This window comes from Paenibacillus hunanensis, from assembly GCF_034055775.1.
GTDB classification, from domain to species: domain Bacteria; phylum Bacillota; class Bacilli; order Paenibacillales; family Paenibacillaceae; genus Saccharibacillus; species Saccharibacillus hunanensis.
Map to the genome: position 1 here is coordinate 769,385 of NZ_CP139194.1, position 57,671 is coordinate 827,055.

Genomic DNA, 57,671 nt, shown 5'->3' on the forward strand with positions numbered 1-57,671 from the left:
TTGTCGTTAGCGATCAGCAAACCGGTGAGATTTTTATGGATGTACGCTTTGCAGCACGAACCACAACAACAATCCCCTGAGCCTCAGGCTACAGGGGATTGTTCGATCTGAATATCATTACCGATTTGCATCACATCATCTGTATCGATCCAGCCAGCGGCAGGTTGCAAGGCACAGGCGCTACCACATGCCGTACCTAGTCGTAGCATCGCACGGGTCGAACCCCCACGACTGGCAGAGACGATCATGCCTGCCATCATCGCATCTCCACTACCGAGCGCACTGCGAATAGATAGACGCGGCACACGAATCTGGTAAAAGGAGCCGGTGGAGCGTTCCGCTGCAATCGCACCTTCCGCGCCAAGCGAGATCACCGGTAGCTCGATACCATGATCCATCATCGCGGTTAGCGCCTGATGCAGACGTTCCTGCCGATTACTGCTATCCTGTGCGATACCTGCCCATTCACAGGCCTCCTGCTCATTCGGCTTCACCATATACGGTGCTGCTTTCATACCGTGCATCAATGCTTCACCGCTACTATCGAGCGCGGTGCCCGCTCCATTGCGACGTGCAATTTCGATCAGTCGTACATACACATCAGATGGACAATGCTGGGGCAGACTACCGGAGAAGAGCACCCAGCTAGAGCAGGCTGCCAGCTCCGCCACGGTTTGCTCCAGCAGATCCAGTTGTTCAGCCGTAACGGTTGGAGCTTGCTCGATCAGCTCGGTTTGTGTACGGCGGCTTTGATCGAGAACGGTAATTGCGAGCCTCGTCTCGCCCTCTGCTTCGGTAAATCGGCAACCGACCTGCTCCTGTCGCAATAACGACACCAGCTTGCGTCCATTATGCCCGGCGATCAGCCCAGTAGCCGTAACCGGTTCGCCCAATTGCTGGATGATGCGTGCGGCGTTGACGCCTTTGCCGCCAGGTAGTGTAATCGCATCCTCAATACGATGAACGGTATTTGGACGCAGGGAAGGCACCTGATAAATAACATCAAGTGCCGTATTCAATGTTACTGTCGTAATCATGCCAACTACTCCTTCAACCTGCGAAAGTCATTGCTGGATTGGCGTTTACTTCATCTATGCTGCCGTTTGTATAAGTAAACGGCAGACGGATCGTCACGCAATAAGCTTCAAGCCTACTGCGGACGTAATAATCATCGCGATGAACAGGATGCGCAATCCGCTTCTTGCTTCATTATACATGAGCATGCCTACCAATGCGCCACCGACTGTTCCGATTCCTGTCCATACCGCATAAGCGGTTCCCATCGAAATGCCATTCATGGCAATCGTCAAAAAGGAGAAGCTACCGACAAACGCGATCACCATCATCATCAGATTGAGGATCGAGCGCTGCCGAATGATTCGATTCATCGAGATAACGCCGAATACTTCAAATGCGCCAGCGATGACCAGACTCAGCCAGTACATGATGCTTCACCTGCCTTTGTGTTTGCTTTTGTCTGTGCTTCTGCTGTTTTGTGATCCTTATCCGTAACAAGCTTCAAGCCGATCACGCCAGCGAGCAGTAGTAAAATAAGTGCAATCTTCGTCCACTGAATCGGCTCGCCGAAAATAATCATCTCTGCCGCCACCGTACCTCCTGTACCCAGTCCAGTAAACACGGCATAGACCGTGCCAACAGGCAGACGACGCGATGCCTGAATAATCAGATAAAAGCTAAGCGCGATACCTATCGCGGTCAATGTCCATTCCCCAGCTGTAGCGGCATGCTTCAGCCCGGATACCCACACAACCTCGATCAGTCCGCCAATAAATACATAAAGCCAATTGCGATTCATACGGTGTTACCCCTTTCCAATAATTCCATTCCAATAGATCGGCCAGGTCGCATCCAGTCGCTGGATCGAGCGTTGCTCCTGACCATACAAAACCTCCAGCAAAATGCCATCCGCACAGGTTAGATAAGCTCGCGCCGCCTGCATAGCCGATACGGAGCAATTTAAATTTTCCTTATGCAGATTATGTTCAAATAGTCGCACCAGTTGATTTTCCATCGTATCCAGCATGTGATAGATGAGCGGCATCACTTCATGCTCTAGCTCCTTGGGTGGGAAGAAGGACATGCGCATCACGAACTTGATCGTATCATCAGAGCGATATAGCTTCTGCATATGCTCCAGCAATCCATGTAGCTTGTACTCCAGCGTATGGTGATGATGTGCCAGCATATAACGCTTGAGCGAATGCTGCTGCACACGCGACGCACGATGAAGCACCTTCATGAACAGGTCTGCTTTGCTATTAAAATGCGCATAGATCGATGGCTTTTTGATGCCTGCTTCGGCTGCGATCTTGGCGAGTGAAGCTCCTTCATAACCATCACGAGCAAAATGGGAAAGTCCAATCTGTAGCAGCTGCTGTTTTACATTCATTATTTACACCTACCTAACGGTCGTTAGGTAAATATTAAAGCAATCGAATTTTAAAGTCAACCCTGTGCTTTTGAATGGTTTTTAATGAAAAGTATAAAGAATAACAGGGGAGCTATATAAGTGGCTATATTATTTGTGAGCCGCTCTATAGCAGAAAGTTGTGTATGAGAGATTGTGTATGAGAGAGTAGTGCCTAATCTACACACAGCGGTGGATGAAGACGCACCCTACTTTCGTTTAACATGAAAATAGAGAGGTCATTGGAGCGACCTCTCTGCTGATGAAGGATAGTTGTAATAGGGCAAAAACGATGAAGGATGACTACGTCAACTTTAAAACGTAGTAAATCCAAGAATCAGCTGTAAGCGATATGCGATGTCCTTGAGCCATGTGGTCTGCTCCTGATACATGCTTAGCGGTAAGGTATATTGCTCCCCATCATTGTTCCACAGCATATTGAAGTAGCTATTCACCTCAAGCATGAGTGGATTTTGATTTGATGCGCTGATCCACAGGTCATTTTCCAGATTATAATCCTTCAGATTGCGTGGGGTGAAGTTGGAAGAACCACCGATAATCAGGTCTTTGCCATCAGGCTTATGGATGTACATCAGCTTCGTATGATACTGCTCATCCGTGGTGTTATACCAGCGAATGCCGATTCGTCCACCAGACTTCTCGTTTAGCTCGGCGGCGACAGGGCGATTAGGAATACCGATCTTATCCTGTCCAAAGGCATTCTGGTTGGGGTCCAGAATAAGCTTGATCGTCACACCGCGCTGATCAGCTGCGAGTAGCTCCTTGGTCACTTCTGGGTCGGCTAGATAGAACATGCCCATCCATAGCGTATCGCCCTTTTTCGTATCATTGATCGCTTCTAGCAAACGGCTGTATACCTTGCCTTCGGTAATATAACGAAGCTGAATCGGATCGGAAGTAGACACATCTGTGTTGCTATTCGTCCCATCCGTGGTTGTGGCATCGTTATTATTACTCGTTGTACGGGAAGACTGGGTTCCCGATGTAGCTGACGCAGAGGAAGCAGCTGATGTAGAGCGATCCATATTAGCTTCGTTTCCATTTACAGTTGTATTGCCATTTGCGTTAGACGAATTGGATGATGCCTTGGCTTCCTTCGTATCCGAGGACGCGGTGACCTGACCTGTACCGGATGTCGTATCAATCGCTTTGGTGGGCGGTGTATACGTCGGCAGCTTCACCGGATAACCGGATAGATCGACTACCGCCTGCTCTGCCTTGAGCAGATCGCCAATGATTTTCCCCTGTACTTCAAAGGCAACATTGGAATGATAGGCACTCGCATCATGTACATTACCAGTAGATACAAGCGCACTATGATCGGTAATGACCGCTTTGCGATGATTCGCTTTTACATTGATCAGCTTCAAGTAGGAGCGGAATGTCACATCCGGGCCGCCTGTTGCCATTGCATTCGGAATCGTACCTTCTCCAGCCTGACCGAACCATTGGAAAAAGGTACGCCATACCGCTGAATAGACAGGAGTGGAATCCCGCAATGGATCAACATCGGTCATGATGATGCTGATTCCCGCCTGACGCATTTTCTCCAGCAGTGGATTAGGGCCAGAATTATAGTTCGTATTCACCTCATCTGTAATGAACACAATTTGCATATCCGGCTGCTGTTGCTTGCGCTTAATGAGATGGTCAGCCAGCCCCTCGCTAAGCTTCGGATACTCCTGACCTTTATGTACATAGTTATTGAACAAAAACATGTCGATTACGATAAAGCGGTCGGCTTCATCGACCATTTGCAAGATCCGGTCATAAATATGCCTTTTTTGGGTAAATCGATCGCCTGAACCGGGTGCTGGATACGTCAGATCATAATAAAAATTTACATGATCAACCGTATAAAGCGGACTTTCATACGAGACACCTGCTGGAAGCGGCTTATGCGTTTGATACAGCATAACGGCGATCAGCCAGACAACGAGCAGTCCGAGCATAATACGGATAACAGGCAACCGCCAGCCCTTTTTACGCTTATGCTTGCTGGAGCGTGATGTATGAATAGGTGCGGAATTTTCGGGGAATGCTTTCATGAGCGGTAGCTCCTTTCCATTCGATCCAGAAGGGTATACCCTTGGACAGCAGGCACGAGCTGCTAGCTTGCAATCTGGACCTCTCTAACCATATACCAACAAAGCTTTATTTTTGACGCAAAGCGAAGTGATCGTTTGCTTTCATTTGTTCAAATTTTGTTCAAAATTAACCAAATTTAATTTTGTAAAATGGGTCTGGTGACGGTGCAAATCGGTTGTTATTTGTTTATATATACTTTATGGGTATTGGTTACATGTGTAGCACGCGCGGGAACAACAACATCCCGGCACTAATTTCAGTTCAAAAAAGGGGAATGTTATGAAAGCGACTCAATCTGCCCGCAAAGCAGTTATCGTTGGAGCAGGACCTGGTGGACTGGCGGCGGCTATGCTGCTAGCGAGCCACGGGTACAAGGTGGATGTGTTCGAAAAACAGCCGGTTGTCGGCGGCCGTTCCGGTCGTTTGGAAGTCGGAAAATATCGCTTTGATCGGGGCGCAACATTTTTAATGATGCCGCATCTGATCGAAGAGCTGTTTGCCCTCTCAGGGCGTTCACTGCACGATTATGTGGAGATGAAGGAGCTTACACCACTGTACAGCCTGCATTTTGGAGATACAGTTTTCAAGCCGTCACGTAACCGTGAGGATACGGCAGAGCAGATTGCACGACTGTTTCCAGGCAATGAAGCGGGATACTATCGCTATCTGGAAGAAGAGGACGTGAAGCTGGATAAAGTGATGCCGCTACTGCGTCGTCCATTTTCCAATCTGCTTGATTATGTACGTTCTGATGTCATACGCGCACTGCCGAAGCTCCATCTAAACGATACGGTGTATGGGCGTTTATCCAAATATTTTAATGATGAGCGATTGAAGCAGGCATTTACGTTTCAATCTAAATATCTGGGTATGTCAGCATGGGATTGCCCGGGCACCTTTACGATTTTATCTTACCTTGAGCACCGCTATGGTCTGTTCCATCCTACAGGCGGCATACATGCTGTATTCGAAGCGATGGCAAAAGTGATCTCTGAGCACGGTGGACGCGTACATACTTCCAGAGGCGTACAGCGGATACTGACAGAGAACGGAAAGGCTACTGGCGTAGTGCTTGAGGATGGCGAGCACCTTTTGGCTGACCGGGTGGTCATTAATGCCGATTTTGCTACGGCGATGAACCGATTGTTTGAACCGGGTGTATTGCGTAAATATGCACCGGAGCGTATCGCAGCGAAGACGTATTCATGCTCAGCTGCCATGCTCTATCTCGGCGTAGATGGCGAGATTGATCTGGATCACCATTCGGTTCACTTTTCCGAGGATTATCATCGTTATGTTGATGAGGTAACACGCTTCAAAACATTGTCGGATGATCCGTCCCTCTACGTACACAACCCGTCAAGACTCGATAAGACGATGGCACCAGCAGGCAAATCGGCTCTGTATTTGCTCATGCCGACACCGAATCTGACAGGTGAGACGGATTGGGAAGCGAAGCGTGAAGCGGTGAAGGAGCAAATGCTGAATCGTGCCGAGCAAATTCCGCAGCTTCGTGGGCTGCGTGATCGGATCGAGGAAATGCAATTTTTCACACCGCTCGATTGGGAGCGTCAGCTGGATGTGTACCAGGGGGCAGTGTTCAATCTGACACACAACCTTGGACAAATGATGGCATTCCGTCCACATAATCAATTTGAGGAAGTCGACAATGTATGGCTCGTTGGTGGGGGCACGCATCCAGGCAGTGGCTTGCCGACGATCTTCGAATCGGCGCGTATTAGCACAGCGTTGATCTTCAAGCAGGATGGGGTATCGCATACTCATTCCGCAGATGCAGGTACGGTGCTAGCATGAGCGGAGCCATCATGAGACGCAAACGAATCGCCATCGTCGGCGGTGGAATCGGCGGCTTGACTGCTGCATTACTGCTGAGCCAGCGCGACGTGGAAGTGACCATTTTTGAGAAAAGTGATCGTCTTGGTGGACGAATCGCCTTTGAAGAGCAGGATGGGATCGCAATCGATCAGGGCCCGACGATTGTGCTGTTGCCAGAGATGCTGCATAGCATTATGGAGGAGGGCGGCATTTCACGGGATCGGCTGCCATTAATCGAATGTGACCCGTTATACCGGATTCATTATGCGGATGGTCGTGTAATGACCAAGCATCGTGGCACAGAGCCGCAGGCAGAGGAGATTGAACGTCTATTTCCCGGCTCCGGTGCAGGATTTCGCCGTTTTATGCACGATATGAGTCCGTTATTTGCACGCGGACAGGCTTCATTTTTGGAACGCGATTTTCCGAATGCCAGTACTTTTTTCTCGCGTAGCAATCTGGCGCTCATGCGCAGCTTGCGTGCGTATCGCAATCTGAGCAGTGCAGCAGGGATTTATTTCCGCCAGCAGCAATTGCGAGAAGCATATTCACTGCAAAGTCTATACATCGGTGGTATTCCAGAGAAAACACCGGGACTCTACACGATGCTACCGTATGCAGAGCATGCCTTTGGTGTCTGGATGCTCAAGGGAGGATATGCCGCATTGCCACGTATTATCGGCGAAGAGCTGCAACATCGTGGTGTGGATATTCGCCTCGGAAGTAGCGTGAATCATATCGAGGTGCGCAATGGTGTGTGTCTTGGTATTCAGACCGATGGTGAGAAAATGCCATTTGATGCGGTATTATACAATGGCGATTTCCCATTGATTCATGATCTGTTAACTGATTCGCAGCCAGCCTTGAAGCCGCAACGTCGTCCATATCAGCCATCCAGTGGCTGTGTATTAATCTACGCAGGTACGAATCGTCGCTGGTCTGATCGACTCGCGCATCAGTTCTTCCTGCCAGAGGATCTGAATGCAAGTCTTCGTCACACCTTTGGTGAACGCAAATTGCCGAGTCAGCCATCTGTTTATGTATTCAATCCGGTAGCACTTGATCCAGAGGCTGCACCCCATGGACAAAGTGCATTATACTTTCTGATCCCGGTAACCGATGAGCAAGGAATCGCGTGGGAGCAGGATACAGATGAGCTGGTGGAACGCGTATTATCCATGGTAGAGGCACGTGGTTGGGAAGGCTTACGCTCGTCGATTACCTGGAAAAGGGTTCGCACACCGGCAGATGCCAAGCGTAGCGGATTGTATGGTGGAGGTAGCTTCGGAATCGCGCCGATTATTCGCCAATCCGGTGCTTATCGTCCACAGCCCCGTCCGTTTCCGTCGATTCGCCGTCTATATGCGGCAGGAGCCTCTGTTCATCCCGGCGGCGGTGTACCGATCGTTATGCAGGGAGCACGAATGGCCGCACAGCAAATGTTAAAGGAGTTGGGACTTTGAAATACGCGACCGAAATGGACCTGAAAAGCTGTGAAGAGATGATCCGACATGGTTCATCGTCCTTTTATTACGCATTTAGCTGGTTATCCAGTCCGCAAAAGGAAGCGGTTCATGTCATTTATGCCTTTTGTCGTATGATTGACGATAGTGTGGATGAGCCAGAGCGCTCACCGTATACAATTCAGCAGCTGCAAGCGTTGTTTACGAATTTGGAGCAAGCGGAAGGTCATTTTATCTGGCCTGCGCTGCGCTGGCTGTTTCATGAGTTTCCAAGCCTGTCGAAGGAGCCGTTCAAGCGTCAGATGGATGGGCAGACGTATGATTTGACCTTTACGCGTTATTCTACGATGCGCGAGCTGGAGCATTATTGCTATCTGGTTGCTGGTACGGTGGGCGAAATGCTGCTGCCTGTATTAAAGGGTGAGCATAGTGAGCTTATTCGTCATTCCGGTATTGCACTGGGTAAAGGCATGCAGATCGTCAACATTATGCGTGACATCGGTGAAGACAGTCGCCGTGGTCGTCGCTATATCCCACTGGAGCTGATGAAACGTCATAGTTATACCGAGCAGGAGCTAGAGAACGGTATCATTAATGAGCGCTTTATCGCGATGATGGAGGAGCTGCGTCTGTTAGCCGAGCAGTGGTTTGCCACCGGACTGGGTGATCTGGACGAATATCCAGAGCGCAGTGCCTTTACAGTAGAGCTGGCAGCGACCTTTTATGCGGGCATTATGGATGTCATTCGTGAGAATGAATATGATGTGTTCACACAGCGTGCCATCGTTAGCGATGAGCGTAAGCTGTATATGCTGATGGGCATTGCGGAACGGCATGGTGTGAGCAAGGACATGTTAAGTCGTCCGGCGGTATCGTAGGATGGGCTGGATTTTTTGGATATGGTATGGAATTGGAGCCGTACTCCTGTTAACGATTGGTGTTCCGAAGATGCTTGATTTCTCAAATGGGTTATTTCTTGTCTTCTATGCGCTGTATGCGTTATCTCTCATACGGCGCAGTCAACCCCAATACAATATGTCCGACTGGTCAGTCAGCAAACGGGAGTCGATCACGTTCTCCCGTCTGCTGATGGCTGCGGTGCTGATGTGGCTTGGCGGCATGGCGCTGGAATGGATGGGTGTACATACAGGCTGGCCATTTGGTGAATACGAATATAGTAGCATTTTAGGTGGTCTGGTATTGGGCGTACCGTGGACGCTTGGTTTTGCATGGATCGCAGTCGTATCCAGCGGTATCCTGCTGGCGAGCGGACGAGCGGTAACCGATTCGATGCGTGCGCGTCTGTTACGTGCTGTACAGGTTGGGGTATGGATTATTATTCTTGATCTGGTGCTTGATCCGGTTGCTGATGCGCGCGGATTCTGGACGTGGGGCGGAGATAGCGGATTTTATGGCGTACCGTGGAGCAATTTTATCGCCTGGTTTATCGTGGGCGGGGTGCTGTCATTAACGATTCCGATCATCCGACTTGATCCGTCGGTTGCTCGTCAATCGGTATTTCTGTATCAGGGAATTCTGTTCATGTTCGGGCTGTTAGCATGGCAACAGGGATTGATCGGTTCGGTGATTGCGGGTGTGATTGGCATTGCACTGGCAGAAGGGAGTTATCGGTATGATCGCCGCCAACAAGTCAGCCGCATTTGAACAGGTATTTCGTTTGTATAATGAATGGTATCTGCTACGGCGTCAGTTTCATTCATTTATGATTAGCGGTGAGCTGGATACGGTTCCTGCTGGACAGCCGGCGGTCTATATGATGAATCATAGCTCGTGGTGGGATGGATTGCTGGTGTATCATGCGCTCAAGCGCACATCGTCTGCTGAGCATTATATGATGATGGAGCAAAGACAATTAGAGCGGTATCGCTTTTTTGGGAAAATTGGTGCGTTTTCGATCAACAAAGATAGTCCGTCTGATATTCGGCAATCGATGCGTTATGCAGGACAATTGCTGGAGCAGGGGCAACGGGTATGGATTTTTCCACAGGGAGAGATTCGTCATCTGGAGACGCGTCCACTTGATTTTCGTGCAGGCATTAGCTTACTACTGCGCCAGTCCAATCTACATATACCGGTAATTCCGGTGACGCTGTATTACGGGCTATTTCAGCATTCAAGGCTGCAAGCTAGTCTAATGGTTGGACAGCCGCTGCTGGAGGACTGGCGTGCTTTATCTGCGGCTACTTGCGGCGAATTGCTGGAGCAACGCTTAACGACTCAATTGGATCAGCATCGTGCGGAGATGATCGCCGCGCAAGGTGAATTGCTACAAGGACGCGATCTGATTCCGCATCGCCGCTCTACCGACGACAAGTATGACCAATACCGCAAATGGAGAAAAAGGTGAGCCGATGGAACTGCTGTTATTCGTCATTACCTGCTGGCTACTGCTTCAGCTTGCATTTACGGTCTGGAATTTAAGCCGAATGCCGAAGCTGGGCAAGCCGGTACAGCGTCAGAAGTGGGAGCAGGAGTATAATTTTCCAAATGTACATCATCAACATGGAAGCAAACCGCTACTGTCTGTGCTGATTCCTGCGCGTAATGAAGAACGCAATATTCGTGAGTGTCTGGAATCGATCACTGCCTGTCGCACGGATTCGATCGAGCTGGAAATTCTGGTGATCAATGATCATTCGGAGGATGACACCGAGTCGGAGATTCGTAAAGTAATGGCGCAGGATGATCGCATTCGTCTTTTTCATGGTACGACATTGCCCGAGGGCTGGCTGGGCAAATCGTATGCTTGCCACCAGCTATCCCTGCATGCACGCGGAGAATGGTGGCTATTCGTCGATGCAGATGTACGGCTCCAGTCGGAAGCGCTGGAAGCAGCGATGGTCACGGCGCGTTCGCAGCGTACAGGCTTGATCAGCGGCTTTCCGCGAATGGAGACAGGGACGTGGCTGGAGCATATTGTAGTGCCGATGATGGCGTTTATTATTGGTTATCATTTGCCGATTATGATGATTCGGCGTAGTCCGCGTCCGGTCTTTCTCGCTGTGACGGGTGCGTGGCTTATGATCCATCGGGATAGCTACACTCGCAGTGGTGGGCATGCTCATATTTATAATCATATCGTGGAGGATATGGAGCTGGCACGTGCGGTGAAGCAGGCAGGTGATCCGGTTACACTGGCAGATGTGCATCGTTATACGTCCGCACGCATGTATCGTAATGCGGCTGAGGTATGGGAAGGATATAAGAAAAATATTTTCGCGGGTACAGGGCGTAATCCGCTACTTGTATTCGGCGTGACGATTTTTTACTCGTTATTATTTATATTCCCGCTTGTGATGCTTCTCTGGAGTATAGCAACAGGGCAGCCTGTACTTGCTGCCTGGTCAGGAGCTGCTGTCGTAATAGGAATGGTCACGAAGGGAATTATCGATCGATTTAGTGGCAAATCCTTTTGGCTGGGCTTGTTAATGCCGATCAGTGCGGCATGTCTAATCCTGATTCTACTTGATTCGTGGATTGCCAGTCTGAATGGAAAAGGATACCGCTGGAAAGGCAGGACGTATGGATGAATAGTTACGGACAGCCCGGTTCACGCCGGGCCATTATTATTGGCGCTGGATTTGGCGGCTTATCGTGCGCGATTGGGCTAGCCTCGGAAGGCTATGAGGTCACCATACTGGAAAAGCAGCCCACGATCGGTGGTAAGCTACAATCGCTGGAGCTGGACGGCTACCATTTTGACCGCGGACCAAGCACCATTACGATGCCACATGTGTTTCGTAGTGTATTTGAACGTGCCGGGCGTCAGATGGACGATTATGTGCAACTGTATGAGCTGGAGCCGCGTACACGTAATGTGTTTGCAGATGGTCATACCGTTGATCTTAGTCGTCATGCAGAATATACCGCCGAGCAGATTGCTGCCTATAGCCCGGAGGATGCGCGCAATTATAGTCGCTTTTTAAAAGAGGCAAGCGCGATGTATCATGAAGCGGATCAACAATTTCTAAACACATTATTGCTCTCCTGGCGTGATAAATTAAAGCCATCGATGGGACGTAGTCTGTTACGCGTGCGTCCGTTTACAACATTACAAGCGTTGCTCGGACGCTACTTTCGCCATCCGAATACTTTGATGCTATTAGGACGTTACGCAACGTATGTGGGCGCATCTCCATACCAGGCACCAGCGATCTTCGCGATGCTGGCACATGTGGAAGCGGTGGATGGTGTGTATGGCGTGTATGGAGGGACAAGTAATATTGTCCGCGGTATGGCTCGCCTTGCTGTAGAGCTAGGTGTCACAATCCATCCGAATACCGAGGTCACGCGCATTCGTGTACATGCTGGAGCCGTCAGCGGTGTAGAAACGAATAGCGGCGATTATGAAGCATCTCTTGTTATCGTAAATGGCGATGTACTCAGTGCCAGCCGTATGCTGCTATCCGAGAAGGAGCGTCCTTCACTTCCGGATCATCGTATTGCATCGTACGAGCCATCATTATCCGGCTTCGTTACACTTGCGGGCGTGCCCAAGCGCTATGATCAGCTTCTACACCATACGGTCTTTTTCCCGGAGCAGTATGAACCAGAGTTTCAATCCATTTTCACCCAAAAAACAGCACCATCTGATCCAACGCTATACATCTGCCACTCCGGTCATTCCGAAGCGGGCATGGCACCCGATGGCGGTAGTAACCTGTTCATCCTTGCCAATGCGCCTTATACCTCCAAGCAATGGAACTGGCAAACACAACAGCAAGCCTACGGCGAACGCATCGCGACCATGCTAGAAGGCTACGGCTTAACCGGTATCCGCAGCGGCCCTGTCTGGCAGCATTACACACCAGAAGACATCCAGCGCGACACCTACGCCCATCGCGGAGCGATCTACGGCATCTCATCCAACGGTGCCAAGCAAACCTTCTTCCGCCCCGGCAACCGTAGCCCCGATGTAAAAGGCCTATGGTACGTCGGCGGCACGACCCACCCTGGCGGTGGAACCCCTATCGTTACCTTATCCGGTCAACTGGTAGCCAAGCATATTGCGAGCCAGCGTTAGGTGCTAAAGAATAAAGGATAAAGGATTGTGACAGGGATGAAATTGCCAGATAAAGTGGGAGTGGACAGGGTTCATCATGGATAGATGCAAATGTATCAATTGCACAGACTTCGTAAGGATCAAAGTGACTAGTTTTTGCGTCGTCTATAACTAACTATTTTAATATTTAAAAGCTGTATATGAGTTGGCTAAGCGATTGTTAATTTTAAATAGCTAAAATGATCTCTCTTCTGCTCATACTTCATCATATAGGCTGCGACAAGCACGGAACGAAGGGAAGGAAATAAGGGAAAAGAAGTGTTAGCGAATTTCTAACACGGGGTACAATGAAAAGTGATTTTTGCGAAGCAAAATATCTTACCACTTTGGAGGGGCGGGAATCTTCATTTACACCCCATTCCAAAAGATTCCCGCGGCTCCACCCGAGTCCGTTCCCTTATTCCTTCCCGAAGTGGTTGACGCAGCAGCACCGCATTCAGCAAGCGATCATCCACCTACGAGTAATTCTTTTCCCACTCCACCTGTGGCTTTCCTCCATTTACTGCTATAGTTGATATAACGAACGCCACAAATCATCTAAAGAAAGGAAGCGGATATGACTCATCCATCTCAAGAAGGACATATTTCAGATCGCAAAAGCGCACATGTCCGATTGTGCCTTGAAGAAAATGTAGCCGGTGAAGGTATCACCTCGGGCTTTGAACAATATCGGTTTCGCCATCAGGCGCTACCCGAGCTGGATTTTGCAGCGATTGATCTGACGACCTCGTTATTTGGCATCGCGCTAAAGGCTCCACTGCTGATCAGCTCCATGACCGGCGGCAGTGCAGCGACTGGCGAGATCAATCGCAGACTCGCACGCGTAGCACAGCGGCGCGGCTGGGCGATGGGACTTGGCTCGGTGCGTGCAGCGATTGAGCATGACGAGCTGGCAGCAACGTTTAATGTGCGTAGCGATGCACCTGATATCCCGATCATTGCGAATCTGGGAGCGGTACAGCTGAACTACGGCTTTGGTGTGGAACAATGCCGACGTGCAGTAGAGCTGGCAGAGGCTAGTGCGCTCGTACTGCACCTGAACAGCTTGCAGGAGGTATTTCAGCCCGAAGGCAATGTGAATTTTGCAGGGTTGTTGCAGCGAATGGAAGAGGTTGCGACAGCGCTGGATGTGCCTGTCGGTGTCAAAGAAGTAGGCTGGGGCATTGATGGCGAGACAGCGCAGCGTCTTGCCAGTGCAGGTATGGCATTTATCGATGTAGCTGGTGCTGGCGGTACATCATGGAGTCAGGTAGAGAAATTCCGTAGCCATGATCCGGTGCGACGTGCAGCCGCCGAAGCCTTTGCAGGCTGGGGCTATCCGACCGCAGATTGTATCCGTGATGTGCGTAGCCATTTGCCCAATATGCCACTGATCGGTAGTGGAGGTCTGTACAACGGTGTAGATGCCGCGAAGGCGATTGCGCTTGGTGCAGATATGGTCGGGTTTGGACGCTCCTTGCTCGGTGCGGCAGTAGAATCGGAAGAAGCACTGGAGCAGGTATTGGAGCGCGTAGAGCTTGAGCTGTCCGCAGCGATGTTCGGCGTAGGAGCAGCTTCGGTGGAACAGCTTCAACAAACAGAGCGATTATATCGTATGAATTAGAGGCATAGTATGTATGTAGATGGTGTGTAATACATCAATGTACAGAAGATCGTCAATGAATGATGAGGATGAGTATTGGATCATCCCGACTTCTTTTAGCATATCGTAAGAAATTATCTATATTGCAGCAAAGATTCGGCTACGTGCCGGATCTTTTTTTGTCTGCATCATTAAGCTCAAAGGTACTGTTGATATCGTCTAAGCGATTGTACTTCTGTTCATACCATCTGTATTCCATAATATGAAGTTTTACTCCTACACGCGTTCTATATATCTATATAGATGGATGAAAATAATGCCTTTGCTCCGATTAAACCTTCCGTTTATACAATAAATTCCCCACTGTCCTAAAAATATTTTAATTTATTTCCCTTCTGTTCTAGTCTGGAATTATTGCACTAAATGAAGCTTAACCGAAATTTTCTGAAAATTTACGACAAAAAACAACAAAATGGTTTAATTGCTATACAAAATAAGCTGCTTAACGTCGATAATAAGTGGGTACTTTGAACTATTAGTCTATATGTCACAGGTATATACATCATAAGGAGGACAACAAGTGAAGAAGCATTCATTTATGAGATTGGGACTGCGTCCCAAATTATACTTAATTATTTTAATACCGTTATTGTTAATTTGTGGACTCACGATGTGGACGACGCAGCTGCTCATCCAAAAGTCATCGCTATCCACATTGCAGCAAAACAATCAAATGCTGACGACCAATACGATCGCTCAGCTGGATAAAAATGCGATTCAGCAAATGTACACCAGTACCAATCCTGAGCAGAGCGCGCAATACAAAGAGCTTCGTCAGCGGCTAAACAATGTGCGTCTGGAGACAGGTGCGCTATACGTGTATATGTTCAAACGGGTGGATGACCGCTGGCTTTACACTGTCGATGGTGCTGCATGGGATGATAAAGATTACAGTCCATACGATACCGAACTTACACTCGGCGCCGATCGTACATCCGCATTGCTGGCAGGACAGGCGATCACTACGAATGTATCAAACGATCCGGAGTGGGGCGAGTTATTTTCCACCTTTATGCCGATTCGCGATGAGGCCGGTAAGGTGATCGGTTATCTCGGGATCGATATTTCAGCGAATACGGTCAATTCGGTTTACTCGGTAACGATCAAGGAAGCGTATAAGCTTGTTATTCCGATTTTTGCAGGTGTGTTCATTCTGGCAGTGGTAGCGGCAATGATGTTCATTCGTCGTATGCTAAAGCAGGTGAGCGAAATCAAGCATAGTATGGAAAAGGTTACCGCAGGTGATCTGACGGTTCCATCCCAGCGCATCACAGGCGATCAGCTAGGTGAGATCAGTGATCTGAACAATGCGATGATCCAGCATATTACCGGGATGATCGCCAGTATTCAGCATAGCTCTACAACACTTCAGCAGTCCTCTGGCTATATTCAGGAAGTTGCTGGTAGCACACTGCGTCAGACGGAAGAGCTATCGCGAGCGATTCAAGAAATTGCCAGTGGAGCAGGACAGCAAGCAGAGCAAACGGAGCATTCTGTCGATCAATCGGCACGTCTGGGCGGTATTATCGATGAGATTGGCACGTATGTAGATCAATTTGGCGCGACCGCAGAGCAGCTTACCACCGTGCGCAATACGGTACTGCGTGAGCACGAGCTACTTTTACAGCAGGGCAAGGAAAGTGTAGCCAGCGTACAACAGCTTCAGCAGCTATCCAGCACACTGGCAGAGCAATCGCGTGAGGCGGCTGGCATTAGTGGACAGGTGCAGGATATCGTGAAGCAGACGCAAATTCTGGCATTAAATGCTTCGATTGAAGCATCTCGTGCAGGTGAAGCAGGGCGAGGTTTTGCTGTCGTTGCCCACGAAATGGGACAGCTTGCACAGCAGTCTGGAGAGTCGATTCGCGAGATTGATCGGATTATGGGACACTTTGTAGAGCAAATTCGCCTCATTCATAACGAGTTTGAGCAAAGTCTAACGGCTGCCGAGCAGCAGGAAAATCGCATTACAGAGTGTATGGATTCGTTTGAGCAGGTGAGCCGTGTATCGGAGGATGTACAGCGTCTGGCGCATGATCTGTCAGACAATACCGAGCGCATGCAGCATATCCGCCGTGAGGTAGAAGAGCATCTGACCCACATCGCAGCGACAACAGAAGAAACCTCCGCGATGACCGAAGAGGTGTCTGCGAGCGCTACAGAGCAGCAGCAATCGGTAGCTGAATTGTCGGACATTTCCGGTAATTTGAACCGCCTTGCTGTAGATTTGAAAAAACAAGCGGAACAATTTATCGTTTAATCGTTTGCCACGCCTGTGGTTGTCATATATAATAGTGTGGAAATTCATGAAGAGTCTGTCACCAATTCAAATATAGGAGTTGTCAGCATAAATGGCTTTGAAAGCTGGTATCGTTGGATTGCCAAACGTCGGTAAATCCACACTTTTTAATGCAATCACACAGGCGGGCGCAGAATCCGCTAACTATCCGTTTTGTACAATTGATCCAAACGTCGGTATCGTTGAAGTACCGGACGAGCGTCTGGACAAATTGACTGAGCTTGTTGAACCGAAAAAAACCGTTCCAACGGCATTCGAATTTGTTGATATTGCCGGTCTGGTGCGTGGCGCAAGTAAAGGCGAGGGTCTGGGTAACAAATTCCTGGCTCACATTCGTGAAGTCGATGCGATTGTACACGTTGTTCGTTGTTTTGAAGATGAGAACATCACACACGTAGATGGCAAAATCGATCCGATCAGCGACATCCAGACGATCAATCTGGAGCTGGTACTGGCTGACCTGGACAGCGTCGAGAAGCGTATTGATCGCGCGAAGAAGAACATGAAGGGCGGCAACAAGCAGTACGCTCAAGAAATCGAGATTCTGGAACGCGTGAAGGAAACGTTGTACAACGATATGCCTGCACGCAGCATCGAGCTGACCGAAGACGAGCGTCTGATCATCCGCGACCTGCATCTGCTGACGATGAAGCCGGTATTGTATGCGGCAAACGTAAGCGAAGATGGCGTAACGGAGGCAGACACGAATCCTTTCGTACTCAAAGTAAAAGAATTTGCCGCTGCTGAAAATGCAGAGGTCGTTCCGATCAGTGCGAAGGTAGAAGCAGATATCTCTGAGCTGGAAGATGAGGATCGTGCCATGTTCCTCGAAGAGCTGGGTCTGCAAGAATCCGGTCTGAATCGTCTGATCAAGGCGGCGTATCGTCTGCTTGGTCTGTACACGTACTTTACAGCAGGCGTACAGGAAGTACGCGCATGGACGATCCGCAAAGGAACCAAAGCTCCTGGCGCAGCAGGCGTTATTCATAGTGACTTCGAACGCGGCTTCATCCGTGCAGAGGTAGTGGGCTATGAAGACCTTGTGAACGCAGGTTCCATGAACGGTGCGAAGGAACGCGGTCAATTGCGTCTGGAAGGTAAAGACTATGTCGTGAAAGACGGCGACGTTATGCACTTCCGTTTCAACGTGTAATATCGAATCGCACTCTGTATAAGAGTTCGTGCATAAATAAAAGCCTGATCGGCACAGCATACGAGATGTAGAATTACATCCGTTGCTAACCGATCAGGCTTTTTTGTTGTATATCGTGAATGATAGGTGATAGAAGGAGCATCGCAAGCATAAGTCATAAGGTAAGACGAGCTTGCGCACATAGGTAGAGTAGCAGTATCGCAGGGCTACTTAATCTTACTTAACGAGACGGTTCCATAAATGGTAAATACACTTCGTCTGTACTCGACAGCATAGGGATATCTTCAAATGGCACATAAGCTGGATGCTGACGCTCAAGTGAAGAATGAAGCTGTACACGTCGATGCGCCTCATCCATATAGAACAATAGCTGTCTTACAAATGAAAGCATGTTATTTCCGTATAGATTTAATAATTCAAAATGATATTGTCGGTAATGTCCATTACCAATGACCAGCATTTGATTATATTTCACACCAGGGCTTGAGGTCATAATTTCTTTGTAGGAAGAAGCTGAGACGTAAAGTTGTCGAATGTCAGTCAAAGCCATCGTTGAGAACACGAAGGGTTGATTTGGCTTTTTAGTGCCCATGACTAATTCCTGATCTGTGACTACCAGCAGATGAAGTGGTTCATAATCCGCTTCTTTTTCCCGTTCGGTCAAATCGATCGTATCTGAGAAGTTTTGCTGAGTGAACTTTTTCCATTGGGGTTCACTTACATTACTATGCGCAGCATGAATAACTTCATCAGGATGTAGTACACCGATCGAATACAGGCGCTTTGCTAAACGAATACTTTGTTCCATCTCAATCTTGTCTGCCTTCAATCGGATACGTGTGAGAAGGAGAAAGGCTGCACCCATCAATCCAAATAGTAGAACCCACCAATTGAATGCATCACTGAGGCAAAATAAAACCATACCAATTAAATAGATGCTGAGGGAAAAATACATCCACTTTAATTTGGCAGCTTCTGAAATACGATAGTAGCTGAATCCTTTACCTGCCCTGTAATTCTCTGTACGGGGATTGATGGTCAGGCTATGGATGTAGGTTGGTGCAAAAGCGATCAATAAAGCAATGGCAAAGAAGAATATAAGCCCGAAGCCTGAAGTAGACCATGCGATGAAAGCAAACAGTGCTAGCGCAAACCATGCCACAGAATTAAATATATAGGCTTTCCACTCGCCACGCTGAATCTGGCGGAATCGTTTCATAAAATGTGCTCCTCCTGCTGTTATGTACGGATCGGATCATGATCACAGCCATGCATCAACAAAACGACAATGCACCACTTCCACGATAAAAATCCGATCCAATCATGCATCATTATAGATACAAAATTATACGGACGAAGGCTGTACGCTAAAGGGTAAAAACTCCTCCTCAGTACTCGACAGCATCGGGAAATCCTCTAACGGAACGTAGTCGGGATGATCCCGCTCGGGTAGCTCATCCTCATCGAATTCACGCAGATGAGCATCGTCCATACAAGCAAGCAGCTCCGATACAAATAAAGACAACCCGCTATACAGCCTGCTTGAAAATTGAAAATGATACTGGTGATCCTCACCATCACCAATCACGATCATTTGCTTATTCATTTTAGGCCCTGACTCGCCCCCAACCTTTTTGTAGGAGGCACTGGATACATACAATTGCTGAATATAAGCTAAAGGTATAGTCGAAAACATAAATTCCTCATCAGGATGCTGTGTGCACATAATTAATTCTTCATCCGTCACGACCAATAGATGGAGGGGCGTCTGCACTTCATTCGGTTCATAATCGATCCAGTCGATGCTTTGTGGCTGATCGTTCGCTAATGCGAGCCAGGCCTCAGTGGAGATGTTGCCATATGCTGCATAAATGCGTTCGTCTGGTGTCAATACCCCGTAGGCATACAATATTTCGGCACAGGCTATTTGCGTGCGGATATCATGATACGTTTTTTCCTTCAGCCAGTAGTAGACGCCGGGGAAAAGAAAGGCTATGACGATCCCATATAAGAATGTCCACCGATCAAAGCTAGCGTCAAAGCAATATACAAAAAGCAAAATCACCGAGCAAGCAAAACCAGTCCAGCTCAGTACCATTTTCGTTTTTTCGGGCATCCGATAATAGGCAAACCCTTGATGCGGCTCATAGTCATATGTGCGTGCATTTTTTAGGAGTGCAAAGTATGCAAAAACCGTATACATCACGAAGCCGACGATTGCGACTACCAACAGAAAGCCCCATCCATTGTAATACCCTACCGCTACGATTAAGCTTGCCATCACGAGCACGCCTAACGAAGCAATCAAATAACCATACCATTCCCCGAGCCGAATTTGACGAAATGTGTGCATAGAGAACTCTCCTTTTCAAATGGGCGATTGTCTGTTCATTGTGATTCCCTCTGTATAGCCGAACGATTGTTGCCGGATTGCTCAAATTCTTTATGTATGGAGTCTATTTCCATTATCGGTCGAGGGAGGGCGATGTATGATATATGCTGGGGATAAAGGTAGATATAGGTATACAAAAGGCGGCGAGCGTAATGGAATACTTCGCTCGCCGCCTGGATCAATCTATAGTAAAAGTTAGATGCGGTACGTATCTAGATAGAATGGATTAGAGATGATACCTGCATACACAGGCATGATAATGCTCAACAGATTATTGTATTCTCACAATCTACCTTTTTGTATCCTTATCCATCAATGATTCAGTGTCTTCATCCCGTTTTGCTCATAACGCTCGCCCGCCGCACTTCCTTTGGGTGCTGCGGCATCGATACGCTGTAGCTCTTCCTTCGTCAATTTAACATTGACTGCACCGACATTTTCCAGCAGATACTTGGTCTTTTTGGTACCTGGAATCGGCACAATATCTTCACCCTGAGCAAGTAACCAGGCAAGAGCGAGCTGGGAAGGCGCACAGTTTTTCTCTGACGCAATTTCGCGAATACGATCGACCAGATCGAGATTCTTCTGGAAGTTCTCACCCTGGAAGCGTGGGGAGAAGCGGCGGAAGTCATCCTCAGCCAGATCGTCGAACGAGCGAATCTGTCCGGTCAGGAAGCCACGTCCAAGCGGACTGTATGGGACAAATCCAATCCCAAGCTCACGACATATCGGCAAAATCTCATCCTCCACATCACGGCTCCATAACGAATATTCCGTTTGCAATGCCGTGATCGGGAATACTGCATGCGCACGACGAATCGTTTCCGGGGCGGCTTCGGACATACCGAGATAACGCACCTTGCCCTCACGCACCAGCTCACCCATTGCACCGATCGTTTCCTCAATCGGCACATTTGGATCGACGCGATGCTGGTAATACAGATCGATCGTATCGACACCAAGCCGTTTTAGACTTTTCTCACATGCTTCGCGCACGTATTCTGGCTTGCCACTAATGCCCAGATAAGAGCCGTCCTCCCCGCGCACATTACCAAATTTTGTCGCGATGACGACGTCATTTCGATGCTGGCGAATAAATGGACTAATAAATTGCTCATTTTCCCCATTACCGTACATATCTGCCGTATCGAAAAAGGTAATGCCGCTATCCAGTGCAGCGTCCAGCGTGCGAAGCGATTCCTGTTCATCGCGATCGCCATAAAATTCCGACATGCCCATACAACCAAGTCCGAGACGAGACACAAGTAATCCTTGTTGACCTAATGCCACCTTTTCCACTTGTACAACCTCCTCATAATCTATGAATATGTGATGCGATGAAGCACAGACAAAGTAAACGGATAGCTATTGTCAGACAGATTCATAGCTGCCCAACAGTCTTAGTATAGATAACCAGCAATCACAGAAGCAAACCTACCGATACGCCACATCGATAAATTCATATTTGAACATAACAGATAAGTAAATTCATTTATAGGAGTGAGGTGTATGAAGGGAGTTATCAATTAGGCTGTAGTAGAGACACCAAGCAGGAGCGAGAAGGATAGAGTGAAAGTACCCATCCTATATAGAAGTTGATATCTAGATAAAATGAAGTAGATCAAGAGAAAATTCTTCTATTTTCGTTGATTTAAGGATAGGAAAATGCGATGCTATATGCTATAATCAAGAGTCGTAACCTTGTATTTTTGTGCATTCGTCATTGGAGTCATGAATCGGCAGAATGCTGTCAGAAGCAGGGTTTTTCTTTTTATACAAATGGTTGAACCTATTTTCTGCTCTATGATATCGATAGCGGAAGTGGACATTTTTTCAGATAAGCCGTTTCGGCTACATGTATTCCAAGCAAATGAACAATTAAAGAGGTGGTTACCCGTGTTAGATCGTTTACAGGCTTTAGCAGACCGTTATGATAAATTAAGTGAGCTGTTGTGTGATCCGGACGTGGCAAGTGATTCCAAGCGTCTGCGTGATTATTCCAAGGAACAGTCGGATTTGCAGCCGACCTATGAGGCATATATTGAGTACCGTAAAGTAACAGAAGAGCTGGATGCAGCCAAGCAGCTGCAAGGTGAGAAGCTCGACGATGAGATGCGTGAGATGGTCAAGTTCGAGATTGATGAGCTGTCCACACGCAAAACAGAGCTTGAGGAACTGATCCATGTGTTACTGCTGCCCAAAGATCCAAATGATGATAAAAACGTTATCGTGGAGATTCGCGGCGCAGCTGGTGGAGACGAGGCGGCATTGTTCGCAGCGGATCTGTATCGTATGTACACACGCTTCGCTGATACACAGGGCTGGAAAGTGGAAGTACTCGATACGAACGTCAGCGATCTGGGCGGCTTCAAGGAAGTGACATTCCTGATCAATGGACGTGGTGCGTACAGCAAGCTCAAATTCGAGAGCGGCGCACATCGTGTACAGCGTATTCCAACGACTGAATCCGGTGGACGCATTCATACGTCTACTTCTACTGTAGCGGTGATGCCGGAAGCGGAAGAAGTGGATATTGAGATTCATGACCGCGATATTCGTGTCGATACGTTCTGCTCCAGTGGTGCAGGCGGTCAGTCTGTTAATACGACCAAATCGGCTGTACGTGTAACACATATGCCGACTGGTATTATGGCAACCTGTCAGGATGGCAAATCGCAAAACTCTAACAAAGAAAAAGCACTTCAGGTTCTGCGCGCGCGTATCTCGGATATGATGCGTCAGGAAGAAGAAGCAAAATACGCTGGTGAGCGTAAAAGTAAAGTCGGTACAGGTGACCGCAGTGAGCGTATCCGTACGTACAACTTCCCGCAAAGCCGTGTAACCGATCACCGCATCGGCTTGACGCTGCACAAGCTGGATCAAGTGATGAATGGTGAGATCGAAGAAATTGTCTCCGCGCTGACATTGGCTGAACAGGCTGATCTGATGGCAAAAGAGGCGTAAGTATTGACCTTGATATCTTTTACGATGAAGCCGCAACAAAGCATAAGAGAAGCCTATGTTGAGGCTTCTTCTTTTTTCAGACAGCATGATGTGATGGAGCCGGAGTCCAATGCAAAATTGCTGCTGGAATGGGTGCTTGGCTTGTCAGGCGCAAGTTATTATATGGCATTACCTGATCCATTTCCAATGGAGCACCAGGCAGCATGGGAAGAGGCAGTTCAGCGCAAAGTGGCAGGTGAGCCTGCGCAGTACATCATCGGTGAACAGGAATTTTACGGCGAGGTGTTCAAGGTGACACCTGCCGTGCTGATTCCGCGCCCTGAAACCGAGCTGCTGGTTGAAGCTGTCGTCGAGCTGTCGTCCCAATTAGGCTCCCCTCATTCTGATACAAATGAGGCACAGACTTCGTCTATTGTAAAGCAGGATCAATTGTTCCACGGGGAACGTTTGCCCCATCGTAGCGAATCTGCTTCTATGTCAGATGCAGTCCATTCTATCGAGGAAGCAGCTCAGACAGCAGATGGATCAGGTCGCGTGGAACATAGTGCGCCTCGCTACGTATGTGTCGATATCGGAACGGGTAGCGGAGCGATTGCGCTCACACTTGCACGGCTGTGTCCACAGTGGGAAATATGGGCAAGCGATATTTCACCGGATGCGCTACAGATTGCGCAGCAAAATAGCGAGCGTCAGGGGCTATCGATCGGCTGGAAGCAGGGTAATCTGTTAGAGCCGTTTGCTGGCTGTGCTGTTGATATCGTTGTGTCGAATCCGCCCTATATTCCCGATGCGGATATCGCTGAGCTACAGCCAGAGGTGCGCGAGCATGAGCCGCTGACTGCACTGGCAGGTGGACCGGATGGATTAGGGCCATATCGTATCATGATGTCGCAGTTGTCCCTGCTCGCCAGGCAGCCACGTATGGTTGCCTTTGAGCTTGGGATGGGACAGGCACAGGACGTAGCACAGATGGTCCGTGAAACAGGATACCCGAAAATTCATATCATAAAGGACCTTGCAGGCATTGAGCGGCATGTGATCGGGATGCTGGAGTCGTAGTGTCGCAGGGCTACACTGAAAAGGGGACAGAGATGATCACAAAGCTGAAGCGGATCGATTGGACACTTTTTACGATTCTTTTGATATTGATGGCGACAAGCCTGGTCGTGATCTATAGTGCGACCCATTCGAGTGCGAAGTTTGGTGATTCTACCAGCAAGATGGCGATGTATTATGTGCTGGGGTTTGTTGTATTTTTCGTTATGGCTTTTGTGGATTACCGCTTCTGGCTGAAATATTCATTATATATTTATATTGTCGGTCTGGCGCTATTGCTGCTCGTTATGGTAATTGGTAAAACGCTCAACAATGCGCAGGGCTGGCTCAATCTGGGTGGTATTAGCTTACAGCCAGCAGAGCTATTCAAAATGGTGCTGATTATGTTCTTATCGGTGCTACTAGCAGGCAAGCGAAAGCTCAAGCTAGGCTTCTGGCGCGATATTACGCCGCTGCTCGGTATTACGTTGATTCCATTTGGACTCGTTATGGTGCAAAATGACCTGGGTAATGCACTCAGCTATCTCATCATTATGATGGCACTGTTCTGGATCGGTAATATGAAATATACGCAGGCAGCGCTGATTACCTTGCTGGCGATTACGATGGTAGTCGTTGGGATTCGCAGCTATGTCGCGTATCATGATAATATCGAGACGTATCTGAAAAATCTGAATCGTGAGCATTGGATGGAGCGGATTGATCCGTGGCTCATGCCAGATGAAGCGACGGAAAAGGCGATTTATCATACACGAAATGCCAAGCTTGCAATCGCGTCAGGTGGATTGAGTGGAGAAGGCTATATGCAGGGTAGCTCGGTGCAGGCAGAGCGTGTGCCACTGACCTATTCAGATTCGATCTTTGTCGTGGTGGCGGAGGAGTTTGGCTTTGTCGGTGCAGCGGTGCTATTGCTGCTTTACTTTACACTGATTCACCGCCTTGTGCTGGTGTCGCTGGAATGCCGTGAGCGTGCAGGACCGTATTTGATTATCGGTATTGTAGCGATGCTGCTCTATCAGATTTTTGAAAATATCGGTATGTTTATCGGCTTAATGCCACTGACGGGGATTACACTGCCGTTTATTAGCTTTGGTGGTACATCGCTGCTAATGAATATGGCGTGTATGGGACTGGTCATGAGTATTCGTGTGCACAGTCAGGTGGAGACGGATGAGCTGACGGTCGAGAGACCAGGCCGCTATACGAGAAGTACTGCACAATAAGATGAGATAACGTATTCTAACGCAAGCAGGACGGAAAAAGGAGAACCCGGCGTAGCCTGTGGCTCTCCTTTTCGCTTTGGAGAATGAATAGCATTCAAATGATGAATATAGATGTGAGAACATAAATCGAAGGGAGGAGGATACCGATGGAACATCCATCTAAGCAATCTATGGATTCAGCGATAGCTGGCGATTCATCTGTAGCGGGTTCATCCATGCAGCGGTGGTCTGCTATCGAGCCCAATACAGCAGGCGCCGCGCTACAAGAAGCAGGAGCCGTACTGGCATCAGGTGGTATCGTTGCTTTTCCAACGGAGACGGTATACGGACTTGGAGCAGATGCACGTAATACGGCGGCAGTTGAGGCTGTATTTGCCGCTAAAGGCAGACCATCTGATAATCCGCTGATCGTACACATTTCCAAGCAAAATCAGCTTGATTCCATCGTACAGCGAGTATTACCGCTGGAACAGCAATTGATGAACACATTCTGGCCCGGCCCACTTACACTCGTTATGCCAGTGATTGAGGGAGCGCTATCTCCACGTGTAACAGCAGGGCTGGATACGGTGGGAGTGCGTATGCCAGATCATCCCGTAGCGCTGGAGTTGATCACTGCGGCAGATTGTCCGCTCGCAGCACCCAGTGCCAACCGTTCGGGACGCCCAAGTCCAACCACAGCAGCGCATGTGGCAGATGATCTTGCCGGACGTATCAATGGTATCGTAGATGGTGGTAGCGCAGGTGTAGGTGTAGAATCGACCGTTATTCAGGTGGAGGAGGATGGTCGTATTCTGATCCTGCGTCCAGGCGGTATTACACGTGAGCAGCTATTAACGGTAGCGGATCGAGTAGAGCTTGATCCTGCTTTATCCGGTGTAGCAGCAGAAACGGCACCACGTGCACCCGGTATGAAATATACACATTATGCGCCTAAAGGCAGTATGAGTATTATAACGGGTGAGCATATGAACAAAGTAGCTGCTTTTATGCAGGAGCAGCTAATCGCAGCACAGACACGTGGCGAACGGACAGGTGTATTGGTTTTCGATGAGGACAATACCGTATACGAGGGCTCGTTACGTCTAACACTGGGAAGCCTGTCACGCCCGGAGGAAGCTGCCAGTCGCCTTTATGGTCAACTGCGTGAGTTCGATGAAGCGGAGATTACCTTTATTCTGGCACAGGGCTGCGCCGAGCAGGGTGTTGGATTGGCTGTGATGAATCGTTTGTACAAAGCTGCTGGCGGTCAGTTTATTCGCGTTTAGTACAGCAAATAAACTATACAAGTAATGTATAACGAGCAGAAAGCCCCAGCCGACAACCATATACGAGTAACTATACAAGCGATATCATATGTATCCTCTATAGTAGAAAATACGAGTATAGTAGAAACTACGAGGAACATGCATACCCTATTTCTAAAAGCAAATTCACTACACCTACAGCCGTAGTGCACATGTACAGAGTTTGATATAATACATTCACGGATCAACGCCTCATCGCAGGCGGCTCCGAATGACAAAGGAACGGGAGGCAGGAGCATGCACCATATTTTGTTCGTATGTACCGGCAATACCTGCCGGAGTCCGATGGCAGAAGGCTTTATGCGTAAGCTGGCAAAAGAACGCGGCATTCCTGTCGAGGTTCGTTCCGCTGGCGTAGCCGCAATGGACGGCATGTCCATGTCCAGACACGCCGAAGCTGTGCTGCGCGATCATCAGATTCAAGATCATATTACGTCCTCGTCACTATCTGCTGATGTACTGGAATGGGCAGATCTCGTACTGACCCTGACCGGAAGCCATAAACAAAACGTACTTGCTCGCTTTCCTTCAGCCGCAGGTAAAGTATATACACTCAAGGAATACGCCGAAACCGATGAACACATCCTCAGCGACCTTGAAGAGCTGGATCGCCTGTACGCATCGATCGAAATTAGACGCTCTCTCGGCGAATCCATCGATTCCAATGACTACGAGCGCCTGATCGAAATGCAGCAACGCATGCCGAGCTTCGACATCGTCGACCCTTTCGGCGGCACCCGCGACGACTACGAAATCGCCGCCGCAGACATCCGCTCCGCCCTCGAAAAGCTACTCGACAAACTCGAGGCATACCGCCCACGTTGATCGGTTGGTATGATCTCACTGCTAAATAAACCTGTTAGAATTTAAGACATGTTCACTTGTATGCATAAGTCTACGGATGCGACACGCACGGAACGGAGGGAAGGAAATAAAGGAAAAGGACGACTTTTGAGCACGGGAATCTACAATGTACTCCTAATCCGTAGATTCCTGTGCGAGACCGGAGTTCGTTCCCTTATTCCTTCCCGGAAGTGATGGTTGCCTTCCACCCATACTCTTGCAAACAACAGGAATAAAATTTCAACAACCATGTTGATTTTACAAAAAACATGCCTTATGATGAAAGCACAAGGACAGATCCGATGTAACTGGCGACAAGAGTGGAGCTTAACCACGATGGAGCATCGGAACATACGGCCGGTCGCCTGGGCAAAGAGCAGATGCACACTGATGATGTGCATCCTGCTCTTTTTTGTTCTTTTGCATATTTTACAAACGACTGTCGCCGTTGTCTCATGTCCGCGCTATAATGATAGAGGGAAGCGACAGGCTCTAACGAGTCTGCCGACTGCACACCGTTCATCTGGACGCTGCACAAGGAGGCTCATATGATGAAGGATCATGAGAAAATCGGTACGATCCGAAGCGATGCTGCACGTATTGCTCGTGAGGTAGCCGAGGCTGCGAAGCTTGGACCGAATCAGATTCTAGTTATCGGTGCAAGTACAAGTGAGATTGCTGGACAGCATATTGGCACATCCGGTACGCTGGATATTGCTCAGGAGCTGGTTGAAGGTATACGTGAGGTTCAGCAGGAATTGGGCTTTCAGCTTGCTTTTCAATGCTGTGAGCATCTGAATCGTGCGCTAGTTGTTGAGCGTGAAACGCTGGATCGTTATCGACTGGATGAGGTTGCGGCTGTGCCGGTGCCCAAAGCAGGCGGTTCGATGGCTGCTTATGCGTATCGCACGATGGCTGAGCCATGTCTGGCCGAAACGATTGAAGCACATGCCGGGATTGATATCGGTGAGACGCTCATCGGAATGCATTTAAAACGAGTCGCTGTACCGTATCGTACCGAGCTACGTTATCTTGGCGAAGCGAGAGTTACGGCAGCACGCACACGACCGAAGCTGATTGGCGGCGAGCGCGCAGTCTACGCACCGATGCCAACGGTAGAAGGAACTTGTGATTGATGCGGCGTGTTCCTACGCATGACCGCTTATTATTTTAATTTATGAATAATGATCAGGGGGAAATGAACAATGATGGAGCAATTGAGAAATAGCGATCCTGCCGTACTGGAAGCAATGGGACTGGAACTGAAACGTCAGCGTGACAACATCGAGCTGATCGCTTCCGAAAATATCGTAAGCGAAGCGGTTATGGAAGCAATGGGCTCTGTACTGACGAACAAATACGCAGAAGGCTATCCGGGCAAACGTTACTATGGCGGCTGTGAGCATGTGGATATCGTCGAAGATATCGCACGCGATCGTGCTAAAGAATTGTTCGGTGCTGAGCACGTGAACGTACAGCCTCACTCCGGTGCACAGGCCAATATGGCTGTTTATCTCGCTGCACTCAAACCAGGTGACACCGTTCTTGGTATGAACCTGGCGCACGGTGGCCACCTTACACACGGTAGCCCGGTTAACGCATCCGGCTTGCTGTACAACTTTGTCGCTTACGGTGTACGCGAAGACAACTTCCTGATCGATTATGATGATGTTCGCAAAGCAGCCTTCAAGCATCGTCCTCGTCTGATCGTAGCAGGTGCAAGTGCATACCCACGTACGATTGACTTCGAAGCACTGGCATCGATTGCTAATGATGTAGGCGCATTGTTCATGGTCGACATGGCGCATATCGCAGGTCTGGTTGCAGCTGGTGAGCATCCAAGCCCGGTGCCACATGCTCACTTCGTAACGACTACAACACATAAAACACTGCGCGGACCACGTGGTGGTCTGATCATGTGCCGTCAGCCATGGGCAGCTGCGATCGACAAGGCGGTATTCCCGGGTACACAGGGTGGCCCACTGATGCATGTGATTGCTTCCAAAGCAGTTGCTTTTGGTGAAGCTCTGCAACCATCGTTCAAAACGTATGCACAGCAAGTTGTGAAAAATGCGAAGGTTCTGGCAGATACACTGATCGCAGAAGGCTTGACGATCGTATCTGGCGGTACAGACAATCACCTGATGCTGGTAGATACACGCAGCGTGAACATCACAGGTAAAGAAGCTGAGCATGTACTCGACTCGATCGGTATCACTACAAACAAAAACGCGATTCCATTTGATCCAACCAGCCCATTCATCACAAGCGGTATCCGTCTGGGTACACCAGCGGCAACCTCGCGTGGTATGGATGAGCCTGCAATGGAGCAGATCGGTAAAATTATCGCTGCAACACTGAAAGCACCAAAGGACGAAACTGTACTTGCACAGGCTCGCAAAGATGTAGCAGCGCTGACTTCCCGTTTCCCGCTGTACGAGCAAGTGAAATACTAATCCGTTAACCCAACCAGCCCGCGATCAACCAACAGGATTCCCTTGTTGTGATCGCGGGCTCTTTGCTCAGCTTGGCTTTTCGCGCTATTCTGGAGCGATCCATATTATTTGCTGTCCGTATCCGTTATTTTCATGTATAATATGACAAAAAAAGGATATTGGAAATCTTTCTATATTGGTAGTAAATAAGCCGTTTTTTCGATAAAAAGCGGATTTAGACGAGGCAAACCTATGTGCTAAAAGCAGGCTACTTTTTCCAATAAATTTTTTTGAAAAAATTAAAATAATTTACCCCATTCAAGCCATTTACTATTATAATAGTAAAGACTGGGCGAATTCAGTAGGATTGCGCTATGATTTGGAAATTGTAAGCGTTATACTATCAGATTCGAGAATTGCATGAATTCAGTGGAGTTGCTGATGAAATTGACCTGCGGTAATGATATAATAGACAAGATTTACGGGGGGAAGCGTGTTCCCCGGTCCTTAATCGTGTGCAGTATGTCTGTGATTACATATGCAAAACAGAGGGACTTACCATTGTTATTATTGAACATATACCGGAGGGACAAATCATGGCAAAACTGGTGATATGCGATCACCCTTTAATTCAACACAAGCTCACATTCATTCGTGATGTGAACACCAACACGAAGGAGTTCCGCGAGCTTGTCGATGAAGTGGCTACCTTGATGGCGTACGAGATTACGCGCGATATTCCACTCGAGTCAATTCCGGTTGAAACACCGGTTGTAAGAACAGAAGGTAAAGTGATTTCTGGACGGATGCTCGGCCTCGTTCCTATTCTACGTGCTGGACTGGGCATGGTTGATGGCGTACTGAAGCTGCTGCCTGCGGCAAAGGTAGGACATGTGGGATTGTTCCGCGATCCGCAAACGCTACAGCCTGTGGAATATTACGTAAAATTGCCAACAGACGTGCAAGAGCGTGAATTGATTGTGATCGATCCAATGCTGGCAACCGGTGGTTCTGCGATTGCTGCGATCGATGTACTCAAGAAGCGTGGCTGTACACAGATCAAGATGATGAACCTGATTGCTGCGCCTGAAGGTGTCAAAGCGGTACAGGATGCCCACCCTGATGTGGACATTTATGTAGCGGCACTGGATGAGCGTCTGGATGATCATGGCTACATCGTACCGGGTCTGGGCGATGCTGGCGACCGTCTCTACGGAACTAAATAAAGCGAGGTATAACCATTATCATGAAGAAAATTAAAGTAATGACGATTTTTGGCGTTCGTCCCGAAGCGATCAAGATGGCACCACTAATTCTTGAGCTTCAAAAGCATCCTGAGCATATTGAATCGATTGTGTGCGTAACAGCACAGCATCGTCAAATGTTAGATCAAGTGCTGGAAGTGTTCAACATTACACCGGATTATGATCTGGATGTAATGAAGGATCGCCAAACATTGAATGAAATTTCCATCCGTGTGCTGCAAGGTTTGGAGCCTGTGCTACGTGAAGCGAAGCCGGATATCGTGCTTGTACATGGCGATACACTGACAACGTTTCTCGCGAGCTATGCTTCATTCATGCAGCAGATCAGCGTAGGTCATGTTGAAGCCGGACTGCGTACATGGAACAAAATGTCGCCGTACCCGGAAGAGATGAACCGTCAGCTGACAGGTGTGCTTGCCGATCTTCATTTCTCGCCGACCTCTGTGTCCGCAGGTAATCTTCATAAGGAGAATAAGCTTGCGTCAAGCGTGTATATCACAGGCAACACGGTAACGGATGTGTTTCAATATACTGTACAAGCTGATTACACACACCCTGTATTGCAATGGGCAGAAGGCAAGCGCCTGATCCTGATGACCGCTCACCGCCGCGAATCACAGGGCGAGCCGCATCGCAATATTTTCCGTGCTGTAAAACGTATTGCTGATGAGTTTGAGGATGTAGCGATTGTATATCCAGTTCATCCAAGCCCTGCGGTGAAGGAGCCAGCCTATGAAATTCTGGGCAACCATCCGCGTATCAAGCTGATCGATCCACTGGATGTTGTTGATCTGCATAACTTCTATCCGCATACCCATTTGATTTTGACGGACTCTGGCGGTTTGCAAGAGGAAGCTCCTTCATTTGGTGTGCCGGTACTCGTACTGCGTGATACAACAGAACGTCCAGAAGGAATTGACGCAGGTACACTTGAACTGGTGGGTACAGATGAAGCGAAGATTTACGAGCGTACACATGCGCTGCTCACCGATGGAGAGCAGTATGCTTCAATGAGCGAAGCAGCCAATCCATACGGTGATGGGCAAGCCTCCAAACGAATTGTCAATGCGATTTTGCACCATTACGGTATTTTGGAAGAACGTCCTGAAGAATTTCACACAACGTTCAAAAAAGGCTCTGAAGCCGTCTTGTGAAAAAGCGGATTGCAGTATACAGTGATACTGTAGGGTACGTGCGGTTAATCGCGCAGTATCAAGTAATGATTCGTGAAGACTTTGCGTTAAAGTGCTAAAGCAGAATGGTTTGACAAAGACTTGAACGATTCAGTACAATGAACTGGGATTCCGAGGGTGGAGTGTGTAATGACAGAACAACAGCAGCGCAAACCGGATGGTTCATCGCCATGGAAGGCGGTTGGACTGGTAAGTGCAATTGGCATCGATCTGACTGTATGTACACTCGCCGGATTCTGGTTCGGCTCCTGGCTGGACCGCCTATGGAATGGTTCCGGAATTGGAATCGCCGTAGGCGTGCTTACAGGATTGGCTATAGGAATCGTAGGCATCATTGTCATTATTAAGAAAATAGTGGGGGACCCGAATGAATGAAATACCAAGTTACATTTATTGGCTGACCCGGACCACCTTTGGTTTTCTTGCCCTTTGCTTTTTATCTGTCGCTATTCTTCCGGACTATCGTTCGATTGCTTTTGGTCTGATTGTGGGTTCTGCCGTCAGCTTTGTGAATACAAAGTATCTGGCGCGTAAGGTTCAAAAGATGACCGATGAAGCAGCAAGCGGCACTGGGAAAAGATTCAAAGGCTTGGGCTTTGCGCAACGGGCGGCTTTTTCGATTGGGGCTGTGATTTTGGCTGTCGAATTTCCGCAGGTATTTGAGATTCATGCCCTTGCGGGCAGTCTGGTATTTGCACCGTTTGCGCTTGTCGTTATCGGCTTTATCCTTTCTCGTCGCGAAAAGAAGCTAGACTCCGACAACGAAAGGGGTGAGAAAAATGCATGAAGCACCGATAGTTCAGATTGCAGGCTTGAAGTTTGACCTCGCACTGATTCTAACCGTAATTGTAAGTGGTATCATTGTATTCGCACTGGCGAAGCTTGCTACTCGCAATCTATCGGTAGAGAATCCAGGTAAGCTGCAAAACTTTATGGAATGGGTAGTTGAGTTTGTACAGGGTTTGATCTCCAGTACAATGGACTACAAAAAGGGAGCACCGTTCTTATCGCTCGGTCTGACATTAATTATGTTCATTTTTGTCAGTAACATGCTCGGTCTACCGCTTGTCGTTCCATTCAAGTATACAGACCCAGCAGCAGCTAATTTCTTCGGATTGCCGCTCACAACGGTTCTTGATGGCCTGAATTCAGGCAAGGAGTATGTGGAAGTAGGCTGGTGGAAATCACCAACCGCTGACGCTGCGTCCGCAATGGGATTAGCACTGATCGTATTCGTTCTGGTTCACTTCCTGGGTATTGTGAAGAATCCGAAGCACTATTTCGGTCACTACTTCAAACCGTTCTTCTTCTTCTTCCCAATTAACCTGATCGAGCAGTTCTCCAAACTGTTGACACACGGAATGCGTCTATTCGGTAATATTTTTGCCGGTGAGGTTCTGATTTCCGTATTGCTCAAAATGTCGACACTGTGGTTTGGGGTAGGGGCAGTTGCCTCTGTACTCGGCTTGATCGTATGGCAAGGATTCAGTATCTTTGTTGGTACAATCCAGGCCTTTGTCTTTACCATTCTGGCTATGGTATACATATCGCAATCGCTGGAGACGGATGAGGATCATTAAACTCATTATCGACTTTTGAGAATGCATTTTGAATAGCGTGGTCTGATGGTTTTTTGTAACTGGTTTCACAGTTCGGAAGTTGGATATCCCTTCATACCGGGCTCAACATAAATAATAATTCACACACTCTAAGGAGGATTTTTTCAATGGGAGCATTAGCATTTCTGGCGGCAGCTATCGCCGTAGGTCTGGGCGCATTGGGCGCAGGTATTGGTAACGGTCTGATCGTAAGTAAAACAGTAGAAGGTATCGCTCGTCAACCAGAAGCAAAATCCACACTGCAAACAGTAATGTTTATCGGTGTAGGTCTGGTAGAGGCACTGCCAATCATCGGTGTAGTACTGGCGTTCATTTTCTACGCTGCTGCATAAACAAAGGACAAACGAACTGGCGGGGAAGGCCACAGCCATCCGCGCCTTCTTTTTAGCGTATGTGTGCGTGAAGATATAAGATTCGGCTAGTTTCTTCATTAAATATCATGTTATTTCGATTTGGAAGTTTCGGGGAAGGAGTGAACTGATTTGCATTTTGAATGGACTAACCTTGTGATCGTGATCGTCGCGTTTCTGATCCTTTACTGGCTCTTGAACCGTTATGCATTTGGTCCGCTGTTTTCGGTGATGGAAAAGCGCCGTGAACTGATCAAGCAACAAATGGACGAAGCAGCTCAGACGCGCAATCAGGCAACTCAATTTGTAGAAGAACAAAAAGCAGCGTTGCAGCAAGCACGCAAAGATGCTCAGGATATCATTGAGCAAGCTCGTCAAACGAGCAACAGCCAGGCTGAGCAACTGATCAACCAGGCAAAAGAAGAGTCGCTGCGTCTTAAAAATGAGGCTGCACGCGATATCGAAACTGAGAAAAACAAAGCCGTGGCTGCACTGCGCAGCGAAATCGGTGCTGTCTCCGTACAAATTGCTTCTAAAGTATTGCAAAAAGAAGTTGATCCGAAAGCGCAGGAGCAACTCGTTGATAACTACCTGAAAGATGTAGGGATTAGACAATGAGCCGGGATACTGTAGTATCATCGCGCTATGCAAAGGCACTTTTTGAAGCGGCGTCCGATAGTGGACGTGTTGAAGAGACAGGTCAGGAGCTAAAAGCCGTTGTTGATGCGCTTACGGCGGATCATGATTTCCGTAATTTTATCGCGACACCGAATATATCGCTCGCCGATAAGGAAAAGGTGCTGGAAAATGTCTTCTCAGGCAAAATTTCCGATGCACTGCTTCGCACACTGCTGTTGCTGATCGAGCGCGGCCGGTATGAGGTGTTTCCGGAACTGCTGAGCAGCTACAATAACATTGTGAGCGCTACGCTCAACATTGCGGATGCACGTGTATACACGCCATTCCCACTGACAGAGCAGGAGCAAGCAGAGGTTGCAGCAACTTTTGGTCAATTATCGGGCAAGCGTCTTCGTATACAAAATGTAATTGATGAGTCATTGATCGGCGGACTCAAAGTAGTCATCGGCGATAAGCTGTATGACGGCAGCGTTTCCGGTAAACTGGAGCGTCTGGAAAAGTCTTTTCGGAGACAAGCATAAGAGACAGGAGGGACTGACTTGAGTATCAGACCTGAAGAAATCAGTACATTGATTAAAAGTCAAATCGAGCAATACAAGAGCGATATTGAAGTTGTAGAAGTCGGTACCGTTATCCAGGTAAGCGATGGTATTGCCCGCGTATATGGTCTGCAAAATGCAATGGCAGGCGAATTGCTTGAGTTTTCCAACGGCGTAATGGGTATGGCTTTGAACCTTGAAGCGAACAACGTCGGTGTCGTTATCCTCGGCACTTATACAGATATTCGTGAAGGCGACCAGGTTAAACGTACTGGACGCATCATGGAAGTTCCAGTTGGTGAAGCACTGCTGGGCCGTGTTGTAAACTCCCTCGGTGAGCCTGTTGATGGCAAAGGCCCAATCAACGCTACCGAAACTCGTCCGGTTGAAGGACAGGCACCTGGCGTTATCGACCGTAAATCGGTTCATGAGCCAATGCAAACAGGTATCAAAGCGATTGACGCTATGGTTCCAATCGGTCGTGGTCAGCGTGAGTTGATCATCGGTGACCGTCAAACAGGTAAAACCTCGGTTGCGATCGATGCGATCATTAACCAAAAAGGCCAGGGCGTAAAATGTATTTACGTTGCTATTGGTCAAAAGCAATCCACAGTAGCACAGGTAGTGGAAACACTGCGCCGTCACGGTGCATTGGAATACACTATCATCGTGACTGCATCGGCTTCCGATCCTTCTCCAATGCTGTACATAGCTCCATACGCAGGTTGCGCAATGGGCGAGTACTTCATGTATAAGGGCGAGCATGCACTGATCATCTATGATGATCTGTCCAAGCAAGCTGCTGCATACCGTGAGCTGTCCTTGCTGCTCCGTCGTCCACCGGGTCGCGAAGCATTCCCGGGTGACGTTTTCTACCTGCATTCCCGTTTGCTGGAACGTGCAGCGAAGCTGAGTGATGAGCGTGGTGGCGGTTCCCTGACGGCACTGCCATTTATCGAAACACAGGCTTCCGACGTATCCGCTTATATCCCAACTAACGTAATCTCCATCACGGATGGACAGATCTTCCTGGAAGCCGACTTGTTCTATGCAGGTCAACGTCCAGCGATCAACGTTGGTATCTCGGTATCCCGTGTTGGTGGTTCCGCACAGATCAAGGCAATGAAAAAAGTTGCCGGTACACTGCGTCTGGATCTCGCACAATATCGTGAGCTACAAGCTTTCGCACAGTTCGGTTCCGATCTGGATAAGTCGACACTGTCGCGTCTGAACCGTGGTGCGCGCATGATGGAAATTCTGAAACAGGGCGTTAACCAGCCACTGCTTGTTGAACAACAGGTTGTGAGTCTGTACACAGCGGTTAAAGGTCATCTGGATGATATTCCTGTGGCTGATGTACGTCGCTTTGAGTCCGAGTTCCTGTCCTTCATGACAAGCCAGCATGATCACGTACTGAAGTCGATCCGCGATACAAAGGATCTGACAGCAGATAACGAAGCTGCGCTGGTTGAAGCGATCCAAGCGTTCAAAAAAGGCTTTGCAACAAGCTGATTTCATCTGATGAAATCTAGCTAACCATTTTCCAATCAGCGAATAAGGCGACGCCTTAACGCTACAACGATATAACAGGGATTACAAAGTAGAAGCTTGCTTCTGCTCGTATTCCTGTCAGACAGGCATCTACAGGTCAGGATGGCTAGCTATGCCAACTGACCTGCGGCATGTTTGCAGAAGTCACTGTTTTTGGTCAGACAAGGGACTCCCGAGCCCGGCCACAGGCTATGCGGCAGCTGACCGCATGACTTTGAACGGGATTCAAAGGTTAAGGTGGTGAAACATATGGCTAAAGGTATGCGTGAGATTAAAAGGCAAATCAAAAGTGTCCAGAACACGAAGCAAATCACGAAGGCGATGGAGATGGTAGCTGCCTCCAAGCTGCGTAAAGCACAGGAGAAAGCAGAATCTGCACGTCCCTATTCGGAAAAGCTGCGTGAAGTGGTCACAAGCATTGCTGCGGGTACAAAAGGGATCAAGCATCCAATGCTGGATAAGCGTCCGGTTAAGCGTGTTGCTTATCTGGTCGTAACATCTGACCGTGGTCTGGCTGGTGGTTATAATGCCAACATTTTGCGTCACGTGAGCAACGAAATTCGCCAGCACCAGAATGAAGGTCGCGAATGCGAACTGTTCGTTATCGGACGTAAAGGACGCGATTACTTCCGTCGTCGCAGCATGTCGGTTACGGATACGGTAACTGAGCTGACAGACTTCCCTACGTATGCTGATATTAAGGCGCTTGCTCAGGCAGCGATCCAGGGCTACGAAGAAGGTCGTTATGATGAGCTCTACGTATGTTATAACCGATTTGTAAACGCATTGACACAGACACCAACCTCTGCGCTGCTGCTTCCGATGGATACAGGCAGCATGGAGAAAAGTACGCTTGCGGCAAGCTATGAATACGAGCCATCTGCGGAAGAGGTACTTGCTGAGCTGCTCCCAAAATACGCACAAACACTGATCTACGAAGCATTGCTGGAAGGCAAGGCAAGTGAGCAGGGCGCGCGTATGACAGCAATGGGCAGCGCAACGAAGAATGCTTCCCAGATGATCAATGATCTGTCACTCGTTTACAACCGTGCACGTCAGGCAGCAATTACCCAGGAAATAACGGAGATTGTTGCGGGCGCGAACGCTCAAAGCTAACAATTGTCTGCACACTGGTGCACAGCATAACAGCTTAAAGGCGATCCGCTGCGCAGGACGAAATGGCGCAGGCTCGCTTAACCCATATTTGTTGTATACAGTAAGTCAGTAGGAGGGAAAACGATAATGAACAAAGGACGCGTTGTAAGTATTCAGGGTCCGGTCGTTGACGTTGAATTCGAACGTGGACAATTGCCGGAAATTCTGAACGCGCTCAAAGTCGATGCGACACTGGATAACGGTAACAAAATCGACCTGACGCTTGAAGTATCCAACCACCAGGGTGATAACATGGTGCGTTGTATTGCCATGTCTTCCACTGACGGTCTTGTACGTGGTCTGGAAGTACAGGATCTGGGCGGACCAATCTCCGTACCAGTAGGTAACGTAACACTGGGCCGTGTATTTAACGTACTCGGTCAGCCAATCGATGAAGCGGGTGACGTGGTAGCTGAGGTTCACAACCCAATTCACCGTGAAGCACCAAAATTCGATGAGCTGTCCACTCAGGCAGAAATGCTCGAAACAGGGATCAAAGTTATCGACCTGCTTGCACCTTATGCAAAAGGCGGTAAAATCGGTCTGTTCGGTGGTGCCGGCGTAGGTAAAACGGTAACGATTCAAGAGCTGATCAACAACATCGCCCAAGAGCACGGTGGTATCTCCGTATTCTCCGGTGTTGGTGAGCGTACTCGTGAAGGTAATGACCTGTACCACGAGATGAAAGACTCTGGCGTTATTAGCAAAACAGCAATGGTATTCGGTCAAATGAACGAGCCTCCAGGTGCGCGTCTGCGCGTTGCCCTGACTGGTTTGACAATGGCTGAGTATTTCCGTGATCAAGAAGGTAAAGACGTACTTCTGTTCATCGATAATATCTTCCGCTTTACACAAGCGGGTTCTGAAGTATCCGCACTGCTCGGACGTATGCCGTCTGCGGTAGGTTACCAGCCAACCCTCGCTACGGAGATGGGTCAGCTGCAAGAGCGTATCACTTCCACTAAAAAAGGTTCGGTTACATCCATCCAGGCGATCTACGTGCCTGCGGATGACTATACTGACCCGGCTCCAGCAACAACGTTTGCTCACTTGGATGCAACGACGAACCTGGAGCGTAAAATTTCCGAGATGGGTATCTTCCCTGCGGTTGACCCACTGGCATCCAGCTCTCGTATCCTGACACCTGAGGTTGTCGGCGAAGAGCACTATAACGTAGCTCAGGGCGTACAGCGCATTCTGGCTCGTTATCGTGAATTGCAGGATATCATCGCGATCCTCGGTATGGACGAGCTGAGTGAGGAAGATAAGCTGACTGTTGCGCGCGCGCGTAAAATTCAGCGTTTCCTGTCCCAGCCTTTCCACGTTGCCGAGCAGTTTACCGGTATCAAAGGCTGCTACGTGCCTGTTAAAGAAACAGTACGTAGCTTCAAAGAGATTCTGGATGGTAAACATGATGAGCTTCCAGAAGCAGCATTCCTCTTTGTAGGCACAATCGAGGAAGCAGTGGAGAAAGCGAAAACACTGTAAGAGAATGCCTGCAAAACGTGAGGAGGGATGAAAGTGAGCACGTTTTTACTGGAGATCGTTACACCGGAGCGCATGGTCTTCTCCGAACAGGTAGATCGTTTGATTGCGACAGGTGTAGACGGTGAAATGGGAGTTCTCGCCGGTCATATTCCAACGGTAACGCCGCTTAAAGTGGCTCCGCTGGTATTTCAGGCTGGCAACAAAAGAACAACCTTTGCGATTCAAGGTGGATTTCTCGAAGTACGTCCAGACAAAGTGGTCGTACTTGCAGAAAGTGCTGAACGAGCGAACGATATCGATGTGGAGCGCGCACGCGCTGCCAAAGAGCGTGCCGAACGCCGTCTGAACAACCGTTCCAGCCAGGATCATACCGACTTCCGTCGTGCTGAGCTTGCGCTACAGCGTGCCATGAACCGTATCAAAGTATCTTCTTCGGGTGAAAACCGATAATACAAACAAGCCGGTCCGTCTTATGCGGTCCGGCTGTTTATATTTTAAGCGGGTGCTTGCTAGGTGTTTAGACCCATAATAGGGTAGAAGCGGATTGCGAAGAAGTGTATCATACAGACAGCGCAATCCAGAAAAAACCGCAATTACGCGCGAAAAAGACGCATAATCTATGAATATTTTCAGCAAATGAATAAATATGACAAGAATACGGCGAAATTTGTAAATTTGGGACTGGATTCTTTGCGAAAGGGCAAGTATTATAGAATAGTCCGTGTTAAAGGCTGATTGCTAAGTAATTTCTGTAAGGAGGCTGTGAGCTGATGAATACAGTAGATGCGGGAGCCGCTGTTGGCACAAACGGTTTGCTATCGATTATCATCTCGCTGCTTTGCATAGGTCTTTCATGGTGGGCATTGCAAAATTTCAAGTTTGACCTGCTGGTTCGTCATCCCAAGAGCGCTGCTGGTAAGATGCTTCATCTACTACTAGCGATTGTGCTTGGGCATTTCGTATCTGCGTTTTTACTGGATTATCTTCAGTGGACGCAAGCGCTCCGTTTCATGTTTTGAACACGGTGATAACGGTTATAACTGTTTTAGGCTTATTTAGCGTACTGCGGAATAGCCACTGCAATGCAAAACATGCTTTTTAATTATGTTCATTATTGCTTTTAACGATTGTATTGAACTGTCACTGGAACACTAATCACAACATCAACTATTAACATTTACATGCAATAGGCATCTTAAAACGGAACCGAATAGCATAATACACAGGCAGGCACTTCATAGTCAGTCAGCAGGATCACCGCCACCGCCATGTTCACCTTACTATTCACAACCACTTATTATGCCGTACAAGCAAAATGACGCGCGGAGGGAAACCTAATGAGCAAATTTATCGTCCGCGGTGGCAAGCGATTGACAGGGAATGTCAAGGTAAGCGGAGCTAAGAATTCAGTTCTCCCGATTATTGCTGCCTCTTTACTGGGAGAAAAAGGTGCAAGTATTATTCATGAAGCACCTTCCCTAGACGATGTAATGACAATCAACAAAGTATTGGAATCGCTGGGAGCTGTGGTTACATACCAGAACGAGACGATCCATGTGGATGCACAGGAGCTAACTTCCTGTGAAGCACCATATGAATGGGTAAGTAAGATGCGTGCTTCGTTCCTGGTCATGGGTCCGCTTCTGACTCGTCTTGGTCAAACTCGTATCTCGCTGCCAGGTGGTTGTGCGATCGGAACTCGTCCGATTGATCAGCATCTGAAAGGCTTTGAAGCGATGGGCGCTCAGATTAATCTGGGACAAGGATACATCGAAGCCAAATGTGACGGTAGACTGCGTGGAACGAAAATCTATCTGGATGTAGCAAGCGTAGGCGCAACCGAGAATATTATGATGGCTGCGACACTGGCTGAAGGCATCACAACGATTGAGAATGCAGCCAAGGAACCTGAAATTGTAGACCTGGCTAATTTCTTGAACGGCATGGGTGCCAAGGTACGCGGTGCTGGTACAGGTGTAATCCGTATCGAGGGTGTGGAGAAGCTCCATGGAACCGAGCATACGGTTATTCCCGACCGTATCGAAGCAGGCACGTACATGGTTGCTGCTGCAATCACAGGTGGAGATGTATACGTAGAAGGCGCGATTGCCGATCACCTCGGCCCTGTTATTGCGAAAATGGAAGAAATGGGCGTTGAGATCACACCAGACGAAAATGGTGTGCGTGTCGTTGCTAATCATCCACTGCGTGCTGTGGACGTGAAAACATTGCCTTATCCAGGTTTCCCAACCGATATGCAGGCGCAAATGATGGCGCTGATGCTGGCTTCCGAAGGAACTTCTATTATTACAGAAACCGTCTTCGAAAACCGCTTTATGCATGTCGATGAATTTAACCTGATGAATGCTGGTATTCGTATCGAAGGCAGAACTTCGATCGTAACGGGCGGTGCAGCTCTTGTAGGTGCAAAAGTATGTGCGACCGATCTACGTGCGGGCGCAGCTCTCATTTGTGCAGGTCTGATTTCAGAAGGCACAACTGAGGTTGGCGGTACGCATCATATCGATCGTGGATATGTGCATCTGGCAGAAAAGCTCTCCGGTCTGGGCGCGAACATTTGGCGTCTGGAAGACGAAGAAGCGAAGCCAGCTGTAGCAGCTCCTGCTGCTTCGGAAGAAGTAGCCAGCCAGCCTAAGGTCACAGGTACTCCTGTACTGAACGTACAGCCAACTGGCGTTTAATCGCCAACAATGCGGGTGACTCGTAAGCGATTTGGTAATGCGCACTGAACGCTTTGCTGATTAGACACCTTGCTGCTATGCAGTTGCATCGTACAGTCGATTTTCATAGTTAAACGAACAGGCCGGACCTTGTGTCCGGTCTTTTTATGTAGAAATATGCTGATTTCCGAACATTCGCCCTCTTCTACAGCGATTTGTCATATAATAGCGTTGAATACGTGTATCAAGTATGCTAATTTTAATAAAGATTGACCGTGATTAGAGTTTGACGATCTGAGCATTTGGACGAAATGCGAATTCTGAGATAAATGGCATCCGCCACTGATTCAGACAGCTATGTTGGTGAATTCGCCCTGACGGTGTGGTGATAAGAGACTCTTTTACCGGAAATACGACTTTTGGAGGCTCTTGACATGTTTAGCAAGGATATCGGAATTGATCTGGGTACAGCGAATGTGCTCATTCATGTGAAAGGCAGAGGTGTAGTTCTGGATGAACCTTCCGTTGTGACACTGGAGACGGACACCAAGCGTGTACTTGCAGTAGGCGAGGAAGCACGCCGTATGATCGGTAGAACGCCAGGGAATATCGTGGCGATTCGTCCACTGCGCGATGGCGTCATTGCTGATTTTGAAGTGACGGAAACGATGCTGAAATATTTTATTAACAAAGTAGGCGCGCGAAACTGGTACAGTCATCCGCGCATTTTAATTTGTGCACCGACTAATATTACTTCTGTGGAGCAAAAAGCGATTCGTGAAGCAGCAGAACGTAGCGGTGCAAAGGAAGTATTTTTGGAAGCTGAGCCGAAGGCTGCTGCAATCGGTGCAGGCATGAATATTTTCGAGCCGAGCGGTAATATGGTAATCGATATCGGTGGTGGTACGACAGATATTGCGGTATTGTCGATGGGCGATATCGTAACTTCTTCCTCGTTGAAAGTAGCGGGTGATCGCTTTGATGAAGCAATCATGCGTTATATCAAAAATGAATACAAGCTGATGATCGGTGAGCGTACATCCGAGGATATCAAAATCAATATCGCAACGGTTCGTCCAAATGGTATTCAGCGTGAGATGGATATTCGTGGTCGTGATATGGTATCCGGTCTACCAAAAACAGTAACCATTACGGCAAACGAAGTGCAAAATGCACTGGCAGATACCATTTCTTCGATCGTTAGCTCGGCGAAGCTCGTACTGGAGCAGACTCCACCTGAGCTGTCGGCAGATATTATTGATCGCGGTGTTATTTTGACAGGCGGCGGTGCATTGTTAGATGGTCTGGAAGAGCTGCTCTCACAAGAGCTTCATGTTCCTGTCCTTGTAGCTGAGGACCCAATGCATTGTGTCGTTAAAGGAACTGGATTAATGTTGAATAATCTGGATAAAGTCTCTAAAAAAAAGTTCTAAGCCAACCGATATAATACGTAACAGGCACATCCCGCGTGGTCGGGTGATGGCCGTCAATTGTCGGATATGATGGATGGATAATATAGATAAGCGTCGGAACGGAATTTTTAAAGTTGAGAGGAGTATCCGGTACATGCTAAGAGGTCTTTATACTGCCGCGTCGGGAATGATTACTCAGCAACGTCGTCATGATACGGTCACACAAAATATTGCAAACATCAATACGCCAGGCTACAAGCAGGTGGATAGCATCGAGCGTGCCTTTCCAGACATGCTGCTGTCGCTGAGTAATGGCGATGAGGGCATGACGAATCGGCAGATCGGTCGCATCAACACCGGTGTACTGGCTGAAGAGAGCGTATCGATGAACGTACAGGGTGATGTACATGCTACAGATTCGGCAGATGATTTTGCAATCGTATCGGAAATCAATCTGGCTGACCCAGCAACCGGACAAAATATTCCTTTCGACGCTTCTGGCAAATATGTAGCACCGAACGGTGCGGTAACGTATCGTCCACAAGCCTTTTTTACGGTTACAGGTAAAGATGGCAATACAGGTTATACTCGTGATGGTAATTTTCACCTGAATGGTGCGGGTAATCTGTTGACCACAACAGGTAATCCGGTACTGGGCACGAATGGTAATCCAATCACGCTGCAAGGCTCGATGGAGGATTACAATGTAGACTCACGCGGTATCATTACAGCGAAGGCTACAGGCGGTGAAGTTGGACGAATCGGTATTACGGTAGTGAATCAGCCGGGTCTGATGACGCGTACTGGTGATGGACTGTTCACTGTGAATAATCCGGCTACAGCCGGTGTTAGACAGTTGCAAGCAGGAGACAATGTAGAGCTTCGTCAGGGCTATCTGGAAGGCTCTACAGTAGATGCAGCAGCATCGATGGTTGAATTGAATGCTGCGCTGCGTGCGTATGAATCGAACCAAAAAGTGATTCAATTTTACGATAAAAGCTTGGATAAAGCCGTTAACGAAGTCGGTCGTGTATAATAGGATGAAGCAACTGTCAATCAAAGGAGGTCAATAATGAACAACTCCATGATCAGCGCCATGGTGGCGATGAGCGGTATTCAACAAAAGCTGGGCGTTGTGTCGGATAATATTGCCAACTCGGATACGGTAGGTTACAAAAGCAAAGATGCTACATTTGAGGATGTATTCACTGTTGTGAAGCAACAGCCTGGAGCAGCTTCGCAATTACCAGGTCGTATCACAGCGAGTGGCTACAATATCGGCTTTGGTGCGCGTATGGGTGAAGTGACTCGCAATATGTCTCAGGGTGAACTCCATCAGACAGACAGTCCTACTGACCTTGCGATTCAAGGGGATGCGATGTTCCGCGTAAGCGCAGATGGTAAAGAAGGCTGGACTCGTGAAGGCTCCTTTCACTATGTGCCTGTAGCCAATGAACCGAACAATGCGTATATGGCTACAGATCAGGGCTATCTGTTACTTGATCAGGATGGACAGCCAGTCAAGGTTCCTGCTAAAACGAAAATTGATATTGATGATCAAGGCGTTATCCGTTCAACTGATGCTCAAGGCCGTGTGAAAATCGCAACCAAGACCGTAACGGTAAACGGCCAGGATGTACAGCGTCCAATGCGTATCGGTGTGGATCGCATTATTCATCCAGAAGGTCTGTACCAAATGGACGGCAATTTCTTCACATTGCCAGCCAATATGCAACGTAATCAGGTTGCTGGCGTGATGTCCGCAGATACCCAGATTCGTCAGGGCTATCTGGAAGGCTCGAACGTTGACCTGAGCAATGAGATGACAGACATGATTAATGTACAACGTGCGTATCAGCTGGCGGCACGTGCGCTGTCATCCAGCGATCAAATGATGAACATCACGAATTCGCTCCGTGCCTAGTCGTCGTTCAACCATTCAGGAAGCAGCTAAAACGCAAAAGGCTGCACCGAATCGGAAGCTAACACGCAGACCGGAAGCTTCCGAATCGAAAGAGCGTGAGCAGGAGAAAAAGCCAGCAGCTACTGCCCGCTCTGCAGGGATGAAAACTCTGCAATTTATGCTCGTGTTGGTCGGGTTCGCGGCTGCTCTGGTAATCGGAATGACTGTAGGCTATTCCGTGCTTGGACATCATAGCATTGCTGACGTATTATATCCCGAAACATGGGCTCATGTTTTCCAGCTTGTTTACGCACCATAAATAAAGCATCTTATTCAAAACTCCTGCTTTTGCAGGAGTTTTATTTTTTATGCCGAAACCGTTATAATGATGTGGAATGCCTGACCAGGCGTAATAGTTCGTTTCAGGCTGAGCAAGCGCTTGAAGCGTATTCCCTACTATGGATTCCGCGTCTTCGATGGACGCTGGATGAGAGGAGTTTTATCTGCATGTACGATATACAGCAAATTCAAGAAATCATTCCACACCGTCCGCCATTTCTGCTGGTGGATCGACTGCTGGAGCTGGAAGAAGGCAAACGGGCAGTTGGTATTAAAAATGTGACGATGAATGAACCGTTTTTCACGGGTCATTTCCCAGGCTATCCGGTCATGCCGGGTGTGCTGATTGTGGAGGCACTGGCACAGGTTGGCGCCGCTGCTATTCTGAAAGTAGAAGCAAACCGCAGCAAGCTGGCAATGTTTGCTGGTATTGACGGTGTCCGTTTCCGTGGACAGGTTGTACCAGGTGATACATTGCGTCTTGAAGTGGAAATTACACGTATGAAAGCATCGATCGGTAAAGGTCGTGCTGTCGCTACAGTAGACGGCAAGGTCGTTGTTGAAGGCGAAATTATGTTTGCCCTTACGGATCCGGAAAAAGCCTGATCGGTAAGAGAAACACATATTGGATAGGTTGTACCATACTAACGGGTAGAGAAGGGATGGATATAATGACAACACTTAGCGAACAAGCAAAGCATAACCTGGATCAATGGCTGGGCGATCCGTCGATTGACGAGCAGACTAAACAAGAACTGCAAAGCCTGGATGGACAGGTATCCGAACTGGAAGACCGTTTTTATAGAGATCTGGAATTTGGTACAGGAGGTCTGCGCGGCGTAATCGGAGCAGGCAGCAACCGGATGAACAGCTATACAGTTGGCCGGGCTACACAGGGTCTGGCTGAGTATGTTTTATCGGTACATACGGGAGCGGACAAGCCATCGGTTGTCATCGCGCATGACTCTCGTCACTTTTCGCCTGAGTTTGCACTGGAAGCTGCACTGGTACTCGCAGGTAACGGTATCGTTGCAAAGCTATTCCCATCGCTGCGCTCTACACCAGAGCTTTCCTTTGCTGTTCGTCATCTGAAAGCAACGGGCGGTATTGTGATTACAGCAAGTCACAACCCACCGGAGTATAACGGCTACAAAGTATACAACGCGAGTGGTGGACAGCTCGTACCGCATGAAGCGGAGCAAGTAATCGAGCAGATTCGTCAGGTGTCTTCATTTGCGAACATCAAGCGTGTAGAGCGCGAAGCAGCGGAGCAGCAAGGATTGCTCGTATGGCTCGGTGACGATGAAGATCAGGCGTTCCTGGATACGGTCACTTCGATCAGTGTGAATCGTGAGCTACTTGCTGGTGAAGCAGGTCAAAACCTGAACATTATCTATACACCGCTGCATGGTACAGGCTATCGTCCGGTCAAAGAAGGATTGAAGCGTCTGGGCTTCACTAACGTAACGATCGTTGAGCAGCAGCAGGAGCCAGATGGTAATTTTAGCACAGTAAAATCGCCAAACCCGGAAGAGCGCGAGGCGTTCACACTCGCCATTGAGCTGGGTGAGAAGATCGGAGCAGACATCCTGATCGGTACCGATCCAGATAGTGACCGTATGGGAGCAGTCGTGAAGGACAATAATGGCAAGTACTTTGTTCTGACAGGTAACCAATCCGGTGCGATCATGATCCATTATTATCTGGGTCAATTGCAGGAGCAAGGCAAGCTGCCAGCGAATGGTGCAGTCGTGAAAACGATCGTAACGAGCGAGATGGGTGCTGCGATTGCAGAGCATTATAACGCTACGGTATACAATACGTTGACAGGCTTCAAATATATCGGCGAGAAAATGAACCAGTTCGAGCAAACAGGTGAGCATACATTCCTGTTCGGCTATGAGGAAAGCTATGGCTACCTGGCTGGCAACTATGCACGTGATAAGGATGCAGTTGTAGCTGCACTGCTGATCAGTGAAGCAGCGGCTTACTATAAGCAACAGGGCAAAACATTGTATGACGTGCTGCAAGAGCTGTACACGCAGTTTGGTTATTTCCAGGAAAGTCTCGAATCCCGTACGCTAAAAGGAAAAGACGGCGTAGCACAGATTCAAGCGATTATGGAAGACTGGCGTAGCAATAGTCCAGCCGAAATCGGAGGCGTGAAGGTAACGGAAGCGCTCGATTACTCTAAAGGACTGAATGGATTGCCAAAGGAAAATGTGCTGAAATTTATGCTGGAGGATGGTTCATGGTTCTGCCTGCGTCCATCTGGCACCGAGCCCAAGATCAAAGTATACTTTGCGGTACGTGGAGATTCCTTGAGCGATTCCGAAGCACGCATGAATGGACTCAAGCAAGCGGTAATGAGTCGCGTTGACGGTTGATTTTTATTTTGATAGAAGTGGAATTGAGTGTAGGCTTTAAGCGAACAAACAGTATATAATAAAGCAGATGAATGAAGAGGTTCCGTTGTCAGACGCGTACTCTGATGACGGAACCATTCGTTATGCCCAGCGTCAGAAGAGTCCTTTTGTCAGATGGGGGTGACGGAATTATTAAGGAGGTACTTGAGTGGTTCAGAAATGGCAACATTGGAACAATCGTTCTGCAAAATGGCTATGGATACTGGTTATTATTGGGATGGTTGCATCCTTACCGGTGGCGTACAGCCGTATCCAGACAGAGCACACGTCTCAAAATGTAGAGTTTGTATTCAACTATCGTGATCTGATTTCTATTGCGTCGTATCAGCCTCATCCCCAGGATTATATCAGGGAGCAGCTGCAATTGCTTAAAAATGCCGGAGTCGGCTCTGTAGCCTTGTATCAGAGTAATCTGCCTGAGCTGCAATCCTCTGGTCGACTGCATGTGTATAGTTCTGCGGATGTGGCTAATCGCCAAAATCAGGTGATTCCACTCAATGATAATTTTACGTATGTTCAATTTACGAGCAAAGAGAATGAAGAAATGCTTCGCCCTGTATTGGAGCGCGTATTTAACTCACTGGCAATTCCAGTTTCCTCGTGGACGTATCAGAATCTGCCTGGTCTGGTGATCCAAACCTCAACAGATGATGCAGGCTTGAAGCCGCTTGATCCTGACCCTGTAGCAATGAAAATGCTGCATGATATGGGTTTCCAGATTGTGCCGCGTTTGAATGATGCGCTACCTTACAATCAAAATGTGATGTCGCAAATGCTGGATGAGTTTACGACCTATGGCGTCAAAACCATTCTGTTTGATGGGGCTAGCGTAACCGGCTTTAATGACGATATCGAAAAGCATACGATCACAGCCTTTGCATCGCTGCTGAAAAAGCATAATCTTGCCATTGCTGCGATCGAGAACTTGAAAAAGCCGCAGGATGGCTTTAGCAAGCTGGCTTATTTGAATAATTATAATGTGGTACGCTTGTACTCACTGAGTCAGGCGGATTCACAGCTGGATCCGATTACGGTAGCTGACCGCTTTGTACTGGCAAGTAAAGACCGTAATATTCGTATGATGTATATCAATCTGGCTGTTTCTCGTGATACCACGAAGGCAGCGATGACGAATTCGATCGACAACGTAATTTTGAGTTTGCAAGAGAAAGGGCATGCGATTCAGGATATTCAAAAGAACGGCTTTACATTGGGACCTGCTGTTGCTCGTGATGTGCACACTTTCCCGATGGAGCGCTATGTGAAACTGATCGTACTGATCGGTGCTATTGCAGCCATCGCGCTGCTGGCGTACTACTTTGTACGTAAACTCACACTGGCTGTATTTGTACTCGGCTTGATCGGTAGTGCCGGCTTGATCGCGATTCACAAATCCTTGCTATTGGAGCAGGGTGTAGCCTTACTGGCAGCGATCAGTATTCCGACAATTGCCATGATCTATGCTGTGAAGGCTGTAGACCGTATGTATGAGTCGAGAAGCAGTCTAACCGTAGGTAAGCGAGTCGGTCAGTCCATACTGCTCTTCCTGCGTACCTCACTATGGTCGCTGACAGGAGCATTATTTATCATCGGCTTGCTGGATGATATTACGTATCAGCTCGTTATTAATCAATTCCGTGGAGTTAGCCTGCTGCACTTTGCACCAATCGCACTGACTGCACTATATATTGCTTTTTATCGTGGTAAAGAAAGCTTTGGCTTCGCAGGTATCCGTAAGCTGCTTACACGTCCGATCACATTAACCTGGGTTATCGTACTCGGCATTGTCGGTGTAGTGGGCATGTATTATCTGTCCCGTACAGGTAATGCAGGAACGGTATCACCGCTTGAAATGCATTTCCGTAACGCGCTGGAAGGACTATTTAATGTTCGTCCACGTAACAAGGAATTTTTGATGGCACATCCGATCTTTATTGTAGGTATCTTTATCGCTGCAAAATACCGTCAGGCGATTTATCTGCTGATCATTGCTTCGATTGGACAATTGTCGATGGTCGATACATTTGCCCATATCCACTCACCTGTACTGATCTCGCTAACTCGCGGTTTGCTCGGTATGGCGCTGGGTCTGGTGCTTGGACTCGTGGCGATTGTGATCTGGCAAATTATCGAAAGGTGTTGGCGTAAATGGGCTCCGTCTCTGTTCAAATCGTAATTTCCGGCTATTATGGATTTCGAAATAGCGGGGATGAAGCTGTACTCAAATCTATTCTGAACTCTCTTGCCGAGCAAGGGCAGGCAGCAGGGATTACAATCGTCCCTGTTGTACTGTCTAATGATCCGGAATGGACAGCGCGTATGTACGGTGTGCGCTCGGTGCACCGGATGAAGCTGGGTGAGATTCGCGCATTAATGAAGGAAAGCGATGGCATGATTAGCGGTGGGGGAAGCCTGCTTCAGGATGCAACCGGCCCGCTGACCATTCCTTATTACCTTGGTATTATCCATATCGCACAGTGGGCACGTAAGCCCGTGTTCATCTACGCACAGGGTGTAGGACCCGTCGAAAAAGGTTTCTTTTTCAAATGGATTCGGAATGTATTCCGCAAGAGTGCGTATGTTTCAGTACGCGATCAGGAATCAGCTGCCTTACTGGGCAAAATGGGATTGGACCCGAGTCGTATTACAGTAGTAGCTGATCCAGTTATGGGCTTGCCTTTGCCTGGAAATATAGTCTCTACAGCTTCACAGCCAGTCGGAGAGAATCAAATGAACACGGCTAAAGTCACAGAAACTGGTCATCATGCTACCGAAAATGATATGATACCTTTAGCTGTGGACAGCAATACAGTGGGTTCGAACGAAAATAGCGAATCTGGTGCTAACCCTGTACCACTCATTGGAATCTCACTTCGTTTCTGGGATAAGCAGCGTCGTGAGCTGAATGGCATTGCTGATGCACTCAAGCAGCTGGCAAGTCAGCGTCCCGTGCATTTACGGTTTCTGCCATTTCATTTACCAGAGGATGAGCAGGCTTCTGCTTATGTTATGGAACGAATCGGTGATGTTCATGCATCGGGGAGTACGATTAGCACCGCCGAACAGGTAGTAGATCCACAGCAAATGCTGGCAGAGGTCAGTCGCTGTGATCTGGTGCTGGGCATGCGTCTGCACAGTCTTATTTATGCGGCGTCTCAGCATGTACCGCTGCTAGGTATTTCCTATGATCCAAAGATCGATCAGTTTTTAAATCGACTTGCGATTGAGCCGTCCGGTACGAGCGAAGCCGTGCAGTCGGAACGTTTATTGAAGGATATGCTGCATGTGCTGGATACAACAGCAGAGTGGAAGCAGGCAAAAGCTCCATATATTGCAGCGCTTAAGCAGGATGCTGCACAGCCAGCGCAATTTATCGCTCATTATTTTTTAGGACAAAGGTGATCCGTACATGAATGAATCGTCTACCATTCCGACTGTACCGATCTACGGTCTGAATGTTTCCAAACTAAATATGGATGATACGGTACGCCATGTTGAACATCTTATTGAACAGCGGCAACCGAATCAGATTATTACTGCTAATCCGATTATGATTATGACTGCCCTTGAGCAGCCTCAATACATGCATGTGATGAAAAACGCAGAGCTACTCGTTCCTGATGGAGCAGGTCTAGTATGGGCAGCTTCGACATGTGGACAACCGGTAGCAGAGCGTGTAGCTGGATTTGACCTACTGCATCGCTTGATGGATCTTGGACAGCAGCGCGGCTGGAAGGTTTATCTGCTCGGCTCCTCGCCGGACGTGATTCAGGATACAGCGGCTCGGTTACAAAGTTTATATCCGGGTACTGTGATTGCAGGCTATCGCGATGGTTTCTTTGGACCGGATCAGGATGCTGAGGTGATCACAGCAATTCGTGAGGCCAATCCAGACATACTGTTTGTGGCACGCGGTCTGGATACGCAGGAGCCATGGATTGGCAAATACAAGCAAGAGCTGGGTGTACCGATTATGATGGGAGTTGGCGGCAGCTTCGATATTATCTCCGGCAGATCCAAACGCGCGCCGGTGTTATTTCAGAAGATGCGAATGGAATGGTTTTACCGTCTATTAAAGGAGCCACACCGTTATAAGCGAATGCTTGTGCTGCCCAAATTTGCTGTAAAAGTGCTCAAAGATAAGGAAAGTGTAACAAAAGTGCAGTAAACCATCATTTTTTTTGCAAAATTAGCTGGAAAATCGTCAAAAAAAGCTTGGTGTTTAGATTCGAACGGAGTATAATTGGCTCCGTGAGATAAATTGGGGGTCGAAAAGCCAAATGTTAATCGTTTGTATTCTTGGGTTTGTGCTGGCGCTCGCTTTGGCGCTTGTTCTTACACCACTCGTCAAAAGGTTTGCGATTCGAATTGGAGCAGTTGATGTTCCGAATGCTCGCAAGGTGCACACACGTATTATGCCACGTATGGGTGGTCTAGGAATTTTCCTGGCTCTAGTCATTGCATTTCTGGTTGTGTTGCCGTTCTTACCTTTTGATCTTCCTGCCCGTGATGCCAATTTCATGAAAGCCTTCTTTACTGCAGGCTCTATCATTGTACTGATCGGTGTATTGGATGACCGCTTCGAGCTGTCAGCCAAAGTGAAACTGATCGGACAACTCGTCGCTGCGTGCACAGTTGTATTTGGATACGGTATTCGTGTTGATTTTGTAGATATTCCTTTTCAGGATAATTATTTCGCTCTGGAAAACTGGATTTCGATTCCGCTTACGATCTTCTGGATTGTCGGTGTAACGAATGCCATTAACCTGATTGACGGTCTGGATGGACTGGCAGCTGGTGTTTCCGCTATTGCGATCGGTAGTATTTTTACGATGTCATTGATTATGGGCAACTACCCAGTTGCACTGCTTTGTGTACTGCTGCTAGGCGCGATTGTCGGATTCCTGTATTTCAACTTCCACCCAGCCAAAATTTTCATGGGTGATACGGGCTCCTTGTTCCTTGGCTTCAGTCTTGCGATGCTGTCCCTGCTAGGGTTCAAACAGATCGCAGTCGTCTCGTTTATTACACCGCTGATTATTATCGGCGTACCTTTGTCGGATACGTTCTTTGCTATTATTCGTCGCTGGGTACATAAGAAGCCGATTTTTGCACCTGATAAAGGTCACCTGCATCATTGCTTGCGTGAGCTTGGACTCAGCCATCGCCAAACGGTATTGCTGATCTACGGAATTGCAGCATTTTTCGGTGTACTGGCAATCATCCAGTCTTCGGCAGCTTTGAATGACGCCAACTGGGTTACCTTTGCCGTCATCTGTGTGATGATGTTCGTAATGCAGATCGGTGCTGAACTGATCGGTCTTGTCGGTCAAACGAAGCGGCCCTTGCTAGATCTTATTGCTCGCCTCCGCGTAAAGCCTGATCCAACACGTGGTAGTAAGCCTTAATGTAAATTGCCAATCAACCATTTCAAACTAAACACCAAGTCTTGATATGGAAAGCCTCCACATCGATGCGTATAGCGCCGATGCGGAGGCTTTTTTGGTGTCAACAGAGAAGGGGAAAACAAAATAAAACGAGTTTCTTCTATTATATAGGTATTCGCTTATCTCTTTTGCTTCAAATTGAATGAAAGGCGATCATTATCATCAATCCGCGCTACGACTAGGCTTGCGCAAGTATGCAAAAAAAGCAAGTGTAAAATTTTGTCCATATCTTAACGATTGCGCGATTCGAATACGATGTTTTTTCTTGGAATTTCCTAATTTTATTAAAATCTATACTATCCTTGCCGATAAAAAGGGTAGACAGGTTAAGCCCGCCATACAGAACCAAAGCTGTGAGCGGAACAAGAGGAGGAACATTATTTTGAAGAAATTACTATCGATGCTATTGGCGGTAGTCTTGTTGGCTGGCCTTTTGCCTCAAGGAATTGGCGGTAATGTGGCACAGGCAGCAACAGGCAACTTTTTCATTTTTCCGAATGAACAGTATGATATCTCTACACCGCGTATCGCCAACAGCGATCGTCTTACTGTGACAGGTAGCTACAGTAACATTAACGCAAACTCGATTTCGTATGATGTCGAGCAGATTTCTAAAAATGGAAGTACGGTCACTGTTATCAACTCCAATAAAGGATTGAGTGGTAATATCACTGCAAGCACCTCCGGCGGATCAAGCCTGACGATCTCCGATATTCCTCTGTTTGCAGGTTTGAACCGTATTACGTTTAAAGCAACGCAAGGCGTTTCTTCTCAAGTTGCAGAGTCCATTTATGTAGAGTACCGTGATGGACCTACTATTTATAACTTAACAGGCGTACTGGATAACGATACCGTTGCGCTGAAAGAAAATACGCCAGTTGTACTGACAGCAGCCAAAGGTGGAATTAATGACGGACAACAAACAGCCAATATGTCGCTTAGCGGTTCTGCACCAAACGCGACAAAAGTGACTGTACTCGTAAACGGTGGTAATAGCCGTACAGCGATTGTTTCAAGCGCGAATAATTATCAATTTACAGTTGCCCCAATCGCATTGAAGCTTGGTAAAAACACATTGACGATTCAGGCTAGTAACGGAACGCAAGTGTTGGAAACAACACGTGAAGTTACGTTCTATAATGGTCTGACTACGTTCTATGATACGTATGCTCAGAGCGATTCCAACACTTCTGCGGACTTGTCATCATTCCCTGACTTCACCGTTTCCAAAAACACATTTGGAGTAACAGGTAAAGTCGTTGTTCCTCTGACAGATGGTAAGCGTCCAACTGATCTGACCAACTATATCAGCTACACATTTAGTGGAGCAGGTTTACCAGATGGAGCAGTATCAGCTAACTATAGCGGCAGTGTAACGCCAACGATTGTTGAAGCTGAAAGTACAGCAGCATATATTACTTTGCAATACAATATTCCTGAAAGTGCAACACGCACATTTGATTATGATCAAGGTATCAACCTTTCCATTACAGCAAAAAATGATTCCAGCAAAGGTCTAGGTTTAACACTTCGTAATAGCGCAGCAGCTTACATTTACAAAGTGAACTACCTGTCTGGGTATACAGAAAATACAACTGCATCCGCAGCACAAGCGATGACAGGAACAACATTGGATGGAGCGAATATCTTCTCCTTGCCAGCAGCACTTGAAGTATTTGTAGTAAATGGTGACAGCAGCACAACGCTGAATATCACTAAAGTTGTAGATGGAACAGGTAAAACAGCAACAGATGCACCAACCTACACACAAATCAGTTCTGAATCTGTTGTTCAAACGATTAATGGTAGCTCGCAACGTATGCAACGCTTAATTTACAAATTAACCAAAGTACCTGTAAATGGTACACAGACACTTACCTTTACAGCATCTAAAGGAGCAGTAACAACTCCTGAAGTGTCTGCAACTATTAACGTTTTGTTTGGACCTTATGCAAGCTTCAACAAAGCTTACGATGGTATGGTTATCAAGAACAGCCAAAACGTATCCGGTGCAGCAACTCGTATTGTGACGGATACACTGGATAACTTCTCTGGTAAATTGCAAAATGTCACTACTCAATCCGATATCCGCTATGCAGATAATGGAAGTAATAAGCAAACTGTATTCTTCTATGTGAACAATACGCTCGTACCGCTGGTACCAGCAAGCTCGAACGCTAATGATCCTAATTTCCAAATTCAGGACATCAACAAAGCGTATAATGCATTGTTCTCTGGTGAGAACACGATCAAGCTGGTATTCAAAACAGATAAAACATCGTATGAATTGTCTGTGAAAATCAATCTGGTACCTACAGACGTACCTGTCATTCCTGTAGATACAACGCTGGGCATTTTCCCATTCTCCTATAGTGGTGGTAGTGATGCCATCCCTACAGCTAAGGATGCAGCATTCCCACTCAACGGTACAGCTTATACTACAAAAGAAAAGAACTTTAACATTTACGGTACATTTGACTTTGTAGATTTGGGAACGAATCAGGCAAGTGTCAATAGTGCACTGGCAGATAGTTCTCTGAACAAAGCCAATTATATTCTCCAGGTGACGAAGTCAGATGGAAGCACAGTTGGAACATGGACGTTGAACAATCGCTTTACTTCGACGAATGGTGATATTTTCAATGCAGGTTCCAGTGCAGGCGATACGCTAAGTGTATTTTATGATTACAGCAAGCAGTCATTTGCCTTTATTGTAAGAGGTCAGCAAGTACCTGACGATAGCACACCTGTCGTTTATAACTTTGTAGTGTATAACACAGGTACAGGTGGCCCAAGTTCTTCCGCACGAATGGAGATCAACAAACAGACGGACACGTATACGATTGTTCGTCCACTTGAAGCTCAAAAATTGACAAACAGCAACTTCATTGATGTTGTTATTAACTCTAAAAATGCTACATCCGTTGTGATCAACAAAGAAACAGCTACAAAGGCACCTTTTTATACGGATCCTAACGGTAAAATTAATGGTAAAGACCCTGAATACCCAGATGCATATACGGTAACTGTTCGCGATCTGAAACCAAATAAAGAAACTAAAATTCCGATCGTGGTTACAATCGCTGGTCAACAGATCAAAGACCAGGTTATCGTTAAATATGTACCAACTAATATCCCGGGTGCAGAATACATGCAGGATATGAAGAATTCTGCAAAAGTATTTGAAGGAGATCTTAACCTCAAATTCCCATCGGGAACAAACTTGATCCGTCGTGATATTGGTACATCAGCAGACGATCAGCGTAAAAATGAAGTATTCTCTGGCAATACACTGCTGTTCGGAATTGGTAACAGCCAGGATGGTGTTATCAATCGCTATAACTTTGAACAAATCCCTACGAACATGGACCAAAAATTCAAAGTTGGACAACAAATTTTCGTAAGCCAATTTAACAATCACTTTGTGAAAA

General features: G+C 47.8%; 50 protein-coding genes and 1 riboswitch (1 of these 51 cut by a window edge). Of the genes, 42 read left to right on the forward strand and 8 right to left on the reverse strand.

Annotated elements, in window-relative coordinates; genetic code table 11:
- Positions 1–83 precede the first annotated feature (83 nt).
- From SK066_RS03035 to SK066_RS03055, 5 genes are all read right to left on the reverse strand, one after another.
- Complete coding sequence (locus SK066_RS03035; RefSeq protein WP_320543601.1) at positions 84–1,037, reverse strand: 1-phosphofructokinase family hexose kinase; 954 nt, start codon at positions 1,035–1,037, stop codon at positions 84–86.
- A 93-nt stretch (positions 1,038–1,130) separates the two neighbouring features.
- Positions 1,131–1,445, reverse strand: coding sequence for a DMT family transporter (locus SK066_RS03040; RefSeq protein ID WP_320543602.1), 315 nt, complete (start codon positions 1,443–1,445; stop codon positions 1,131–1,133).
- Positions 1,433–1,816: a DMT family transporter gene (locus tag SK066_RS03045; RefSeq protein ID WP_320543603.1), complete on the reverse strand. Its 384-nt coding sequence runs from the start codon at positions 1,814–1,816 to the stop codon at positions 1,433–1,435. Before SK066_RS03045 ends, SK066_RS03040 begins: the two co-directional genes overlap by 13 nt.
- Before the next feature lie 6 nt (positions 1,817–1,822).
- Complete coding sequence (locus SK066_RS03050; protein WP_320543604.1) at positions 1,823–2,410, reverse strand: TetR/AcrR family transcriptional regulator; 588 nt, start codon at positions 2,408–2,410, stop codon at positions 1,823–1,825.
- Positions 2,411–2,742: 332 nt separating this feature from the next.
- The gene (locus tag SK066_RS03055) at positions 2,743–4,497 is read right to left on the reverse strand and encodes a phospholipase D family protein (protein WP_320543605.1); all 1,755 of its coding nucleotides are present in this window, start codon (positions 4,495–4,497) and stop codon (positions 2,743–2,745) included.
- Positions 4,498–4,816: 319 nt separating this feature from the next.
- On the opposite strand from SK066_RS03055, the gene SK066_RS03060 reads away from it, so the two are divergent.
- The 10 genes from SK066_RS03060 to ychF all read left to right on the forward strand — a co-directional run bounded on the left by SK066_RS03060 (position 4,817) and on the right by ychF (position 18,013).
- On the forward strand, positions 4,817–6,352 hold the full coding sequence (locus SK066_RS03060) for a phytoene desaturase family protein (protein ID WP_320543606.1): 1,536 nt from the start codon (positions 4,817–4,819) through the stop codon (positions 6,350–6,352).
- A gap of 11 nt (positions 6,353–6,363) precedes the next feature.
- Positions 6,364–7,836, forward strand: coding sequence for a phytoene desaturase family protein (locus tag SK066_RS03065; RefSeq protein ID WP_320543607.1), 1,473 nt, complete (start codon positions 6,364–6,366; stop codon positions 7,834–7,836).
- Complete coding sequence (locus SK066_RS03070; protein WP_320543608.1) at positions 7,833–8,714, forward strand: phytoene/squalene synthase family protein; 882 nt, start codon at positions 7,833–7,835, stop codon at positions 8,712–8,714. The genes SK066_RS03065 and SK066_RS03070 overlap by 4 nt, the downstream gene beginning before the upstream one ends.
- A 1-nt stretch (position 8,715) precedes the next feature.
- The gene (locus tag SK066_RS03075; protein ID WP_320543609.1) at positions 8,716–9,501 is read left to right on the forward strand and encodes a carotenoid biosynthesis protein; all 786 of its coding nucleotides are present in this window, start codon (positions 8,716–8,718) and stop codon (positions 9,499–9,501) included.
- Positions 9,470–10,204: a lysophospholipid acyltransferase family protein gene (locus SK066_RS03080; RefSeq protein ID WP_320543610.1), complete on the forward strand. Its 735-nt coding sequence runs from the start codon at positions 9,470–9,472 to the stop codon at positions 10,202–10,204. Before SK066_RS03075 ends, SK066_RS03080 begins: the two co-directional genes overlap by 32 nt.
- A 4-nt stretch (positions 10,205–10,208) precedes the next feature.
- On the forward strand, positions 10,209–11,387 hold the full coding sequence (locus tag SK066_RS03085) for a glycosyltransferase family 2 protein (RefSeq protein WP_320543611.1): 1,179 nt from the start codon (positions 10,209–10,211) through the stop codon (positions 11,385–11,387).
- Complete coding sequence (locus SK066_RS03090; protein WP_320543612.1) at positions 11,384–12,880, forward strand: phytoene desaturase family protein; 1,497 nt, start codon at positions 11,384–11,386, stop codon at positions 12,878–12,880. The genes SK066_RS03085 and SK066_RS03090 overlap by 4 nt, the downstream gene beginning before the upstream one ends.
- Positions 12,881–13,475: 595 nt before the next feature.
- Complete coding sequence (gene fni, locus SK066_RS03095; RefSeq protein WP_320543613.1) at positions 13,476–14,522, forward strand: type 2 isopentenyl-diphosphate Delta-isomerase; 1,047 nt, start codon at positions 13,476–13,478, stop codon at positions 14,520–14,522.
- A 559-nt stretch (positions 14,523–15,081) separates the two neighbouring features.
- The gene (locus tag SK066_RS03100; RefSeq protein ID WP_320543614.1) at positions 15,082–16,821 is read left to right on the forward strand and encodes a methyl-accepting chemotaxis protein; all 1,740 of its coding nucleotides are present in this window, start codon (positions 15,082–15,084) and stop codon (positions 16,819–16,821) included.
- Between the two features lie 91 nt (positions 16,822–16,912).
- On the forward strand, positions 16,913–18,013 hold the full coding sequence (ychF, locus tag SK066_RS03105) for a redox-regulated ATPase YchF (protein WP_188774178.1): 1,101 nt from the start codon (positions 16,913–16,915) through the stop codon (positions 18,011–18,013).
- A gap of 220 nt (positions 18,014–18,233) precedes the next feature.
- Here the strand turns inward: ychF and SK066_RS03110 are convergent, their stop codons facing one another.
- The 3 genes from SK066_RS03110 to SK066_RS03120 form a co-directional block, all read right to left on the reverse strand.
- Positions 18,234–19,232, reverse strand: coding sequence for a hypothetical protein (locus SK066_RS03110; RefSeq protein WP_320543615.1), 999 nt, complete (start codon positions 19,230–19,232; stop codon positions 18,234–18,236).
- 126 nt (positions 19,233–19,358) lie between these two features.
- A complete protein-coding gene (locus SK066_RS03115) occupies positions 19,359–20,366 on the reverse strand; it encodes a hypothetical protein (RefSeq protein ID WP_320543616.1) in 1,008 nt (335 codons plus the stop codon).
- A gap of 351 nt (positions 20,367–20,717) precedes the next feature.
- The gene (locus SK066_RS03120) at positions 20,718–21,704 is read right to left on the reverse strand and encodes an aldo/keto reductase (RefSeq protein ID WP_320543617.1); all 987 of its coding nucleotides are present in this window, start codon (positions 21,702–21,704) and stop codon (positions 20,718–20,720) included.
- Positions 21,705–22,301: 597 nt separating this feature from the next.
- Between SK066_RS03120 and prfA the strand changes: the two genes are divergently transcribed.
- The 32 genes from prfA to SK066_RS03280 all read left to right on the forward strand — a co-directional run.
- The gene (gene prfA, locus SK066_RS03125; RefSeq protein WP_188774174.1) at positions 22,302–23,369 is read left to right on the forward strand and encodes a peptide chain release factor 1; all 1,068 of its coding nucleotides are present in this window, start codon (positions 22,302–22,304) and stop codon (positions 23,367–23,369) included.
- Positions 23,370–23,393: 24 nt separating this feature from the next.
- A complete protein-coding gene (locus SK066_RS03130; RefSeq protein WP_320544788.1) occupies positions 23,394–24,428 on the forward strand; it encodes a N5-glutamine methyltransferase family protein in 1,035 nt (344 codons plus the stop codon).
- A 32-nt stretch (positions 24,429–24,460) separates the two neighbouring features.
- Positions 24,461–25,648 carry an FtsW/RodA/SpoVE family cell cycle protein gene (locus SK066_RS03135; RefSeq protein ID WP_188774173.1) on the forward strand — a complete coding sequence of 396 codons (1,188 nt, stop codon included), beginning with the start codon at positions 24,461–24,463 and terminating at the stop codon, positions 25,646–25,648.
- Positions 25,649–25,863: 215 nt separating this feature from the next.
- Positions 25,864–26,916 carry an L-threonylcarbamoyladenylate synthase gene (locus SK066_RS03140; protein ID WP_320544789.1) on the forward strand — a complete coding sequence of 351 codons (1,053 nt, stop codon included), beginning with the start codon at positions 25,864–25,866 and terminating at the stop codon, positions 26,914–26,916.
- A 276-nt stretch (positions 26,917–27,192) separates the two neighbouring features.
- A complete protein-coding gene (locus SK066_RS03145; protein ID WP_188774171.1) occupies positions 27,193–27,780 on the forward strand; it encodes a low molecular weight protein arginine phosphatase in 588 nt (195 codons plus the stop codon).
- A 312-nt stretch (positions 27,781–28,092) separates the two neighbouring features.
- Positions 28,093–28,176: riboswitch (ZMP/ZTP riboswitch) on the forward strand.
- Positions 28,177–28,349: 173 nt separating this feature from the next.
- The gene (locus tag SK066_RS03150) at positions 28,350–28,934 is read left to right on the forward strand and encodes a TIGR01440 family protein (protein ID WP_320544790.1); all 585 of its coding nucleotides are present in this window, start codon (positions 28,350–28,352) and stop codon (positions 28,932–28,934) included.
- 69 nt (positions 28,935–29,003) lie between these two features.
- Complete coding sequence (gene glyA, locus SK066_RS03155; protein ID WP_284446341.1) at positions 29,004–30,254, forward strand: serine hydroxymethyltransferase; 1,251 nt, start codon at positions 29,004–29,006, stop codon at positions 30,252–30,254.
- Between the two features lie 575 nt (positions 30,255–30,829).
- The gene (upp, locus tag SK066_RS03160) at positions 30,830–31,459 is read left to right on the forward strand and encodes a uracil phosphoribosyltransferase (RefSeq protein ID WP_188774170.1); all 630 of its coding nucleotides are present in this window, start codon (positions 30,830–30,832) and stop codon (positions 31,457–31,459) included.
- A gap of 20 nt (positions 31,460–31,479) precedes the next feature.
- Positions 31,480–32,652 carry a non-hydrolyzing UDP-N-acetylglucosamine 2-epimerase gene (gene wecB / locus SK066_RS03165; RefSeq protein ID WP_188774169.1) on the forward strand — a complete coding sequence of 391 codons (1,173 nt, stop codon included), beginning with the start codon at positions 31,480–31,482 and terminating at the stop codon, positions 32,650–32,652.
- 168 nt (positions 32,653–32,820) lie between these two features.
- On the forward strand, positions 32,821–33,066 hold the full coding sequence (locus SK066_RS03170; RefSeq protein WP_320543618.1) for an AtpZ/AtpI family protein: 246 nt from the start codon (positions 32,821–32,823) through the stop codon (positions 33,064–33,066).
- The gene (locus tag SK066_RS03175) at positions 33,059–33,478 is read left to right on the forward strand and encodes an ATP synthase subunit I (protein ID WP_320543619.1); all 420 of its coding nucleotides are present in this window, start codon (positions 33,059–33,061) and stop codon (positions 33,476–33,478) included. The genes SK066_RS03170 and SK066_RS03175 overlap by 8 nt, the downstream gene beginning before the upstream one ends.
- Positions 33,471–34,271 (forward strand): F0F1 ATP synthase subunit A, encoded by an 801-nt coding sequence (gene atpB, locus SK066_RS03180; RefSeq protein ID WP_188774166.1) that lies wholly within the window; start codon positions 33,471–33,473, stop codon positions 34,269–34,271. The genes SK066_RS03175 and atpB overlap by 8 nt, the downstream gene beginning before the upstream one ends.
- Before the next feature lie 146 nt (positions 34,272–34,417).
- Positions 34,418–34,642 carry a F0F1 ATP synthase subunit C gene (gene atpE / locus SK066_RS03185; protein WP_188774165.1) on the forward strand — a complete coding sequence of 75 codons (225 nt, stop codon included), beginning with the start codon at positions 34,418–34,420 and terminating at the stop codon, positions 34,640–34,642.
- A gap of 150 nt (positions 34,643–34,792) precedes the next feature.
- Positions 34,793–35,278: a F0F1 ATP synthase subunit B gene (gene atpF, locus SK066_RS03190; protein WP_188774164.1), complete on the forward strand. Its 486-nt coding sequence runs from the start codon at positions 34,793–34,795 to the stop codon at positions 35,276–35,278.
- Positions 35,275–35,820 carry a F0F1 ATP synthase subunit delta gene (locus tag SK066_RS03195; RefSeq protein WP_188774163.1) on the forward strand — a complete coding sequence of 182 codons (546 nt, stop codon included), beginning with the start codon at positions 35,275–35,277 and terminating at the stop codon, positions 35,818–35,820. The genes atpF and SK066_RS03195 overlap by 4 nt, the downstream gene beginning before the upstream one ends.
- A gap of 18 nt (positions 35,821–35,838) precedes the next feature.
- A complete protein-coding gene (gene atpA, locus SK066_RS03200) occupies positions 35,839–37,350 on the forward strand; it encodes a F0F1 ATP synthase subunit alpha (RefSeq protein WP_188774162.1) in 1,512 nt (503 codons plus the stop codon).
- Between the two features lie 288 nt (positions 37,351–37,638).
- Positions 37,639–38,505, forward strand: coding sequence for an ATP synthase F1 subunit gamma (gene atpG, locus SK066_RS03205; RefSeq protein ID WP_320543620.1), 867 nt, complete (start codon positions 37,639–37,641; stop codon positions 38,503–38,505).
- Positions 38,506–38,631: 126 nt separating this feature from the next.
- Positions 38,632–40,032 carry a F0F1 ATP synthase subunit beta gene (gene atpD / locus SK066_RS03210; protein WP_250344536.1) on the forward strand — a complete coding sequence of 467 codons (1,401 nt, stop codon included), beginning with the start codon at positions 38,632–38,634 and terminating at the stop codon, positions 40,030–40,032.
- 33 nt (positions 40,033–40,065) lie between these two features.
- A complete protein-coding gene (locus SK066_RS03215) occupies positions 40,066–40,482 on the forward strand; it encodes a F0F1 ATP synthase subunit epsilon (protein WP_320543621.1) in 417 nt (138 codons plus the stop codon).
- Between the two features lie 320 nt (positions 40,483–40,802).
- The gene (locus tag SK066_RS03220; protein WP_188774158.1) at positions 40,803–41,051 is read left to right on the forward strand and encodes a DUF1146 family protein; all 249 of its coding nucleotides are present in this window, start codon (positions 40,803–40,805) and stop codon (positions 41,049–41,051) included.
- A gap of 318 nt (positions 41,052–41,369) precedes the next feature.
- On the forward strand, positions 41,370–42,734 hold the full coding sequence (gene murA / locus SK066_RS03225; protein ID WP_320543622.1) for a UDP-N-acetylglucosamine 1-carboxyvinyltransferase: 1,365 nt from the start codon (positions 41,370–41,372) through the stop codon (positions 42,732–42,734).
- Positions 42,735–43,147: 413 nt separating this feature from the next.
- Entirely contained in the window at positions 43,148–44,146 is a 999-nt protein-coding gene (mreB, locus tag SK066_RS03230) for a rod shape-determining protein (RefSeq protein ID WP_188774156.1), read from the forward strand.
- Between the two features lie 133 nt (positions 44,147–44,279).
- Positions 44,280–45,161 carry a flagellar hook-basal body protein gene (locus tag SK066_RS03235; protein ID WP_320543623.1) on the forward strand — a complete coding sequence of 294 codons (882 nt, stop codon included), beginning with the start codon at positions 44,280–44,282 and terminating at the stop codon, positions 45,159–45,161.
- 36 nt (positions 45,162–45,197) lie between these two features.
- Positions 45,198–46,049, forward strand: a complete 852-nt coding sequence (locus SK066_RS03240) for a flagellar hook-basal body protein (RefSeq protein ID WP_320543624.1) — start codon at positions 45,198–45,200, stop codon at positions 46,047–46,049.
- The gene (locus SK066_RS03245; protein ID WP_320543625.1) at positions 46,042–46,347 is read left to right on the forward strand and encodes a DNA-directed RNA polymerase subunit beta; all 306 of its coding nucleotides are present in this window, start codon (positions 46,042–46,044) and stop codon (positions 46,345–46,347) included. The genes SK066_RS03240 and SK066_RS03245 overlap by 8 nt, the downstream gene beginning before the upstream one ends.
- A gap of 188 nt (positions 46,348–46,535) precedes the next feature.
- A complete protein-coding gene (gene fabZ / locus SK066_RS03250) occupies positions 46,536–46,973 on the forward strand; it encodes a 3-hydroxyacyl-ACP dehydratase FabZ (RefSeq protein ID WP_188774152.1) in 438 nt (145 codons plus the stop codon).
- Positions 46,974–47,038: 65 nt separating this feature from the next.
- Positions 47,039–48,754 carry a phospho-sugar mutase gene (locus tag SK066_RS03255; protein ID WP_320543626.1) on the forward strand — a complete coding sequence of 572 codons (1,716 nt, stop codon included), beginning with the start codon at positions 47,039–47,041 and terminating at the stop codon, positions 48,752–48,754.
- A gap of 187 nt (positions 48,755–48,941) precedes the next feature.
- Positions 48,942–50,969: a DUF5693 family protein gene (locus SK066_RS03260; protein WP_320543627.1), complete on the forward strand. Its 2,028-nt coding sequence runs from the start codon at positions 48,942–48,944 to the stop codon at positions 50,967–50,969.
- Entirely contained in the window at positions 50,942–52,195 is a 1,254-nt protein-coding gene (gene csaB, locus SK066_RS03265) for a polysaccharide pyruvyl transferase CsaB (RefSeq protein WP_320543628.1), read from the forward strand. The genes SK066_RS03260 and csaB overlap by 28 nt, the downstream gene beginning before the upstream one ends.
- A 7-nt stretch (positions 52,196–52,202) precedes the next feature.
- The gene (locus SK066_RS03270; RefSeq protein WP_320543629.1) at positions 52,203–52,961 is read left to right on the forward strand and encodes a WecB/TagA/CpsF family glycosyltransferase; all 759 of its coding nucleotides are present in this window, start codon (positions 52,203–52,205) and stop codon (positions 52,959–52,961) included.
- 112 nt (positions 52,962–53,073) lie between these two features.
- The gene (locus SK066_RS03275; protein WP_188774147.1) at positions 53,074–54,201 is read left to right on the forward strand and encodes an MraY family glycosyltransferase; all 1,128 of its coding nucleotides are present in this window, start codon (positions 53,074–53,076) and stop codon (positions 54,199–54,201) included.
- Between the two features lie 421 nt (positions 54,202–54,622).
- Positions 54,623–57,671: the 5' portion of an S-layer homology domain-containing protein gene (locus SK066_RS03280; protein ID WP_320543630.1), read on the forward strand. Its footprint extends 980 nt past the window's final position; only the first 3,049 of its 4,029 coding nucleotides appear in the window; the start codon lies at positions 54,623–54,625; the stop codon falls past the right edge of the window.

Bases quoted from the DNA above. Each gene is read 5' to 3' on its own strand.
- wecB (WP_188774169.1), top strand. From the start codon at position 31,480: ATGAAGAAAATTAAAGTAATGACGATTTTTGGCGTTCGTCCCGAAGCG.
- SK066_RS03130 (WP_320544788.1), top strand. From the start codon at position 23,394: ATGAAGCCGCAACAAAGCATAAGAGAAGCCTATGTTGAGGCTTCTTCT.
- SK066_RS03035 (WP_320543601.1), bottom strand. From the start codon at position 1,037: ATGATTACGACAGTAACATTGAATACGGCACTTGATGTTATTTATCAG.
- SK066_RS03175 (WP_320543619.1), top strand. From the start codon at position 33,059: ATGAATGAAATACCAAGTTACATTTATTGGCTGACCCGGACCACCTTT.
- SK066_RS03075 (WP_320543609.1), top strand. From the start codon at position 8,716: ATGGGCTGGATTTTTTGGATATGGTATGGAATTGGAGCCGTACTCCTG.
- SK066_RS03235 (WP_320543623.1), top strand. From the start codon at position 44,280: ATGCTAAGAGGTCTTTATACTGCCGCGTCGGGAATGATTACTCAGCAA.
- upp (WP_188774170.1), top strand. From the start codon at position 30,830: ATGGCAAAACTGGTGATATGCGATCACCCTTTAATTCAACACAAGCTC.
- SK066_RS03050 (WP_320543604.1), bottom strand. From the start codon at position 2,410: ATGAATGTAAAACAGCAGCTGCTACAGATTGGACTTTCCCATTTTGCT.
- SK066_RS03135 (WP_188774173.1), top strand. From the start codon at position 24,461: ATGATCACAAAGCTGAAGCGGATCGATTGGACACTTTTTACGATTCTT.
- SK066_RS03195 (WP_188774163.1), top strand. From the start codon at position 35,275: ATGAGCCGGGATACTGTAGTATCATCGCGCTATGCAAAGGCACTTTTT.
- SK066_RS03150 (WP_320544790.1), top strand. From the start codon at position 28,350: ATGAAGGATCATGAGAAAATCGGTACGATCCGAAGCGATGCTGCACGT.
- SK066_RS03065 (WP_320543607.1), top strand. From the start codon at position 6,364: ATGAGACGCAAACGAATCGCCATCGTCGGCGGTGGAATCGGCGGCTTG.
- SK066_RS03240 (WP_320543624.1), top strand. From the start codon at position 45,198: ATGAACAACTCCATGATCAGCGCCATGGTGGCGATGAGCGGTATTCAA.
- SK066_RS03090 (WP_320543612.1), top strand. From the start codon at position 11,384: ATGAATAGTTACGGACAGCCCGGTTCACGCCGGGCCATTATTATTGGC.
- mreB (WP_188774156.1), top strand. From the start codon at position 43,148: ATGTTTAGCAAGGATATCGGAATTGATCTGGGTACAGCGAATGTGCTC.
- glyA (WP_284446341.1), top strand. From the start codon at position 29,004: ATGATGGAGCAATTGAGAAATAGCGATCCTGCCGTACTGGAAGCAATG.
- atpG (WP_320543620.1), top strand. From the start codon at position 37,639: ATGGCTAAAGGTATGCGTGAGATTAAAAGGCAAATCAAAAGTGTCCAG.
- SK066_RS03115 (WP_320543616.1), bottom strand. From the start codon at position 20,366: ATGCACACATTTCGTCAAATTCGGCTCGGGGAATGGTATGGTTATTTG.
- SK066_RS03270 (WP_320543629.1), top strand. From the start codon at position 52,203: ATGAATGAATCGTCTACCATTCCGACTGTACCGATCTACGGTCTGAAT.
- ychF (WP_188774178.1), top strand. From the start codon at position 16,913: ATGGCTTTGAAAGCTGGTATCGTTGGATTGCCAAACGTCGGTAAATCC.
- SK066_RS03110 (WP_320543615.1), bottom strand. From the start codon at position 19,232: ATGAAACGATTCCGCCAGATTCAGCGTGGCGAGTGGAAAGCCTATATA.
- atpE (WP_188774165.1), top strand. From the start codon at position 34,418: ATGGGAGCATTAGCATTTCTGGCGGCAGCTATCGCCGTAGGTCTGGGC.
- csaB (WP_320543628.1), top strand. From the start codon at position 50,942: ATGGGCTCCGTCTCTGTTCAAATCGTAATTTCCGGCTATTATGGATTT.
- SK066_RS03275 (WP_188774147.1), top strand. From the start codon at position 53,074: ATGTTAATCGTTTGTATTCTTGGGTTTGTGCTGGCGCTCGCTTTGGCG.
- murA (WP_320543622.1), top strand. From the start codon at position 41,370: ATGAGCAAATTTATCGTCCGCGGTGGCAAGCGATTGACAGGGAATGTC.
- SK066_RS03040 (WP_320543602.1), bottom strand. From the start codon at position 1,445: ATGTACTGGCTGAGTCTGGTCATCGCTGGCGCATTTGAAGTATTCGGC.
- SK066_RS03140 (WP_320544789.1), top strand. From the start codon at position 25,864: ATGCAGCGGTGGTCTGCTATCGAGCCCAATACAGCAGGCGCCGCGCTA.
- SK066_RS03080 (WP_320543610.1), top strand. From the start codon at position 9,470: ATGATCGCCGCCAACAAGTCAGCCGCATTTGAACAGGTATTTCGTTTG.
- SK066_RS03145 (WP_188774171.1), top strand. From the start codon at position 27,193: ATGCACCATATTTTGTTCGTATGTACCGGCAATACCTGCCGGAGTCCG.
- fni (WP_320543613.1), top strand. From the start codon at position 13,476: ATGACTCATCCATCTCAAGAAGGACATATTTCAGATCGCAAAAGCGCA.
- fabZ (WP_188774152.1), top strand. From the start codon at position 46,536: ATGTACGATATACAGCAAATTCAAGAAATCATTCCACACCGTCCGCCA.
- atpD (WP_250344536.1), top strand. From the start codon at position 38,632: ATGAACAAAGGACGCGTTGTAAGTATTCAGGGTCCGGTCGTTGACGTT.
- atpB (WP_188774166.1), top strand. From the start codon at position 33,471: ATGCATGAAGCACCGATAGTTCAGATTGCAGGCTTGAAGTTTGACCTC.
- SK066_RS03045 (WP_320543603.1), bottom strand. From the start codon at position 1,816: ATGAATCGCAATTGGCTTTATGTATTTATTGGCGGACTGATCGAGGTT.
- SK066_RS03085 (WP_320543611.1), top strand. From the start codon at position 10,209: ATGGAACTGCTGTTATTCGTCATTACCTGCTGGCTACTGCTTCAGCTT.
- SK066_RS03220 (WP_188774158.1), top strand. From the start codon at position 40,803: ATGAATACAGTAGATGCGGGAGCCGCTGTTGGCACAAACGGTTTGCTA.
- SK066_RS03170 (WP_320543618.1), top strand. From the start codon at position 32,821: ATGACAGAACAACAGCAGCGCAAACCGGATGGTTCATCGCCATGGAAG.
- SK066_RS03255 (WP_320543626.1), top strand. From the start codon at position 47,039: ATGACAACACTTAGCGAACAAGCAAAGCATAACCTGGATCAATGGCTG.
- SK066_RS03055 (WP_320543605.1), bottom strand. From the start codon at position 4,497: ATGAAAGCATTCCCCGAAAATTCCGCACCTATTCATACATCACGCTCC.
- SK066_RS03060 (WP_320543606.1), top strand. From the start codon at position 4,817: ATGAAAGCGACTCAATCTGCCCGCAAAGCAGTTATCGTTGGAGCAGGA.